51 protein-coding genes, 9 pseudogenes and 1 riboswitch (1 of these 61 running past the window's edge) are annotated in these 57671 nt (G+C 44.2%); of the genes and pseudogenes, 48 read left to right on the forward strand and 12 right to left on the reverse strand.

Translation table 11 applies throughout. The features are described from left to right. Nucleotides 1-492: 492 nt before the first annotated feature. The 4 genes from nosD (at nucleotide 493) to JCM21738_RS01700 (ending at nucleotide 3756) form a co-directional block, all read left to right on the forward strand. Entirely contained in the window at nucleotides 493-1710 is a 1218-nt protein-coding gene (nosD, locus tag JCM21738_RS01685; RefSeq protein WP_052019533.1) for a nitrous oxide reductase family maturation protein NosD, read from the forward strand. Beyond that, nucleotides 1694-2299, forward strand: coding sequence for a nitrous oxide reductase accessory protein NosL (locus JCM21738_RS01690; RefSeq protein WP_243462836.1), 606 nt, complete (start codon nucleotides 1694-1696; stop codon nucleotides 2297-2299). The genes nosD and JCM21738_RS01690 overlap by 17 nt, the downstream gene beginning before the upstream one ends. Continuing rightward, a complete protein-coding gene (locus JCM21738_RS01695; RefSeq protein ID WP_243462837.1) occupies nucleotides 2296-3015 on the forward strand; it encodes an ABC transporter permease in 720 nt (239 codons plus the stop codon). The genes JCM21738_RS01690 and JCM21738_RS01695 overlap by 4 nt, the downstream gene beginning before the upstream one ends. Nucleotides 3016-3105: 90 nt before the next feature. Further along, a complete protein-coding gene (locus tag JCM21738_RS01700; RefSeq protein ID WP_243462838.1) occupies nucleotides 3106-3756 on the forward strand; it encodes an ABC transporter ATP-binding protein in 651 nt (216 codons plus the stop codon). Between the two features lie 132 nt (nucleotides 3757-3888). Here JCM21738_RS01700 and JCM21738_RS01705 read toward each other — a convergent pair whose 3' ends face one another. Both JCM21738_RS01705 and JCM21738_RS26965 read right to left on the reverse strand, forming a co-directional pair. Next, nucleotides 3889-4503 (reverse strand): nitrous oxide reductase accessory protein NosL, encoded by a 615-nt coding sequence (locus JCM21738_RS01705; RefSeq protein ID WP_023625731.1) that lies wholly within the window; start codon nucleotides 4501-4503, stop codon nucleotides 3889-3891. Nucleotides 4504-5045: 542 nt separating this feature from the next. Then, complete coding sequence (locus JCM21738_RS26965) at nucleotides 5046-5210, reverse strand: helix-turn-helix domain-containing protein (RefSeq protein WP_023625728.1); 165 nt, start codon at nucleotides 5208-5210, stop codon at nucleotides 5046-5048. A 229-nt stretch (nucleotides 5211-5439) separates the two neighbouring features. Here JCM21738_RS26965 and JCM21738_RS23730 point away from each other — a divergent pair, with 229 nt between their 5' ends. Together JCM21738_RS23730 and JCM21738_RS24665 are read left to right on the forward strand one after the other, a co-directional pair. Then, nucleotides 5440-5628: a hypothetical protein gene (locus tag JCM21738_RS23730; RefSeq protein ID WP_148296040.1), complete on the forward strand. Its 189-nt coding sequence runs from the start codon at nucleotides 5440-5442 to the stop codon at nucleotides 5626-5628. Between the two features lie 241 nt (nucleotides 5629-5869). After that, a riboswitch (cyclic di-GMP riboswitch) is annotated at nucleotides 5870-5955 on the forward strand. Nucleotides 5956-5984: 29 nt separating this feature from the next. Further along, nucleotides 5985-6110, forward strand: coding sequence for an anti-repressor SinI family protein (locus tag JCM21738_RS24665; RefSeq protein WP_023625727.1), 126 nt, complete (start codon nucleotides 5985-5987; stop codon nucleotides 6108-6110). A gap of 104 nt (nucleotides 6111-6214) precedes the next feature. Here JCM21738_RS24665 and JCM21738_RS01720 read toward each other — a convergent pair whose 3' ends face one another. Then, the gene (locus JCM21738_RS01720) at nucleotides 6215-6535 is read right to left on the reverse strand and encodes a helix-turn-helix domain-containing protein (protein WP_023625726.1); all 321 of its coding nucleotides are present in this window, start codon (nucleotides 6533-6535) and stop codon (nucleotides 6215-6217) included. 294 nt (nucleotides 6536-6829) lie between these two features. Between JCM21738_RS01720 and treR the strand changes: the two genes are divergently transcribed. Beyond that, on the forward strand, nucleotides 6830-7558 hold the full coding sequence (gene treR, locus JCM21738_RS01725) for a trehalose operon repressor (RefSeq protein ID WP_023625725.1): 729 nt from the start codon (nucleotides 6830-6832) through the stop codon (nucleotides 7556-7558). Nucleotides 7559-7639: 81 nt separating this feature from the next. On the opposite strand, the gene JCM21738_RS01730 is transcribed toward treR, so the two are convergent. Further along, entirely contained in the window at nucleotides 7640-7915 is a 276-nt protein-coding gene (locus JCM21738_RS01730; RefSeq protein ID WP_023625724.1) for a late competence development ComFB family protein, read from the reverse strand. Between the two features lie 201 nt (nucleotides 7916-8116). On the opposite strand from JCM21738_RS01730, the gene JCM21738_RS01735 reads away from it, so the two are divergent. From JCM21738_RS01735 to JCM21738_RS01795, 17 genes and pseudogenes are all read left to right on the forward strand, one after another. Then, nucleotides 8117-8635, forward strand: a complete 519-nt coding sequence (locus JCM21738_RS01735) for a type 1 glutamine amidotransferase domain-containing protein (protein ID WP_243462852.1) — start codon at nucleotides 8117-8119, stop codon at nucleotides 8633-8635. A 369-nt stretch (nucleotides 8636-9004) separates the two neighbouring features. Then, entirely contained in the window at nucleotides 9005-9754 is a 750-nt protein-coding gene (gene map, locus JCM21738_RS01740) for a type I methionyl aminopeptidase (RefSeq protein ID WP_023625722.1), read from the forward strand. Nucleotides 9755-9875: 121 nt separating this feature from the next. After that, a complete protein-coding gene (locus JCM21738_RS01745) occupies nucleotides 9876-10736 on the forward strand; it encodes a MurR/RpiR family transcriptional regulator (RefSeq protein ID WP_023625721.1) in 861 nt (286 codons plus the stop codon). A gap of 109 nt (nucleotides 10737-10845) precedes the next feature. Further along, nucleotides 10846-11786 (forward strand): annotated as a pseudogene (gene gnd / locus JCM21738_RS01750) (phosphogluconate dehydrogenase (NAD(+)-dependent, decarboxylating)). A 157-nt stretch (nucleotides 11787-11943) separates the two neighbouring features. Next, nucleotides 11944-12951 carry an ABC transporter substrate-binding protein gene (locus JCM21738_RS01755; protein WP_023625719.1) on the forward strand — a complete coding sequence of 336 codons (1008 nt, stop codon included), beginning with the start codon at nucleotides 11944-11946 and terminating at the stop codon, nucleotides 12949-12951. Next, nucleotides 12948-13865 carry a cache domain-containing protein gene (locus tag JCM21738_RS24995; RefSeq protein ID WP_243462839.1) on the forward strand — a complete coding sequence of 306 codons (918 nt, stop codon included), beginning with the start codon at nucleotides 12948-12950 and terminating at the stop codon, nucleotides 13863-13865. Before JCM21738_RS01755 ends, JCM21738_RS24995 begins: the two co-directional genes overlap by 4 nt. Before the next feature lie 2 nt (nucleotides 13866-13867). After that, entirely contained in the window at nucleotides 13868-15139 is a 1272-nt protein-coding gene (locus JCM21738_RS25000; protein WP_243462840.1) for an ATP-binding protein, read from the forward strand. Beyond that, the gene (locus JCM21738_RS01765) at nucleotides 15108-16451 is read left to right on the forward strand and encodes a sigma-54-dependent transcriptional regulator (RefSeq protein WP_031308032.1); all 1344 of its coding nucleotides are present in this window, start codon (nucleotides 15108-15110) and stop codon (nucleotides 16449-16451) included. Before JCM21738_RS25000 ends, JCM21738_RS01765 begins: the two co-directional genes overlap by 32 nt. A 254-nt stretch (nucleotides 16452-16705) precedes the next feature. Then, nucleotides 16706-17683, forward strand: coding sequence for a nuclease-related domain-containing protein (locus tag JCM21738_RS01770; RefSeq protein ID WP_023625716.1), 978 nt, complete (start codon nucleotides 16706-16708; stop codon nucleotides 17681-17683). Nucleotides 17684-17966: 283 nt separating this feature from the next. Beyond that, a complete protein-coding gene (locus JCM21738_RS01775) occupies nucleotides 17967-18167 on the forward strand; it encodes a twin-arginine translocase TatA/TatE family subunit (protein WP_023625715.1) in 201 nt (66 codons plus the stop codon). 460 nt (nucleotides 18168-18627) lie between these two features. Next, nucleotides 18628-19086: a 4Fe-4S dicluster domain-containing protein gene (locus JCM21738_RS25010; protein ID WP_243462841.1), complete on the forward strand. Its 459-nt coding sequence runs from the start codon at nucleotides 18628-18630 to the stop codon at nucleotides 19084-19086. 12 nt (nucleotides 19087-19098) lie between these two features. Next, nucleotides 19099-19608 (forward strand): annotated as a pseudogene (gene nrfD / locus JCM21738_RS26485) (NrfD/PsrC family molybdoenzyme membrane anchor subunit); the annotation flags it as partial. 157 nt (nucleotides 19609-19765) lie between these two features. After that, the gene (nrfD, locus tag JCM21738_RS26490; RefSeq protein ID WP_256360162.1) at nucleotides 19766-20389 is read left to right on the forward strand and encodes an NrfD/PsrC family molybdoenzyme membrane anchor subunit; all 624 of its coding nucleotides are present in this window, start codon (nucleotides 19766-19768) and stop codon (nucleotides 20387-20389) included. Next, nucleotides 20379-21671: a molybdopterin-dependent oxidoreductase gene (locus JCM21738_RS25015; RefSeq protein ID WP_243462842.1), complete on the forward strand. Its 1293-nt coding sequence runs from the start codon at nucleotides 20379-20381 to the stop codon at nucleotides 21669-21671. The genes nrfD (JCM21738_RS26490) and JCM21738_RS25015 overlap by 11 nt, the downstream gene beginning before the upstream one ends. Further along, nucleotides 21668-22330, forward strand: a complete 663-nt coding sequence (locus tag JCM21738_RS25020; protein ID WP_243462843.1) for a molybdopterin-binding domain-containing protein — start codon at nucleotides 21668-21670, stop codon at nucleotides 22328-22330. Before JCM21738_RS25015 ends, JCM21738_RS25020 begins: the two co-directional genes overlap by 4 nt. After that, the gene (locus tag JCM21738_RS25025; protein ID WP_243462844.1) at nucleotides 22318-23424 is read left to right on the forward strand and encodes a molybdopterin dinucleotide binding domain-containing protein; all 1107 of its coding nucleotides are present in this window, start codon (nucleotides 22318-22320) and stop codon (nucleotides 23422-23424) included. Before JCM21738_RS25020 ends, JCM21738_RS25025 begins: the two co-directional genes overlap by 13 nt. 110 nt (nucleotides 23425-23534) lie before the next feature. Then, the gene (locus tag JCM21738_RS01795) at nucleotides 23535-24119 is read left to right on the forward strand and encodes a molecular chaperone TorD family protein (protein ID WP_031308031.1); all 585 of its coding nucleotides are present in this window, start codon (nucleotides 23535-23537) and stop codon (nucleotides 24117-24119) included. A gap of 324 nt (nucleotides 24120-24443) precedes the next feature. On the opposite strand, the gene JCM21738_RS01800 is transcribed toward JCM21738_RS01795, so the two are convergent. Then, the gene (locus tag JCM21738_RS01800; protein WP_023625710.1) at nucleotides 24444-24668 is read right to left on the reverse strand and encodes a DUF1128 domain-containing protein; all 225 of its coding nucleotides are present in this window, start codon (nucleotides 24666-24668) and stop codon (nucleotides 24444-24446) included. Between the two features lie 102 nt (nucleotides 24669-24770). Continuing rightward, nucleotides 24771-26116 (reverse strand): annotated as a pseudogene (locus JCM21738_RS01805) (alanine/glycine:cation symporter family protein). Nucleotides 26117-26389: 273 nt separating this feature from the next. On the opposite strand from JCM21738_RS01805, the gene JCM21738_RS25030 reads away from it, so the two are divergent. The 4 genes from JCM21738_RS25030 (at nucleotide 26390) to JCM21738_RS01815 (ending at nucleotide 27662) form a co-directional block, all read left to right on the forward strand. Further along, the gene (locus JCM21738_RS25030) at nucleotides 26390-26530 is read left to right on the forward strand and encodes a hypothetical protein (protein ID WP_243462845.1); all 141 of its coding nucleotides are present in this window, start codon (nucleotides 26390-26392) and stop codon (nucleotides 26528-26530) included. Between the two features lie 104 nt (nucleotides 26531-26634). Beyond that, nucleotides 26635-26796, forward strand: a complete 162-nt coding sequence (locus JCM21738_RS25035) for a hypothetical protein (protein WP_243462846.1) — start codon at nucleotides 26635-26637, stop codon at nucleotides 26794-26796. A 52-nt stretch (nucleotides 26797-26848) separates the two neighbouring features. Continuing rightward, the gene (locus JCM21738_RS26970; protein ID WP_369385594.1) at nucleotides 26849-27025 is read left to right on the forward strand and encodes a YhjD/YihY/BrkB family envelope integrity protein; all 177 of its coding nucleotides are present in this window, start codon (nucleotides 26849-26851) and stop codon (nucleotides 27023-27025) included. Nucleotides 27026-27047: 22 nt separating this feature from the next. Then, nucleotides 27048-27662, forward strand: coding sequence for a YihY/virulence factor BrkB family protein (locus JCM21738_RS01815; RefSeq protein WP_369385595.1), 615 nt, complete (start codon nucleotides 27048-27050; stop codon nucleotides 27660-27662). A 639-nt stretch (nucleotides 27663-28301) separates the two neighbouring features. On the opposite strand, the gene JCM21738_RS01825 is transcribed toward JCM21738_RS01815, so the two are convergent. Continuing rightward, a complete protein-coding gene (locus JCM21738_RS01825) occupies nucleotides 28302-30221 on the reverse strand; it encodes a heavy metal translocating P-type ATPase (protein ID WP_023625705.1) in 1920 nt (639 codons plus the stop codon). A gap of 194 nt (nucleotides 30222-30415) precedes the next feature. On the opposite strand from JCM21738_RS01825, the gene JCM21738_RS01830 reads away from it, so the two are divergent. Next, on the forward strand, nucleotides 30416-31354 hold the full coding sequence (locus tag JCM21738_RS01830) for a DMT family transporter (protein WP_023625704.1): 939 nt from the start codon (nucleotides 30416-30418) through the stop codon (nucleotides 31352-31354). Between the two features lie 61 nt (nucleotides 31355-31415). Here JCM21738_RS01830 and JCM21738_RS01835 read toward each other — a convergent pair. Beyond that, nucleotides 31416-32593: pseudogene (locus tag JCM21738_RS01835) on the reverse strand (MFS transporter). Between the two features lie 163 nt (nucleotides 32594-32756). Here JCM21738_RS01835 and JCM21738_RS01840 point away from each other — a divergent pair. The 11 genes and pseudogenes from JCM21738_RS01840 (at nucleotide 32757) to rlmD (ending at nucleotide 43641) form a co-directional block, all read left to right on the forward strand. Continuing rightward, nucleotides 32757-33143 (forward strand): OsmC family protein, encoded by a 387-nt coding sequence (locus JCM21738_RS01840; protein ID WP_023625702.1) that lies wholly within the window; start codon nucleotides 32757-32759, stop codon nucleotides 33141-33143. Nucleotides 33144-33458: 315 nt separating this feature from the next. Next, the gene (locus JCM21738_RS01845) at nucleotides 33459-34076 is read left to right on the forward strand and encodes a YczE/YyaS/YitT family protein (RefSeq protein ID WP_023625701.1); all 618 of its coding nucleotides are present in this window, start codon (nucleotides 33459-33461) and stop codon (nucleotides 34074-34076) included. Nucleotides 34077-34231: 155 nt separating this feature from the next. Then, nucleotides 34232-35065, forward strand: coding sequence for a YfkD famly protein (locus JCM21738_RS01850; RefSeq protein ID WP_023625700.1), 834 nt, complete (start codon nucleotides 34232-34234; stop codon nucleotides 35063-35065). Between the two features lie 172 nt (nucleotides 35066-35237). Beyond that, nucleotides 35238-36029 carry a YtxH domain-containing protein gene (locus JCM21738_RS24870; RefSeq protein WP_023625699.1) on the forward strand — a complete coding sequence of 264 codons (792 nt, stop codon included), beginning with the start codon at nucleotides 35238-35240 and terminating at the stop codon, nucleotides 36027-36029. A gap of 131 nt (nucleotides 36030-36160) precedes the next feature. Beyond that, complete coding sequence (gene ggt, locus JCM21738_RS01860; protein ID WP_243462847.1) at nucleotides 36161-37681, forward strand: gamma-glutamyltransferase; 1521 nt, start codon at nucleotides 36161-36163, stop codon at nucleotides 37679-37681. A 2-nt stretch (nucleotides 37682-37683) separates the two neighbouring features. Then, nucleotides 37684-37845 carry a hypothetical protein gene (locus tag JCM21738_RS25040; RefSeq protein ID WP_243462848.1) on the forward strand — a complete coding sequence of 54 codons (162 nt, stop codon included), beginning with the start codon at nucleotides 37684-37686 and terminating at the stop codon, nucleotides 37843-37845. A 254-nt stretch (nucleotides 37846-38099) separates the two neighbouring features. After that, on the forward strand, nucleotides 38100-38285 hold the full coding sequence (locus JCM21738_RS01865; RefSeq protein ID WP_023625697.1) for an SE1561 family protein: 186 nt from the start codon (nucleotides 38100-38102) through the stop codon (nucleotides 38283-38285). A gap of 205 nt (nucleotides 38286-38490) precedes the next feature. Beyond that, nucleotides 38491-40044, forward strand: coding sequence for a fumarate hydratase (locus JCM21738_RS01870; protein WP_023625696.1), 1554 nt, complete (start codon nucleotides 38491-38493; stop codon nucleotides 40042-40044). Nucleotides 40045-40305: 261 nt separating this feature from the next. Beyond that, nucleotides 40306-40871 (forward strand): annotated as a pseudogene (locus JCM21738_RS01875) (polysaccharide deacetylase family protein). A gap of 404 nt (nucleotides 40872-41275) precedes the next feature. Next, nucleotides 41276-42136, forward strand: coding sequence for a DNA-3-methyladenine glycosylase family protein (locus JCM21738_RS01880; protein ID WP_023625694.1), 861 nt, complete (start codon nucleotides 41276-41278; stop codon nucleotides 42134-42136). A gap of 150 nt (nucleotides 42137-42286) precedes the next feature. Beyond that, nucleotides 42287-43641: pseudogene (gene rlmD / locus JCM21738_RS01885) on the forward strand (23S rRNA (uracil(1939)-C(5))-methyltransferase RlmD). A gap of 33 nt (nucleotides 43642-43674) precedes the next feature. On the opposite strand, the gene JCM21738_RS01890 reads toward rlmD, so the two are convergent. Beyond that, entirely contained in the window at nucleotides 43675-44229 is a 555-nt protein-coding gene (locus JCM21738_RS01890; RefSeq protein ID WP_023625692.1) for a TetR/AcrR family transcriptional regulator, read from the reverse strand. A gap of 163 nt (nucleotides 44230-44392) precedes the next feature. On the opposite strand from JCM21738_RS01890, the pseudogene JCM21738_RS01895 reads away from it, so the two are divergent. From JCM21738_RS01895 to JCM21738_RS01925, 7 genes and pseudogenes are all read left to right on the forward strand, one after another. Then, nucleotides 44393-46449: pseudogene (locus tag JCM21738_RS01895) on the forward strand (efflux RND transporter permease subunit). A gap of 2 nt (nucleotides 46450-46451) precedes the next feature. Beyond that, entirely contained in the window at nucleotides 46452-48239 is a 1788-nt protein-coding gene (locus JCM21738_RS01900) for a hypothetical protein (RefSeq protein ID WP_023625690.1), read from the forward strand. Nucleotides 48240-48419: 180 nt separating this feature from the next. Further along, a complete protein-coding gene (locus JCM21738_RS01905) occupies nucleotides 48420-48923 on the forward strand; it encodes a ferritin (RefSeq protein ID WP_023625688.1) in 504 nt (167 codons plus the stop codon). Nucleotides 48924-49149: 226 nt separating this feature from the next. Further along, nucleotides 49150-51223: pseudogene (locus tag JCM21738_RS01910) on the forward strand (catalase). A 67-nt stretch (nucleotides 51224-51290) separates the two neighbouring features. Next, on the forward strand, nucleotides 51291-51923 hold the full coding sequence (locus tag JCM21738_RS01915; protein WP_243462849.1) for an NAD(P)H-binding protein: 633 nt from the start codon (nucleotides 51291-51293) through the stop codon (nucleotides 51921-51923). Nucleotides 51924-51938: 15 nt separating this feature from the next. Continuing rightward, nucleotides 51939-53543 (forward strand): annotated as a pseudogene (locus JCM21738_RS01920) (FMN-binding glutamate synthase family protein). 330 nt (nucleotides 53544-53873) lie between these two features. Next, the gene (locus JCM21738_RS01925) at nucleotides 53874-54266 is read left to right on the forward strand and encodes a DUF2177 family protein (RefSeq protein ID WP_023625684.1); all 393 of its coding nucleotides are present in this window, start codon (nucleotides 53874-53876) and stop codon (nucleotides 54264-54266) included. A gap of 44 nt (nucleotides 54267-54310) precedes the next feature. Here the strand turns inward: JCM21738_RS01925 and JCM21738_RS01930 are convergent, their stop codons facing one another. Genes JCM21738_RS01930 through JCM21738_RS26500 form a run of 3 tightly spaced genes read right to left on the reverse strand, consistent with a single transcriptional unit; the run spans nucleotide 54311 to nucleotide 56821 of the window. Continuing rightward, nucleotides 54311-55093 (reverse strand): DUF1295 domain-containing protein, encoded by a 783-nt coding sequence (locus tag JCM21738_RS01930; protein ID WP_023625683.1) that lies wholly within the window; start codon nucleotides 55091-55093, stop codon nucleotides 54311-54313. A gap of 43 nt (nucleotides 55094-55136) precedes the next feature. Next, complete coding sequence (locus JCM21738_RS26495; protein WP_081742009.1) at nucleotides 55137-55913, reverse strand: DegV family protein; 777 nt, start codon at nucleotides 55911-55913, stop codon at nucleotides 55137-55139. Beyond that, nucleotides 55841-56821, reverse strand: a complete 981-nt coding sequence (locus JCM21738_RS26500) for a DAK2 domain-containing protein (protein WP_148296041.1) — start codon at nucleotides 56819-56821, stop codon at nucleotides 55841-55843. Before JCM21738_RS26500 ends, JCM21738_RS26495 begins: the two co-directional genes overlap by 73 nt. Before the next feature lie 222 nt (nucleotides 56822-57043). Here JCM21738_RS26500 and JCM21738_RS01940 point away from each other — a divergent pair, with 222 nt between their 5' ends. Then, on the forward strand, nucleotides 57044-57671 hold the 5' portion of the coding sequence (locus tag JCM21738_RS01940) for an oxidoreductase (RefSeq protein ID WP_023625681.1). Its footprint extends 32 nt past the window's final position; only the first 628 of its 660 coding nucleotides appear in the window; it begins with the start codon at nucleotides 57044-57046; the stop codon falls past the right edge of the window.

The following is a 57671-nucleotide window of genomic DNA, read 5'->3' on the forward strand; positions in this document are numbered from 1 at the left end:
CGACTTCACCGGTCGGCCCTCCAACGCTTGTCGGGGCTGAACAAGGCGCTTGCGCTATTCTTATGAGAGAGGATGCTTTAAATATCGAAAAACCTTACGAAATGAAACATTAAAAACAAAAAGGAAACCAGAAATATTACTCGGCTTCCTGCTTTGGCGTATCTGGCTGACACATTTTATCGACAGCAAAGCCAATTACAAGCATCATTGCAATCGGAATGGAGAAGTTTAAAATATGAACAATTGTCATGTCCAGGTCCTCCCTTAACCCTTAATCAGGTTTACATATTATTTACATTATATTGTATTTGTCACAAAATAGACACATTCACTTTTGATTATTCTGAAAACTTTACAGATTTAATGAGTTTACCCCTATTTTCACTATGAATCTCTTCATTAACTTCAACGATTCCCAACAAATATTTCAAGGTTTTATCACATTTTTTTGCTAGTTTTAAAAAGAGAATAATACAGGGAGGAGGCAGCTGTATGTGGAGGCTGAAAAGGCCGCTTGCATTTAATTTCTTTTTGCTTCTAATGCTCATCCCCATTCATTCCTATGCCAATGAATTTAAAGTGGAGGACGGCCAATCAATCCAGAGAGCTGTTGACCGTGCCAGCAATGGGGACACCATCCTTATCTCCCCAGGAGTCCACAAAGAAAGTGTCGTGATCAATAAGGAAGTGTCTATAAAAGGAGAAGATGGAGCAATTATTGATGGCGGTGGAAAAGGAAATGTCATCACGGTCACAGCTTCGAATGTGGTAATTGATGGACTTACAATCCAGAACAGCGGGTCTGGACAGGAGGACAGCGGAATTTACATTAAAAAAGCTGACAGAAATGTCATCCAAAACAATACTTTGAAAAATGTTCAGTACGGAATATATATAGCAGACAGCCATGAAAACCAGCTGCTTGAAAATAGCATTACAAGCAACAAAGCGCATTTCTCTAAGCGTGGGAACGGCATTCATATGTTCAAGGGAGGCGGTCATTTGCTGAAAGGAAACGTGATCGCCAATGTACAGGATGGGGTTTACTTTGATTTTACTGAAGATATTCAGGTGTCGGAGAATCATGTAAGTGAATCACGCTACGGAATGCATTTTATGTTCAGTGAAGGAATTCTAGCTGAGAGAAATCATGTTGAAAAAAATGTGACCGGATTCATGGTGATGGATTCAAATCATATTGACTTCATAGAAAACAAGGTAACGAACCACTTTCATTTCCGCGGCTACGGAATTTTGATTTATGAAACGAAGAATGTACTGGTTGAGGGCAATGATATACTCCGGAACAGCACAGGACTTTCCCTTGAATATGGGGTAGATACTTTGATAAACAGGAATCAGATTGCCGCTAATCAGGTAGGTCTTGAATTCATGGGAAAGAATGAAAATAACACGTTTTCCGAAAACAACTTCATCGGGAATGTCGTTCAGTCGAAGATTTCCGGGGAGGATATGAGGCTGGATGATGGTGTGAAGGGAAACTATTGGGATGATTACAGCAGTTTTGACCTTTCAGGTGATGGAGTGGGAGAAGAAGCACACAAAGCTGGTTCACTGTATGATCGCTTATTGAGGAAACAGCCGTACTGGCAATTCTTTTTTGAAAGTCCTTCGATCAAGCTGTGGACCAAAGCGGAGGCTTTATTTCCTTCTTTTGGGGCAGCAGATGTTTATGATGCCGCCCGCTGATAGAGCCAGTAACCATGCTTCAGGAAGCAGAACAGCGGAGCAAGGACAGAATGATGCCAGGAGTAATAGGCATACTGTTTATTTTGTTCTCGATATTCGTCATTGTGAAAGGAAGGAAACTGCGATGATCAAAAAGCTTGGGATACTTTTGATGATGTCTGTTGTGGCAGTATCAGGCTGCAGCAACAGTGCGATGGAACCGGAGGAAATCAACCCGGAAATTGATGTGTGCGAGGTTTGCAATATGGGCCTTGCCCACGAGCATTATGCTACAGAGGTTGTCACTGCCGATGGCGAAATATATAAATTTGATGATATTGGCTGTATGGATGAATTCCTGGAAATGGAGACAGCTCTAAAGGAAGAAAGTGCAGCGAAAAAATATGTAAGAGACGTGGATACGGGAGAATGGATTGAACTGGACAAAGCCTATCACGCATACCATCCGGATTTCTGGACACCGATGGCAAATGGTGTAGTCAGTTTCAAGGACAGGGAGAGCGCTGAAAATTATGTTAAGGAACAGGGAATGGGCGAAGTGCTGGATTATGAGTCATTAATGAAACATGAGTGGAGCTGGGAGCAATGAGGCACATCGCGGGGCAGCAGTTGACCTTGATGATGAGAAGCCATTGGCTTGCCGGCTTTGGCATATTGTTCTCATCTCTTGCCGTGATGGTCGCTTTTCTGGGCAACACAGGAGGAACAGGGTTTGACGGGTTTAACAGGATGACGGCCAGCTTGCTGAATATCAACTTACTGCTGATTCCTTTGCTGTCTTTGCTGATCGGCAGCTTGTTTTTGTCAGGTGAAAAGGAAGACCGCGGGCTAACGCTGCTGCTGACATATCCAATTTCACCATGGGCAGTTATATTTGGGAAGTATGCCGGTTTGTTTGCTGCAGTCTGGTCTGTATTGACTTTTGGATATGGTACAGCATTGCTCGTCATCTTCTTCGTTGGCGGAGGAGTCTCTGTTTCCTTGCTGATATTGTTTTATGTGTATTCGATCCTGCTGGCGGCTATTTTCCTGTCGCTGGCGATGATGATTGGCATAATGGCCAAAACGCGGTTCCAGGCGCTGGGGATAAGCTTGATTGTCTGGGCATTCCTTGTGCTTTTCTATGAATTTATCATTATGGGGTTGAGCATGTTCATGATGAAGCAATGGCTGCTGCCAATGCTGACTGTGTCCATATTTCTCAATCCAGTAGAGTTGATTCGCGTTCAGTCGATCCTGTCGCTTGATGGAGCATCGGTATTCGGGCCACGATTATATGATTTAACCATCTGGCAGATGGATTGATAGGCAAAACGCTATTCATTCTTGCTGTTTTGCTTTGGACGGTACTGCCTGTCCTATACTCTGTGTACAGGACTAAACGGGGGGTTGAGGATGAATAGCAAGGAATGGATCAAGATAGAAGGATTGGCAAAACATTATAGTCCGACAAAGAAGATTACTGATATCAGCTTCTCAATCGACAAACCTGAAATCTTTGCACTCTGCGGCGGAAACGGTGCAGGAAAGAGCACATTGATCAAGATGCTTACAGGGATTATGAAGCCGACTGCGGGCATGGTATATATGGACGGTAAGGAAGCTGAACCGCAAAGTAAAGGGTTCAAAAAACTATTTTCATATATGCCGGATGAAATGCTCTTTCCCCGCCAGCTGACGGGGTTGGAAGTTTTGACTTTTTTTGCGAGGTTAAGAGGAATAAGTGATGAAAAAGTGACTGAAGCTCTTCACCAGGTTGGCTTATTTGATGTAAGGAATATGCAGATTAAACAATATTCTAAAGGAATGCAGCAGCGGCTTTCGCTTGCGCAGGCGCTGTTGCCGGATGTCCCGCTGCGAATTCTCGATGAACCAACCAATGGTCTAGATCCACTCTGGGTGTACCGCTTCAAGGAGATTATCCTGGAAGAGAAACGCCAGGGCAGAACGATTTTCTTTACTACCCATATCCTCAGCCTGGTCGAGGAATTGGCTGACAGAGCTGCGTTCATGCAGGAGGGCATATTCGGTATTGTGATTCAGTAGAATCACTAGTGCAAAATAACGGAGTCTATACGCCACTTGAAAAGGTCTTCTTCAATTAGATATTAGTTAAATACCAGACGAAAAATCCCGGTGCTAGATTACACACCGGGATTTTATTTCGTAAAGTCACCATTAATGGCCGCTTTCTTCATCCATTTCGCTGTCCTTATCCTTATCCATGCTGTCGCTATTCATCTTCATTTTTTTCATATAGCGTTCGTTTGCGATTTGGTCGATTTGCTCCCATGTTGCCATGGCAGGATTCTTGTCGCTGTTTTCTGAAATGAATTTTTCGGCGCTTTCGCTGTCTTTGAAGAATGCGTAGCCGTATTTCATAGGTGTTTTAAGGTCTGCTTTTACAGGAGTCGCAGAATCAGCCTCGACCCATTCTGATGTGATATAATCACGGACCCATTTCTCCTCGAATTCAACATCATCACGTCTAGTGATATTCAATAGGCAGCCTGAGTCATCAAAGAATACATATTCTCCGTCCTTGGTTTTGGCCTGTGCGGTGAAAACTCCCATTGGATCAGCTTCCTCGTACACTTTCATATTGCAGAATGCACAAACATCGTCAGCACCTGGTTCATGAGGGCCATCTGCATGGTCATCTTCATCATGTTTCACTTCAGTTGCCGCAGTTTCCTGACCGTCTTTTTGTTCATTTTCAGCCGCTTCATCTCCGCAGGCAGAAACGATTGTCATTAAAAATAATGCCGCCATGATAGCAATTAATTTCTTCATAAAAATCTCCTCCTTTAATCGAATTTAATCCTATCAGGGAGTTGTGATTAAAATGCGAAAAATCAAAGGAAAAAGCGTGAGAAGCATACTATTTTTGTGGCGGTTTTGTGACAATTATCCAAGCTTTAATGAATTGCATATAAGCCGTTTATTAAAACGGTAAAGAAAAATTCCTTTTAGGGAGAGAATTAACTGATGGGCAAAGCCTTGTTGCGAATATCGCACTTTAAAAAAATAATGCGAGGATGGGGCAAAGATTGCAGCCAGCCTGGCCAAACAGAGAATCAGCCTATGAGGCTGGTTCTTTTTTGGGGGGCCAAAACATTCAAGACAAAGCCTCTTATAGGAAATACCTGTTCTAAAGCGCCGGTTTCCATTGTAATTTATATAAATACTTAACTGCTAATCCTGTTTTCTCCAGCTCTTAAACTTCATGAAATCAAGATAATAAGAAAAATCTTCTTTGCTGATTCCGTTTTTTATAGCTTCATCAACAGTCATCCTGGCGGCTTTCATGTTTTGCTGTCCCATCAAGTACGTATCTAAGTTGTCTGCCAGACGAGAAAAAACTTGAAGCGATGGATTTCCCTGGATCCCTCTTTCGTATAACTGAGATAGGATTTGGAAACATTTTCTTTTTCAGAGAGTTCACTAATGGAATACTTTTTTTCAAGCCTTAAACTTTTAATTTTCTCTCCAACTGTCATAAGAGAATCTCCTTTTTATCATCTAATAATTCATTATAACGAACAATATAGTTCTTTTGAAAATACAAGAAACTGAGATAAACGGAGTAAATTCTTAAAAAAGAACGAAATTTTGTTCTTTTTTTAAGAAAATTTAGCGATATTTTAGACTTTTTCAGAATGGATGCAAATGGACTATACTCGAATGGAATATAATAACAAATCACTTTTTAAAGGGGGCTGGATGGCCATGTACAGAAAAAATTGTGACCGATGTAACCGTCCTTCGTTTAGCAGCAGTGAGGTCGGAGAGTGGCTCTGCCCGATTTGCGGAAATGATTTAACGAGATACCCGTTTTTTAATGCCATCAGGCTTGAGAAAATCGCTATTTTACCGCGCTTAAAAAGGCAAATATATAAGAAAACTGGCCATCCATAGGATCATCTCAAGTTTATGGGGGTTATTTTAAAAAAAGAGTTCAACAATTAGAGCTATAATTTGACAAAAATCTTTAAGTAAATGGTTTTAATCTTCAGATAATATCACTTTCATGCCATGATTTTGTAATTGTTTGGAAGAAAAGAGAAAAAGCACTTCTATTGTTGCCGACAAATATTTACATGTTAAATATATAGAACAATGTACAATGACATTGGGAGTAAAAAAGTGAGTAAAAAGATACAGAAAAAGGCAAACTTGTTGAAAAACTAGGACGCAAAGTCACGGATCTAAGGTGCGATGTACTATGATGGCCGGACTGCCTGGAATACTAACTGTATTTTGGGGGGAAGAACTTGATTAAAGAACAGGTAGTTTTCGAAGAACTGGATACAGAATGGATGAAGCTTATAATGGAAGCATTAGAGATGGGAATTAACAAAGAAGAAATCAGGGAGTTTTTAACTAAGACCACTAAGTAGTCAAAGGATTCATACATAGAAAATAGATGTGCGTTCGAGCAGCTCTTATGGAGGTGCTTTTATTTTTGAACGAAAAACGGACAGCGCAGGCTGTCCGTTGAGATTTATTTATTGTGGAGTCTCCATTTATTGAATTCCAGAAACTCGCGGAACTGGTCTTTTGTGATACCAGAATCCATTGCTTCTTTAACAAGATTGACCCAATCAGAATCCATGTTTTCTTTGTCAGGCTGTTCATGGATTAGGTGGTCTACTGGTACATTCAATACTCCTGCTATCTTTTCTAAAAATTGGATTGAAGGATTTGTTTGAAGGTTTCGCTCCAATGAGCTCAAATATGATTTTGCTACGCCAGCTTGCTCTGCCAGTTCAGATAAGGACATTCTTTTTTCTTGTCGAAGTTTCTTGACGCGTTCACCGATCACTGTTATCCACACACCTTATCAATTTATAGTTATATCATAACAAATCTGATAATATAGTTCCATATTGAGAACAACTTATAGAACGATTATAACCAACACTGAAGTTTTTTGGAGCCATTTTTAAGAAAAATCATGTTGGGAAAAAACTTATCGCTTTTATATCGGTCATTGTGATTACAGTTGTATATTATTTTATGAAGATTCTTTGAAAATTACAAACATGATTGTCAATTGTGTTCAAAAGGGCATAAACAAGGTAAAATGGTAGCAATCAGACAAGGTACGGGTGATGTTATGCAGAAGAAGTATTTATTGATTTACGAAGAGATTTCGAAACAGATCCAGGAAGGGCATTATCCTCCTAAAACGATTTTGCCATCTGAAAATGAATTTGCGGATATGTACCAAACGTCCAGGGAAACCATCCGCAAAGCGCTGAATCTTCTTGCTCAAAATGGATTTATCCAAAAAATTCGAGGCAAGGGTTCACTTGTGCTGGATTTGAAAAGACATCAGTTTCCTATCTCCGGATTGATCAGTTTTAAAGAACTTGCGGAGAACATGGGTGGAAAGGCGAAAACGACTGTCGAAGAGTTCACTCTTGAAATCGCAGGCCGGGAAATTGCAAAGGAATTAAATGTAGCAGATGAGGAAAAGGTTTGGAAGATAAAAAGAGTCCGCCATATTGATGAAGAGCGTGTTATTCTCGATAAGGATTTTCTCGTCGAAACGCATGTGCCAGGACTGTCGGCCGAGAAATGCGAGAACTCGATATTTGAGTATATTGAGGGGCAGCTTGAGAAAAAAATCAGCTTTGCAAAGAAAGAATTCACGGTGGAGGAACCGAACGCCGAGGACCGGAAGCTTCTTGATATGGAAGGATTCCATGCAATCGTCATCGTGAAAAACTATATTTATTTTGATGATGCCACCCTGTTCCAATATACAGAATCAAGGCACCGTCCCGACAAGTTCCGTTTCGTTGATTTTGCCAGACGGATGGATACCCAACAGTCTTTATAAGAAAAAAGAAGCTGCCAATTGGCAGCTTTTATTCTTAGATAAAGAATCACTATTTGGACAAGCTGATTGCTTATTTCTGATTTAATGCTTCGGGTATTTGCCGACAAGATGGATGGCACTGATGATTCTTTTATTGATCCAGGTTCTGTTTTCCTGGGTATTAAGTTGCTCGTATACCATCTTCCGGCCATCTTCTGTAGTGACGTAGTGACTTGGAAGAGTGTTCAGGCTGATGGCAATGATATCATTCCGGCACTTCTCGCAATTACAGAAGGTCTGGTAATCAGGGCTCATCATCAACACATTGACAAGAGTGGAAACGACCTCTTCCATTACATTGACATAACTAAATTTCATGGTGCCTTCTCTCCCTATTGATATCCTAAATTAAATTATAGTTGAATGACAGAAATATAAAATGATTTTTTTAAATTTGCTATAAGATAGGTCTTTTTACATGTTTTTATACAAAATAATGGAACTTATATTGAATGTGTTTTACAAACGGCAGACAGGGAATTTTAATAGTGGAGATTTTTTTAAAAGGAGATGTTGAATATATGGGTAAAAAAAATTGCCTGTTTAATAACCGATTTATTTGAAGATGTGGAATATCTTGAGCCTTCACGTGCTTTCAGTGAAGCCGGGCATGAAGTGGTGACGATTGAAAAAGAGCAGGGTAAAACCGTAACCGGAAAGAAGGAAAAAGCTGAGGTTAAAATTGATGAAAGCATCGATAACGTCAAGCCGGAAGATTTTGATGCATTATTCATTCCGGGCGGCTTCTCCCCGGATCAGCTGCGTGAAGACGAGCGGTTCGTCCAATTTGCCAAGGCATTCATGGACGAGAAGAAACCAGTCTTCGCCATCTGCCATGGACCGCAGCTGTTGCTTACTGCAAAAACGCTTGAAGGCAGAGGAGCCACCGGTTATAAATCCATCCGCGTCGACATGGAATATGCCGGAGCGAAATACATGGACAAAGAAGTCGTCGTTTGCTGTAATCAACTCGTGACCAGCAGGGAGCCGAAGGATATCCCGGCATTCAATCGCGAAGCACTAAAAGTGTTGCAATAAAATTGGTGAGGAACCCTTTTGCTGAGGCAGAAGGGTTTTTTATTGGGCGTTTGTCGCGGCGGTTTTTAAAAATGGAAAAAACACGTGAAATTTCCAGTTCGCTATAAAAAAGAGATTTTCGCTATAAAAACGAAAAAGTCGCTATAAAAAAGGGGAAGTCGCTATAAAAACGAAAAAATCGCTATAATAATGAATTTTTCGCTATAAAAATCTATTGATGAGATTTTTCATAGGAGTAAAGTGAGTCTATATAACAAAATCAAGCCAAACTAAGGCTATTTTCATTCTGTTATCCGCAAAATGGTTCATTTTGCCGGATATCTTCATATAAGATAATATAGAATTGAATTGATTCGGGGAGATGACGGAATGATTGTTTTAAAATCGGCACGTGAGATTGAAAATATGAAGGCAGCGGGCAAGCTGCTCGCTTCCGTGCATAAAGAGTTGCGCAAACTGATCAAGCCGGGGGTAACCACATGGGAAATTGACCAGTTTGTCGAGGATTATTTAAAAAAGAATGGAGCCACTCCTCAGCAGAAGGGTTACCGTAATTATCAATATGCAACATGTGCCAGTATCAATGATGAGGTATGCCACGGCTTTCCTCGAAAAGAGGCGCTGAACGATGGCGATATTGTAACGATAGATATGGTCGTAAACCTGAATGGCGCACTGGCTGATTCAGCTTGGAGCTACGCTGTCGGGAATGTGAGAGAACAATCACAAAAGCTGCTTGATGTGACAAAAGAGGCATTATATCGCGGTATTGCTGCCTCCGTACCTGGAAACCGGGTTGGCGATATCGGTCATGCGATTCAGTCATATGTGGAGGGAGAAGGTTTTTCGGTTGTCCGTGAATTTATCGGCCATGGCATCGGCTCGGTGATTCATGAGAAGCCAGATATCCCGCATTATGGTCTGCCGGGCAAGGGGCCAAGGCTGAAGGAAGGCATGGTATTTACCATCGAACCAATGGTTAATATCGGTGAATGGAAAACGAAGATGGATTCTAACGGCTGGACAGCAAGAACAGTGGACGGCATGCTGTCCGCGCAGTATGAACATACCATTGCGATCACCAAAGATGGACCGGTCATCTTAACGAAACAGGAATAACAATCAAGCGGGCTGAACACGAGCTAATCCCTATTTTTATAAAAGGAATGAAAAAACTTTTCACTTTTCACAAATAATAATGAAATCGCCGTCAAAAAGAACAATAAAAGGAGACAATAAAATGGCAAGTGAGCTGAATGGGCAAAATGTCATCGTTAAGATTAAAGCCATCTACCCGTCACTTTCTTCGAAGGAGAAGGCGGTAGCGGATTATATTTTGACCAATCCGAAAGAAATCATCCATTTATCAATCACTGAGTTTTCGGAGAATGCTTCTGTCGCGGAGGCAACCATTTTCCGTTTTTGCAAAAGGCTTGGATTTCGGGGTTATCAAGCTTTTAAAATTGCGCTTGCGAGTGAAGTTGTGGAACCGATCAAGAATATCCACGAAGAAATAAAGGAAGAGGATCAAGTTATTACTCTTGCAGAAAAGATTTTTGCCGGGCATATCGAGGCAATGCAAGAAACGCTTAATCTTCTGGATGGAAAGGTTCTTGAAAACATTATTGATGTGCTTGCAAAGGGAACACGGATTGATTTTTACGGATCAGGCGGTTCGTCGGCAATCGCACTCGATGCATACCATAAGTTTCTGCGGACAGGCATCAACTGCAATGCCCACAGTGACGGACACCAGCAAATCATTTCCGCCGCGCTGCTCCGTCCCGGACAGGCAGCGGTTGGAATTTCACATAGCGGCAGCAATAAAGATGTCATAGAAGCACTGAGGATTGCAAAAGCTAATGGAGCAGCAACAATCGCTATCACAAGCCACTTTAAGTCTCCGTTATCCAGGGAAGCGGATCACGTTTTGTACACGACCTCACGCGAAACGCTATTCCGGTCAGAGGCATTAGCATCAAGGCTGGTCCAATTAAGTTTAATCGATGTGCTTCATGTAGCGGTTTCAGTACGCAGGCAGGAACAAACTCTTGATAACTTGCAAAAAATAAGGGAAGCCATTTCGATAAAAAGATATTAAGATGAAAATTATTTTCTTATTTTAGATATACATACGAAAAAATATTTGATACTATCTTTGTATAAAGTTCTTTTCGTAAATAAGAAACTGTTCGAAAAACTAACAATAAATGCGAAATAGCATTTTAAACGAAAAAGGAGTGCATCTACGTGAAACTAGGAATGGTCGCCTTGGCAAAATGGGCTATAACTTGGTATTGAATCTGATGGAAAATGGCCATGAGGCTGTGGCTAATGACATTAATGAAGAAGCTATGCAGAAAATTAAAGCAGAAGGTGCTGAGATTGCTGCAGATTATAAAACAATGGTGGACATGCTGCCAAAGCCGCGTGTGATTTGGCTGATGATCCCTGCTGGCGACCTGGTCGACCAGGTAATTGAAAAGTTCACGCCATACTTAGAAGAGGGCGATATCCTTATTGATGGAGGAAACTCAAACTATAAGGATACGTTAAGACGTGCTGAAAAGCTTTCAGCAGCAGGCATTCAGTTCATGGATGTCGGAACAAGCGGCGGCATGGAAGGTGCTCGTAACGGTGCCTGCACAATGATTGGCGGCGATGCAGAAGTTTTTGCACATGTTGAGCCAATCTTCAAGGACATTTCGATTGAAAACGGCTATCTCTACACAGGTAAGGTTGGAAGCGGCATTTCTTGAAAATGGTCCATAACGGTATTGAGTATGGTATGATGCAGGCAATTGCCGAAGGGTTTGAAATCCTCGAAAAGAGCCCGTTCAATTATGACTACAAGGAAGTTTCTCGCGTTTGGAACCACGGCTCCGTCATCCGCAGCTGGCTGATGGAATTGATGGAAAATGCGTTCTCCAAAGAGCCAAAGCTTGAAAGCATCAAAGGCGTCATGCATTCATCAGGAGAAGGGAAATGGACAGTTGAAACAGCACTGGACCTGCAAACAGCAGCACCAGTTATCGCGCTGTCACTGATGATGCGCTACCGTTCACTTGAAGACGATACATTCACAGGAAAAGTCGTTGCGGCATTAAGAAACGAATTCGGCGGCCACGCTGTAGAGCGAAAAGAAGATTAAGATTCAGGTTCTCCTCTAAATGAGGGGAACTTTTTTTATTTTAGGCAGAAATGAACATATACCCTTATACTTTCATAAAATTATCCTTTTTTGCAAGATGGCTACGTTACTTTTTCCGTTATAGTGGAAGTGAATACTGGAATTGGGGGCGCAGGCTTTGAAAACAAAGTGGTATTTCTTTTTTCTGACAACGATTGCCATATCGGCTATTATATATGCATTTCTGGGAGTCAGGGGAGATGAGCCGGAAGAAATTGGCGTCCTGATGATCGGTGAAAACCGCTATGAGAAGTTTACTGGACTGGAAGCTGGATTGAAGGATCTCGGATATAGCGCTAAGGAAGTCCATTTTACGGTAAAAAATGCACATGATGATGAAGTGCTGATTGACAAACAAATCGATCAGCTGCTAGAGGGTAAACCCAATCTAATTGTTACGCTTGGCGGGATAGAAACCCAGCGTCTGAAAGCGAAAATGGATGAGAAAAACATTGAAATCCCTGTAGTTTTTGCAGGTCTTGCGGCACCAAAGGAACTTGGATTGATAAAAGATTACAAGTCACCTGGAGGCCTTTTTACTGGTATCAATAACTATCACGCCAGTATTTCTGGCAAGCGCCTCGAGATGCTGACCTCACTCGTGCCCGCTATTGACAGGGTCCATGTGATTTATGACAGCAAGATTGATGTCAGCAAATTTAGCCTTGAAGAAACAAAGGATGCAGCAAAGGACTTGGGGGTAGCAATTTCCCCATGCGATGCCAGCTCGAAGGAATGCCTGGAAACTCTATGGAAATCTGTCGGTGATGGCGAGGCAATCCTCGTCCTGCCTAGCTTCAGGATTGAATCTCTGACTGATGAAATTGTGAAACTGACAGAGGAGAAAAAAGTCCCGGCTATGGGAATGTATGATTTTGAAGCGGAAAAAGGGTTGCTTGCAAGCTACGGATCCAGCTTTTATTCTCAGGGCTACCAGGCATCAAGGTTTGTCAGCTTGATTTTACAGGGAAACAAGCCAGGGGAATTGCCTGTCGAACTGCCCGATGGCATTCGTTTTGTCGTCAACCAGCAAACGAAGGATGCGCTTGGAGTCGCCATAAATCAGGATTTGCTGCATATCGCCGAGCTGATACACCCTGAAGTGCAAGGAGGCAGGAAGCGATGAGAATTCTGATTGATTTCTTGCACTCACAGACAATCCGCAATAAGGTCTTGGTATTCGGTGTAGTAATGTCGACGATCCCATTGCTGCTGATCAGCTTATTCTACTACTCTTTTGTAAAATCGGATCTGGAAACGAGGATTTTGGAAAAACAGCATCTGGTGCTCGAGAATTTATCACGTGAAATTCAGTATGAATTCAGCCAGACATTCCAGCGAATCCAGGTCCTCGCATCTCTTAATCTATTGAATGAAAAACAAAGTGCATTATATGAGCTCCTGCAGCAAAGCGAATCAGTCGAGGAGGTCATAATTGCCGATGATAAAGGCTTTGTGGAAAAAAGAGTGTCGCGATACGAACTCAACATTGCCGGGGATAACGAGCGGTGGTTCACGGATGAAATGTGGTTCCAGCTCCAGACGCTTGACAGGGTATACGGCCAGGTGGAGTTCAATCAGTATGGCCAGCCTGTAATGAAGTTGGCGATCCCTTTTTACGAAGATGAATCGAAAAAAGCAATCGGAGTGGTTGTCCAGCTTCAGAAAATCATCGGGAAAATCTCGTCAATGCGCCAGGATCACTCCTCATATATTTATTTAATCGATGATAAAGACCGGGTCATCGCCCATCAGGATTACAGCAAGCTCTGGCAAAAACAGACGTCTGGCAGCCAGGATGAGATTGGTGTAACTGCTGAGATTGAAGACTTAAACTGGGTGCTTGTGATGGAGCAGCCCAAAACAACGGCTTTTGCCCCAATCAACAAGATGCTGCAAAGCGGCATAGCCGCAGTCGCGTTGCTGATTTTAACAGTCAGCTTGATCAGCGTATGGGCAGGGCTTTATTTTACAAGGCCCATTGTTTCCATCGACAGGGAAATGAACAATTTGAAGCAAGGCAGGAAAATCAACCTGTAAAAATGAAAAGGGCCGATGAGCTTGGCAAATTGGCTGATTCGTTCAATGACATGAGTAAGGAACTGCTTGAAAAATCAAGACTTCTCGAGCAAGAGAAGGAAAGGCTGGATGTTGTAGTAAACGGAATTGGTGCCGGGCTGGCGCTCGTGACAAAAGAGTACCGGATTACCTGGATGAATCCGATTTTAAAAGGGTGGCTGAGGGAGGACCGGTTGACGCTGCCATGTTACGCAGTGATTGGCGGGGAAAATGCCCCTTGCCTGGATTGTCCGATTACCTGTCCGGATCTTGATAAAATTGCCGACGAAGTCATGAAGTTCAAAGACGGTGCGAATGGCGAGCGAATCTTCAGGCACAGAGTGTTTCCGCTCAACCATGCCATCGAGGAAGAAGGCGAATTCCTCGTCGTGCTCGAGGATATCACCGAGCAAAAACAAATGGAAGAAACGATGATTCAGACAGATAAACTGAGCGCGCTTGGCATCATGGCGTCGAGCTTCGCACACGAAGTCAATAATCCGCTGGCGACGATCAATGTATACGCAGAGGATTTGATCGACAGAATCCAGGCAGGCGACGAAGACCTGGATGAAGATGAAATGGAGCATTATCTCCGCAAAATTAAGGAAAATACCGAGCGATGCAAACGGATTACCGGAAACCTGCTTAATTTTTCCCGGAAGAATGATTGGACAGAGGACCAGATCCGGGTGAAGGAAATCATCGAAAATAGCGTCAGTCTTGTCGAGCATCAGCTGAAAAAGCAGCGAATCCAGCTTGAACTTCATGTGGATGAAGCGCTGCCGGCTGTGAATGGGGATGGACTCAAGCTGATGCAGGTCATCGTCAACCTGATCAATAATGCAGTCGATGCGATGGAAACAGAAGGAAGGTTAGTTGTTTCTGCTTCAGAAACCAATGGAGAAGCGGTTTCGATAAAAGTAAAAGACAGCGGCCACGGAATTCCCGCTGAAGCGATGGATAAACTGTTCGATCCATTCTTCACGACAAAGCCAATTGGAAAAGGAACCGGCCTTGGCTTGTCAGTGTGTTACGGGATCATCCAGCAGTTCGGCGGAAATATCACGATTGACAGCAAACCATCTGAAGGAACGACGGTGGAAATCCAGCTGCTGGCAGAGCGTTCGCTGAAGGCAGGGCATGGCGTGGAAAATCAGGCAGGGAAATCTGAAGTTCCAGATGGCTACGGAAACTCAGCACTAGAATCAATGGAGGTGGGCTATGATGTCAGCAACAAGATTGTTAGTCGTTGACGATGAACAGGATTTGCTTGAGCTTTTGGTGAGAAGGCTGAAGCGTAAGGGATTTGACGTGGACAGCGCTGGCACAGCCGAGGATGCCCTCGAACTCGTGAAAAAGAATGAATACGACATTGGAGTTTATGACATCCGCCTTCCAGGTATGGATGGCATCGAGCTTTTAAAAGAAACCAAGAAAGTCCAGCCAGATATCGAGGTGCTGATTTTGACCGGGCACGGGACGATTGATACCGCGATTGAAGCGATGAAGGTGGGCGCTTTCGATTATATAACAAAGCCTTATAATCTATCAGAATTGGAACTGACGATTGGAAAGGCTGCGGAAAATAAAGCGCTGAAAGAAAAGAATGACTCTATGAAAAAAATCATCGCCCAGCATAATGGATTCAATATCATTGGTGACAGTGCCAATTTTAAAGAAGTGCTTGAGATGACAAGAAGGATTGCTGACAGCGAGGTGCCGGTCCTGATTGAGGGCGAAAGCGGCACCGGCAAGGAGCTGATTGCGAAAGCACTCCATTATTGGAGCTGCCGTGCAGATGAACCATTCGTGCCGGTGAACTCGGGTGCACTCCCTGAACATCTGCTGGAAAGCGAGCTATTCGGCCATGCCCGCGGTGCATTTACCGGAGCGAGCCAGGATAAGAAAGGCCTTGTCGAGGCAGCGAAAGCCGGAACACTATTTTTGGATGAGTTGGGCGAGATGCCATTAGCGCTGCAGGTGAAATTGCTGCGCTTCCTTGAAACTGGAGAATTCCGCCGGGTCGGTGATGTCCGGGAACGGCATGTTAGCGTCCGCGTCGTTGCCGCCACGAATCGGGATATGGAAAAGGAAGTTGCCGAAGGTCGGTTCCGTGAAGACTTGTATTACCGGTTGAATGTCGTTAAGCTGACGATTCCGCCGCTGCGTGAACGAAAGGGAGACCTGCCAGCACTGATTGAGCACTTCATCAGGAAAACGAAAGCCCCTTCGAAGCGGCTGTCCAGTGAAGCTTTCGCTGCCCTTGAAGATTACGATTTTCCGGGAAATGTTCGCGAGCTGAGCCACCTGATTGAACGCGGCGTGCTGCTATCCAAAGGAAGCATGATTGGAGCCGAGGATTTGCTTTTGCCTCATGCTGGTAAAACAAAGGCTGAGGCACAAGTTCGACTTTCTCCGCTATGCTCTTTGGAAGAAGTAGAGAAAGTGCACATCGATAACGCCCTGAAGCAGATGAACTGGAACAAAACAAAAGCGGCCGACGTGCTGGGCATCAGCGTGCGGAATCTTTACAGGAAAATTGATCAATATGGGTTGAAAGAGTAGGAATTATATTGTGTGGAAATGCGGGTAGGCGAACTGGAAAAAAAACGCTCGGAATTTCCAGTTCGCCAATAAATTTTGATTTTCGCCAATAAGTAGGGTGAAATCGCCAATAAAAATTTATTTTCGCCAATAAAATGAAATTATCGCCAATAAAATTGTGAACTCCGCGAATAAAAATGTTCACAAATAAAATAGAAGGTAATTTAAGCTTAAATATCGAATAATAAGAGCATTACAAAGAAGGAGTGAAGCTTTTGATAGCGAAAAAACGATCCATGCCAAAAGAAGTGAGGATTTATGAGGCAATTGTGAGGCGATTACCATTAAATCACCCACGTAAAGCAGAGTTCGAGACCAAATTATCCATGAAACGCGCAGGGTACAAAGGCGAAAAAGAGTTGGATTACCATATCTCACAAATCGACCACTCTATGTTTACAATCTTACAGGATATTAGAATCCCCTATAATGAAACTCACTTCCAAATTGACACCTTATTTATCTCCAATTCCTTAATCCTACCGATTGATTCCAAGTATTATGCGGGGACACTGGAGTTTTATCCTGAATTCAATCAAATGATCCAATATTTAAACGGAAATGAAAAGGTATATCCTGATCCCATTCTCCAGACGAAAATACAAGCACGTCAACTGAAAGCATTTCTAATCAGTCATCAATTTTCACCGCCCCCGTTAGAACCGTTCGTTGCCATCACCCATTCACAAGCAATCATCAAAAATCCAACCCAAAACAAAGAAGTTAGCCAAAGAGTATTTAAGTCCCCTGGCATCTTCTATAAAATCACCCATTACCTGGAAAGATATCAAAAAGAGGAACTATCGAATCAAGAGATAAAGAAAATAGTTAAACTACTGATGAAAAAACATACACCTTATCTCCCCGATTTAAGAGCACTGAATCTCCCATATGGTGATATCCAGAAAGGAGTTGAGTGTCCAGCCTGCAATGCATTTGGCATGGAAAGATTTCATAGCATATGGGGGTGTAAGAGATGCGGCCATACTTCAAAGGATGCCCATGTAGCTGCTTTAAAAGATTTCTTTCTCATTAATAGTCAGTCGATTACTAACGGACAATTCAGGGATTTTCTTGGAATCTCCTCAATACACCAGGCAAGGAGATTGTTGTCTCATTTGGACTTGAACATATCCGGTGAGAAGAAAGGAAGAGTCTATTCCCCAGGTAAAAGTTTTCCGTTATGGGATTAAGGCTCCAATCTGCATCCCCTGCCATTCCCTGCACACCATGTCAAAATGTCACATGCCAAATTTGCAACACCATGCCAAAATGGCACACAACCTGCGGCTGAAACCGAACTGTACATCCGGTTTCAGCCGCTTTTTGCTGTTCACAAAAGTGTCACGAATCCCGCAGCCTTACTCCCACAAGGAATACCAGCGTACCAAGTCCCCAAAACAACCCATGCCAAAAAAGTTGGCACGCAGCTTGCATTATAAATAAGCAAGAAAAAATAAAAAAGGATGTGGCAATATGCTATCCAATATTGGTATTCCCGGATTGATTTTAATTTTCACATTGGCGTTGATCATCTTCGGTCCGAAGAAGCTTCCGGAAATCGGCAGGGCGTTCGGCCAGACGCTGAAGGAATTCAAGAAATCGACTCGTGAGCTGACAAGTGATATTACCGACGATATCGCGGATGACATCAAAGAAATCAAGGAAATCAAGTGAGAAATCTAAAGCATAAAAAGAGGTGAGTGAAAATGGGTCTATTTTCAAATGAGAAAAAAGTAGATTACGACAAAATCGTCGACAAGATGGTTCCTGATGCCAAGAAAGAAATGGATGAATCACAGTATGACACCGACCTTGGCTTGAATATGGCACGCGACGCGAGGAAGGTCATCAGCGGCAAACTGAAAATTGAAGACTTCCATAAAGTCTATTCTTCATCACTGACTAAGGAATTCGGCAACTACTACGCTTCAGCTGATGGTCCAGATATCAGGAAGGGGGACGGTCCGAAATGGGCGATGATCATCGACTTGAAGAAATGTGTCGGCTGCGATACATGTACGGTCAGCTGCAAGGCTGAGAACAGGACGCCGCCTGGAATCTCCTACAATGTCGTCATGGAATCACTTGAAGGGGAGTTCCCGAACATCAAGCAGTCAACCTGCCAAGGCCGTGCATGCAGTGTGACAAACCGGCATGTGCACAGGTTTGTCCGACAAGAGCGACTTATAAAATGGAGAACGGGATTGTCGCAATCGACAATGACCGCTGCATCGGCTGCCGTTACTGCATCGTTGCTTGTCCTTATGGAGCGCGTTCCTTTGATTTTGGCGACAGCTACGAACAGGAAATGCAAGGGGCCAATGACGTAACAAGTCCTGAATACGGCGTCGAACGTGGAAACCGTGAAAAAGGCAAGACACCAATCGGCACGGTCCGTAAATGCAGCTTCTGCTTCCACCGCCTGCAAAGAGGCGAAGAGCCGGCATGCGTGGAAACCTGCATTGGCGATGCTCGCTTCTTCGGCGACATCAGCGACCCGAACAGTGTTGTATCAAAGCTTGCAGCGAGTCCTAGAGCATTCCGCCTGAAGGAAGAGCTTGGAACGCATCCAAACGTTATTTACTTAAGATAGGAGGGAATGGCGATGGCCAATCTTGCGGTTGATTTAAAAGAGAAAAGTACAATAAAAACGAAAATAAATCTGCAAGTATCAAAAGCTTTTAAAATATGGATCTCAGCTTTGACAGTTGCATTCTTGATAGGCGGGTATTTCATCCTTGAACGTTTCATCACTGGCCTGGCAGCAACGAATCTTTCCAGCATCACTCCTTGGGGGGCATGGATCGCATTCTACATTTTCTTTGTCGGCTTGAGCGCAGGTTCGTTCCTGCTGTCGACGTTAATCTACGTTTTCGGGATGGAAGAATACGAGCGAGTCGGTAAAGCGGCACTTTTCACAGCGATAGTCTGTATGGTCGTCGCGCTGACATTTGTCCTGATGGACCTTGGCCGTCCAGAGCGCATGCTCAATGCGATCATCTACTGGAATGTCACTTCACCACTTGCCTGGGAAGTCCACTTTTATCTCGTATATATCGGTCTTTTAACCGTAGAACTGTATATAGCGATGAGGGAAGACCTTGTCCGCGCTGCAAGAACGAACACAATGAAGGGCTTTGTAGCAAAATTGGTAACCTTCAAGAATGCAACAATCAATGCTGCGACAAAAAAGCGTGACCATATGTGGATGAAGATTCTCGGCACAATCGATCCCGCTTGCAATCCTTGGGGTCCACGGCGGAACTGGAACCATTTTCGCCGTTGTAAAAGCAAGACCAGCATGGCATACAGCTTTATTTCCAATCATCTTCGTCGTATCCGCAATGGTTTCGGGAACTGCGCTTCTTTTAGCGATGTATATCATCAAGAAAAAGGTGCAAAAACAGCCAATTGACCAGGGAATGGTTGTATCGCTGGCAAAACTGATGGTCGGCTTCCTGATCATCGACCTTGGCCTGCAATTCTATGAATACCTGATCGGCTGGTACGGCCTTGAGACAGAACACCTTGATACGCTGGCAACGATGATGGCCAGTGAAAAAGCCTGGTCGTTCTGGATCGTGCAGATGTTCCTTGGAGCAGTCATACCAATTACCATCGTTTTCTGGAAAAAAACGAGCCAAAACATAAACGCGCTGCTCGCGGCCGCTGTCCTGATTGTCATCGGAATCATCGGCGTCCGCTTCAACATCGTCCTGCCTCCATTAGTGGTGCCAGTTTTCCATGAACTGCCTTGGGGCAATTACGCACCGACAATCAAGGAATGGATGGTAAGTGTCGGCGTTGTCGCGATGGGATTATTAATCTATTCATTCGGCGAGCTGCTGCTGCCAATCGAAGAAACTTCTGACGAGGTGAGCCATAATGGAAAATAAACCAATGAAACGGCGTGGATTTTTAAAAGCGCTCGGAACGCTCGGAGCGGTCGCATTCGTCGGGCCGGCATTCGTCGGTCCAATCAAGCAGGTCATGGGCGATGTCTGGATCGATGAGCCGCATGGAACCGGCACCGATTATCAGGATTATACAGCAGAAAATGTCATCTTCACGTCATGCCAGCAGTGTAATGCTACATGTACGATCAAAACCTATATCACTGCGGGGGCGGCAGGCGGTGCATACTCTTCCATCGTCCGCAAGATTGCCGGCAACCAGTACAGCCCAATCAACATGGTGCAAATCGGCCATATCAACTACGATACTCCGGTATCACAGGCTGTAAAGGGCACTGGCGATGTGGCAAAAACGGGACGCGGCCTCCGCGGCGGACGCACTTGCCTGAAAGGCCAGGCTGGCATCCAGACGAACTATGACACGTTCAGGATTCAGAAGCCATTGAAGCGTGTCGGCGAACGTGGAAGCGGCGTCTGGAAAACAGTCAGCTGGGAAGAGGCTTACAAGGAAATCCTCGAGGGCAGCAAGGACATTGGCACTCCAGGGTTAAAAGAAATGTGGAAATACGTACCGGAAGCTGCAGTCATGGCTGATTGGGATAAGCTGAAAGCAGGCGACATGACAAAAGCTGAATTTGATAAAAAATACAAGGATATCCTGATTGATACAAACCATCCTGACCTGGGCCCTAAAGCGAACCAGATTGCAGTCATGGCAGGGCACAGACGCGAATTCATCGAACGCCTTGCAGTCGGAAGCCTAGGAACAGCCAACTATTATGACCATGGCGGCTATTGCGGCATCACAAGCGTAATGGGAAATGTCCGCTCGCATGATGCCGAAAAGGCGAAGAAGCGGATGATTCCTGATTATGATAACGCAGAAATGGTCATCGTCTGGGGAACAAACCCGATGGTCGCAAACCGTGGGCCGACCACATTCGCACCGCAAATCACCAATGCGATTGACCGCGGCATGAAAATGGTCGTCATCGACCCGCGTTACAGCAAGACAGCAGAGAAAGCACATGTCTGGGTTCCGGTAAAACCGGGTGGTGACGGTGCGCTGGCGATGGCAATGTGCCGCTGGATCATTGAAAACAATCGCTATGACGATATTTACCTTCGCAACCCGAACCAGGAAGCAGCAAATGAAGATGGCGAAACAACCTGGAGCGATGCATCCTTCCTTGTGAATGTAGGGGATAAAAAGCGGCCATTCGTCCGTGCCAGGACCTTGGAATCGGCGGCGAGGAATTTGTGATCATCGAAAACGGCAAGCCAGTTTCCCATGCAAAGGCAAGAAACGGCGAGCTTGATATCGCTACAACGATTAATGGTATAGAAGTGAAATCCGTCTTCAGGATTTTTAAAGACAGGGTCATGGAAAAATCAATCGAAGAATACGCAAAGCAGGCAGATGTGCCGGTTGACCAGATTGTCCAGATTGCCAGGGAATTCACATCCCACGGCAAAAAGGTCGGCATCCATTCATATCGCGGACCGGCGATGCACACGAATGGCTACTACAGCGTGAGGGCAATCAATATGCTCAACCACCTTGTCGGGAACCATGACTGGAAAGGCGGCGACACAGTACTTGGCGCCAAGTATAAAGCAACCGAGGGACGCTATGATCTTGTGACAGTCCCGAATGCTAACAAAGGCTGGGGCATCCCGGTTACAAGGCATAAGGTTCCTTATGAAAAAACATCATTATTCGCTAAAGATGGCTATCCTGCGAAGCGCCCATGGTATCCATTTGGCAATAAACTGATCCATGATGTCCTTCCAAGTTCTGCGGAAGGCTACCCATACAAAATCAGGGCATTGTTGATCAACAGGACTTCACCGGTCATGGCCGGACCAAGATCAGAAATGCAAGCCAAGTTCATCAGGACCCTAAGGTCGTGGAACTTGTAGTAGCATCTGACGTGATCATTGGCGAGACTTCAAAGTACGCAGACTTTATCTTGCCGGACCTTGCCTACCTTGAAAGCTGGAACGCAGAGGACATCTTTCCGATCCTGAAGCATAAATTCGCAGGTGTCATCCAGCCGGTGACAAGAGTCGTTCCTGACGCGCGCCCAACAGAACAGGTATACATCGATTTGTTGAAAGGTCTGGGCCTTCCAGGTGTTGGCGACAATGCATTGGCTGATGGATCAGCAATACACACGCCTGAAGACTACTATTTAAAACGGATTGCAAACATCGCATTTGACGGGCAGAAGCCTGTCAAAGATGCAAATGCGGAAGAGCTGGCGATTTTTGAAAAAGCAAGAAAGAAAGCGCTCGGCAAATATTTTGACATCCAGAAGCTGAAAGATGCCGTCAAACCAGATGAATGGAAGAAAGTCGTCTACGTATTGAATCGCGGCGGACGCTTTGAGGCAGCAGGCGATGAATATATCGGCAACAAACTCAAGTATCAGTGGGCAAAACAGGTTTATTTTTACGATGAAAAAGCTGCAGGCTTCAAGAGTGCCTACACTGGCAAGTTTTTTGAAGGCGTGCCGGTGGCAGAGGAAATCAAGACTTACGACGGGGAAGTATACAAGCCGAACAAACCGCTGCAATTCATCAACTGGAAATCACGGAATATGGCAACGCATCGTACCGAAGGCAATACTTGGCTTCGTGAAATCAAGCCGGAAAACTATGTCTGGATCAACCCAATTGACGCGAAGAAAAAAGGCATCAAGACCGATGACGAGATTTACATCTCATCCAACAATTCCAAAGTGAAGGGCCGGGCGCTTGTAACACCAGGAATCAACCAGGCGTCGTCGGTGCGAACTTCAGCTTCGGCCATGATGCTTATGGTTCGAAGGCAGTCAAAGTCGACGGCAAAACAATCGAGCCCGCAGGAAAATACGGGCACACAAACTACGAATTCAACAAGCCGCTGCATGAAGAATCCGGCTACGCTAAACCGCGCGGACTGGGCTTCTCAGTCAATGCCTTATCAGATCGCGATGGCAGCTATTTTGAAGGTTACCTTGCAGACTTGCTGATTGGCGGACCTGCACAGCAGGACGTATTCGTAGACGTGGATAAAGCATAACATCATCGGGGGTGCCTTGATGGGCTCCTCGAAATTTCTTGAAAAATGAAGGTGGAGACAATGATGGAAGAACGATATGGAAAGCTCGCATTCGCGAATATCATGACAAGCATCTGGCTGGGGGATTGGGATACCTATGAAGCATTCATGAACGACATCCCCGAAGGAATGCGGGAGGAGCTTACATTTCATTCATTTTACAATCGGGATGAAGTGCAGCTCTGGTATGACAATCACTTTTTCATACCGGGAGACCACTTTGTCTCCCCTTATTTTTCATCTTATACGAAAAATAATGAAGATGAAGAAGCTCGCAGGCATGAACTGCTTTGCCTGATTGGCCTTTATGAAAAAACAGCCTTCTACTTCCCGCTTGAACAAGACAGACTGCCAGACCATTTCGGCAGCATGACAGCATTCATCAGCTCGATTTTACAGGGAGAGATCAAAGCGGAGCAAGAGGGCGACCCCGAACACCTACAACAGCTGGAGGAAATCGAAGCGGAAATGATGACAAGATTCATCAAGCCGGTTCTTAAACCACTGCTTGAAAATGCCGAAGCAAAAATCAACCATCCATTCTTCAAAGAGTTCCTAAGCTTTTATGCAGAAATGATGAGTGATAATTGGGTGGAGGCAGCATAAAACATGAAACGGTCCTCAAAATGGAGGACCGTTTTTGTATTTGAAAATATCGTGACTACATTTTGAATTAATTCGGCCACATTTTGAATTAATTCGACCACATTTGAAGATTATTCAACCACATTTTGAATCAATTCGACCACATTAGAAGATAATTCGACCACAATTACAATTAATTCGGCCACATTTGAAGATAATTCGTCCACATTTGAATTAATTCGACCACATCCAAAATTAATCCACTCACATTCAGAATATGTCGACCACATCTCATCTCTCTATCACACAACAAAAAAACAGGCACCCAATCAGTGCCTGCTGCAATTACTGCTTTCTTAAATTTCCGAGCTCTTCAGCAATCGCCTGCATTTCATTTGGGCTGAAGTTATTTTTTCTCATGATCATATCATAGATTTCTTTCAATTCTTCATACATCTCGCCGTCAAAGTGAGAAGATTTGATTGCGCCGAGGTTCATGACATTCAATTTTTCTTTGATTTTTTCGATCATGAAATCAACGTTTTCAGGGGAATTTTTAGTTAAGTCCACTCCGTTCATCCTTTCAATGGTTGTACAACCATCTTTCCACGTTCGTATAAAAAAGTCAATTACAAATCCGGCGTCATTGCGACGCCGGATTATGCTCAGGCACTATACGTTAGATTCCTTCTTTTCTTCCTTAATAGCATTCAAGATCTTTCTTGTTTCAACTACGACCACGCCAGACAAGCCGAGCAATCCGATCAGGTTCGGGAAGGCCATCAATCCGTTCATGACATCGGCTACACCCCATACAACTTCAAGCTGGGAGATTGCTCCGATGAATACAGCAAGAACAAACGCGATTCGGTAGTAAAAGACAACATTCTTGCTGAACAGATAGGAGAAGCATTTCTCCCCGTAATAGGACCAGCCGATGATGGTCGATGAAGCGAAGAACAGCAATCCAACCGCGACGATCACTGAGCCTGTCTGGCCAAGGAACTTGTCGAAGGTAGCTGATGTAAGGTCGGCTGCAGTCGCGTCTCCTGTATACAGCCCGCCCATGACAATTGTGATTCCGGTAATAGAACAGATGACGATGGTATCAATGAACACCTGGGTCATCGACACAAGTGCCTGGCGTCCAGGAAGGTCAGTCTTGGCTGCTGCAGCAGCAATCGGTGCAGATCCGAGACCTGCTTCATTGGAGAATACGCCTCGGGCAACACCCATCCTGATGACAGTTCCAAGTGCACCGCCGGCCACAGCCTCTCCAGTAAATGCATCTGTAAAAATAAGTGCAACTGCTGCTGGTACAAGGTCAAAGTTCATAATCATGACCGCTAGTCCAGCAAGAAGGTAAAATCCAGCCATTACTGGGACGAATAAAGCCGTGACTTTTCCGATGCTCTTAATCCCGCCAATCAAGCAAGAGCCGTAAAAATTGTCAAGACAAGCCCTGTAACCCAGGCGGGCACTGAAAATGTTGATTGTACGACGCTGGCAACTGAATTTGATTGAACGAGGTTGCCAATCCCGAAAGCGGCAATTGCCCCAAAAAAGGCAAATAGCACCCCTAGCCATTTCTGGCCAAGTCCGCGTTCAAGATAATACATCGGTCCGCCGGACATCTCTCCATCCTTATCTTCGACCCGGTATTTAACGGCTAAAACAGCTTCCGCATATTTCGTCGCCATTCCGAAAAATGCCGTAATCCACATCCAGAACACAGCACCAGGTCCGCCTGTGAAAATCGCCGTTGCGACACCTGCGATATTGCCGGTACCGACAGTTGCAGCAAGTGCCGTCATCAAAGCCTGGAAATGTGAAATATCCCCTTCAGATCGTTTGTCCTGTTTTTTAGTAAAAGCCAGTTTGAGTGAGTAAGGCAGCAGTCTCATCTGCAAGAAACCAATGCGGAAGGTCAGGTAGATTCCCGTCCCAACAAGCAAAATCAATAAAGGAGGGCCCCAAACCCAGCCGCTGATTTTTCCAATCCAATCTTCAAATGTCATGATGCTCCTCCTAAAAAATTATATTCAGAAAATGTTCTTCAACAAGAATATTCTGATAATTAGTATTAAGTCAAGCAATATCTATTAGGTAAAACTTAGGAGGGAAGCTGAAAGCATACGTGAGTTGTTGTTGTATAGCTGTTTTTGAGGTTGTAAAAATATTATTCACTTTTAGAATTCACGGGAGAGCCACTCATAAAAAGTTACATTATTTTTCACAACACTTGCATGAAGTGATGACAATCGTGGAAAATGTTAGTTAGGAGGCAGGCAATGAGAGACCTGCAAAATGAGAAGGAAGACTCTAGGAGGAGAAAACATGGGCAGTTCGAAAAAGTTTTGGATGGGCATGGTGATAGCGCTTTGGCTGGAGGAGCGGTTACCCTTTTGGAAAATCGACACGACAGGCTGTAAAAGAGGATCTCAGCAAGGTTTCAAGCAGTGTTTCATATGTTGTAAAAAACCCCAATGAGTTTATTGAAGACCTGAGGGAAACAGCGAATAAAGTAAGGGTAACAGTGGAACAAGTAACAGAGGACGTTGCTTTTATTACTGAAAAAGTCGAAGAAATAAAGGATGTACCGCCTCAGGTTACGGAATTGGTCAAAGGTACGAAAGAAACGCTGAGGAAGATTGCAGCATCTGGTCAAGCACCGCAGCATATAGATGAAAAAGATTGATGGATTGACAAGCCCCAGACAGGAGCAAGGAAAGCATAAATGAGGTGAATGGATGGTTGATATATCATTTTTCAGGCATGTGTGGGACAGGATTCAAGAGGACGATGTTCCGGCACTTGCCGCGCAGCTTGCATATTTCTTTTTGCTTTCCTTGTTTCCGCTTTTGATTTTCCTGGTAACGCTTGTGCCATATCTGCAATATCAGAATTGGATATCCTCGGCTTTTTGATGACTATGCACCTGGTGAATCGATGGATTTAATTAAAAACAGTCTGCAGGATATCATGCAAAAAGACGGCAAATTGCTGAGCTTTGGATTATTGGCGACAATTTGGTCAGCCTCAAACGGAATCAATGCGATTGTAAGGGCATTTAACCGTGCATATCGAGTAGAGGAAACAAGGTCGTTTATCGTAAGCAGGCTTATGGCGATCTTTTTGACATTTGCGATGATCTTTGTGTTCCTGGTCGCTTTGATCCTGCCGGTGTTCGGAAAAGAAATCGGCAGCTGGCTGTTCGCAAATTTTGGACTGAAAGAAGAATTTCTTTACGTTTGGAATATGCTTCGCTGGGTGATCAGTATTTTGATTTTATTCATTGTATTTCTTGGTTTGTACTGGATTGCTCCCAACAAGAAGCTGACCTGCGTCAGCGGCATACCGGGATCAGTTTTCGCAACCGGAGGATGGGTGCTCGTATCACTCGGATTCTCTTACTATGTCAGCAGCTTTGCTTCCTACACCGCCACATATGGCAGCATCGGCGCAATCATTGTCCTGATGATCTGGCTTTACTTATCCGCGTATATCATCATCATTGGCGGGGAAATAAATGCTTATTATAGCCAAAAGAAAGCAGGGTGTTGAGGACATCCTTTATCCTGAAATTACCTCAGTTAACGCCTTCGGTTTTAGCAGAAGATACAAAAGAGGCTTGCTCCTCATTTTTGATTAAGGGGGAATTCAGGATGGCTAAGAAGACGAAGAAAGACGGTAGCACCAAGCAAAAAGGCAAAAGCAACCACAGCCAAAAAACATCCGGTTCAGCAAACGGATCAAACGGATATCATTAACACAAAGCGCCCCCATTCGGAGGGCGCTTTATAATTGTATGACAAAGAAATACAATCTCTCAGAAACAACACATGGACGAAATGGCTAAATAGAACTTATGACGGACAGAAATCATTGAAACTGAAGCAAAAGTGTCCGTCATAAGGGGTATGACGGACAGAAATCACCGGAACAGAAGCAAAAGTGTCCGTCATAAGGGGTATGACGGACAGAAATCACCGGAACAGAAGCAAAAGTGTCCGTCATCAAGGGAATGACGGACAGAAATCACCGAAACAGAAGTAAAAGTGTCCGTCATGAGAGCCATGACGGACAGAAACTGGCGTGACAGGTGAAAAAGTGTCCGTCATGAGATGCTCACAGCCATACTTCATTTCAGTAATCTTCAAATAACCAAAAACCCCCGCTGGATTAACCAGCAGGAGCTTCGTTTTATTTTAACAGCCTCAAACTATTTAATATGACCAGTATCGTGCTTCCTTCGTGGCCGATGACGCCGTATGGCAGGTCGAGCAGCTGCAGGAAGTTCGATGCAATCAGCACCATGATCACCAGGATGGAGAAGACGACGTTTTGCTTGACGATCCGGTTCATCCGGCGGGACAGGTCGATGGCTTCGGCAATCTTCGGCAGGTCGTTCTTCATCAGCACGACGTCAGCTGTTTCCAATGCGACATCGGAACCTTCGCCCATGGCAATGCCCACGTTAGCAGTTGCGAGTGCCGGGGCGTCGTTGATTCCATCTCCGACCATGGCAACCTGGCCGTATTGTTCTTTCAATTTCTTCAATTCTTGAACTTTTGTTTCAGGCAGGCATTCAGCAATGTATCCTTCTACATGGCTTTCGGCAGCGATTGCTTTTCCCGTGTTTTGGCTGTCGCCTGTGAGCATGACGGTGTATATGCCTTCTGATTTCAATAGGTCGATTGCCTGTTTTGTTTCTTCTCGGACAACGTCTTTCAAAGCGATCAAACCTGCCAGCTGCCCGTTCCGTTCAATAAACACAATCGTTTTTCCTTCAGCGGCAAGCTCTACTGCAGCGCCGCCTGAAAATGCTTCAGCGGCAGACCTTCCGACAAAGTCAGCTTTTCCGATTTTCCAATCCTCATTTTCCAAGTGAGCCTTCACGCCCCAGCCTGATACATCCTCGATGCTCTCAGGATGAACAAGCTCCTTGCCAAGCGTATCTTTGGAGTATTTTACGATTGCGTTAGCCAACGGGTGGTTGGAGTGGCTTTCAATCGATGCTGCTTTAAGCAGTACTTCATCGCGGTCCAGTCCATCAGCCACGATCATATTCGTTACTTCTGGCTTACCTTTTGTCAATGTACCTGTTTTATCAAAAGCAATTGCTTTAAGGTGGCTCAGGTTTTCCAGGTGGACGCCGCCTTTGAACAAGATTCCGTGCTTCGCGCCATTCGAAATCGCCGACAAAGTAGCAGGCATAATCGAGGCAACGAGTGCGCACGGGGAAGCGACGACGAGCAGGATCATCGCGCGGTAAAATGTCTCCGTCCAGCTCCAGCCAAGCAGATAATGGGGAACGAACATCATCAGTACAACGACTGCCAGAACGACCTTTACATAAGTGCCTTCAAACCGTTCAATGAACAGCTGGGAAGGCGACTTTTCGCTTTGCGCGTTTTGCACTAGCTGGATAATTTTTTGGAACAATGTTTCGTCGTTTCGTTTTGTGATTTCAACGGTAAGTGACCCAGTCAAGTTGACTGTACCGGCAAAAACATCGTCGCCGGAATCCTTTGAAACCGGAATCGATTCTCCGGTGATAGCAGCCTGGTCAATCGTCGTCTGTCCCCTGGCAACCTTGCCATCTGAGGGTATTCTTTCACCGGGCTTCACCAGGATCATGTCGCCAATTTCCAGTTCCGAAACATGCACTCTCTCTTCCACGCCATCTGTAATCCTCAATGCTGCCTCTGGCTGCAGCTCCATCAAAGAGGAAATTTCCTTGTGGCTTTTGTTCATCGTATACGTTTCAAGCGCTCCGCTCATAGCAAAGATAAAAATCAGGATTGCGCCTTCTGTCCAATATCCAATAATGGCCGAACCAATCGCGGCAAAGATCATCAGCATCTCGACGTTCAGCTCTTTGTCTTCGATTGTGGCTTCAATACCTTCCTTCGCTTTTGCAAAACCGCCAATTAAATAAGCCAGGATAAAAGCGATGACAGATGCTGTTTCTGTATCTCCCTTGCTCAAAATCCAGCCAGCCGCGATCAGGATCCCGCTAACGCTCGCGGCGATCAGTTCTGCGTGAGGCTTGATTTTTTCCATAAAGCTTACTTCTGGGACCGAATTCTGCTTTGCTAATGCATTTGCTCCCTGTGCCATCCTTTTCTCCTCCTTTAAAATATCTAATTGATACTAATAATCACAATCATTCCCCTTAAAAAACACGAAAGCTGCCACCAGATTGGTGACAGCGGAAATCCAAGTCAAAAGATACATATTGTGTTCACTATTATGTTACCATACAATATATGCTTTTTAAAAGAATAATTGCTTTCGTCTAAGGAGATAGTTTGATGACAACTAAAGACTTTTTTACACACCCGCTTGGAATTGCTGTTTCGGCTGCTGCGGCGACCCTTTTATGGGGAAGTGCGTTCCCGTTTATAAAACTGAGCTATATCAGCCTTGATATCAAGCCAGAAGAAATGGGTGAACAGATGCTGTTTGCAGGATACCGATTCCTGCTAGCAGGGGTGCTGATCCTGATCATGTTCCTTCTTTTAAAAAGGAGTATGAAATTCAGGCCCGATACGACTAAGTCTCTTCTGAAAATCGGCCTGTTTCAGACGTTCTTGCAATATGTCCTGTTTTATATTGGACTTAGTTATTCAACGGGCATCCAGGGTTCGATCATTGCCGGGACAACATCGTTTTTTCAGATCCTGCTTGCTCATTTCCTTTATCCAGATGACAGGATGAGCCGTTTGAAGGTTGCTGGTCTGATGGTCGGATTCACTGGAGTCATCTTCGCGAATTGGCCAAATGGGGATTACGAAATCAGCTTTGGCATCGGTGAAATTCTGTTGATGGGAGCAATGATGGCCGGAGCTTATGGAAATATACTCGCCAAGCAAGGCAGCGCTAAAATGGAGGTCATTTATTTAACGGCTTACCAGATGATTTTGGGATCCTTAGGTTTGATTGCGATTGGAGCCTTTTCAGTCGGACTTGCTCCATTCGATTTCGACTTAAAATCCGGATTGATGCTTCTCTATCTGGCATTCCTATCAGCGGCAGGGTTTATTTTGTGGAACAATGTTATGAAGTACAACCAGGTCGGGAAGGTTTCCTTGTACCTGTTCCTCGTCCCTGTATTCGGTGTAATTTTATCAGCAGTCCTGTTAGACGAACCCTTACATTATTTTGTCATAGCCGGATTAATATTTGTTGTGGTCGGAATCGTCCTTGTCAACCGGCCTGCACGAAAAAGAAACAGCCTCCCTGCGAAATAGGGAGGCTGTTTTGCATTGTTTAGGAAATCAGGGCTAAACGAGGCGCTTGCAATTTTTGTTCCTACACAGAATTTGCCTGTTGTGTCGATCCTTCATGCCGAACCGCGACAAGAGCAATAAAAATCAACAACAGCATCGTACTGATCACGTAAAAGAAGCTGATGCCTTTCAGCCACTGGATGGCCAGTCCGCCAATGAATGGGCCGCTGATGCTTCCAAAGCTGAAGAAAATTCCGCACATCAAATTGCCTGCTGGCAGCAGCTGTTTCGGCAGCAGGTCTGCCATATAGCTGATGCCAAGAGAGAAAGTTGATCCTACAACAGTTCCTGCGATAAAGAAGCAAATAAGCAATCCAGTCGTCGAATTCTCTAGTAATCCAGCGGCAGTAAAACTGATGAAGCCGGCTAGCGTGACGACGAGCAAGACATTCCTCCGGCCGAGCTTATCACTTAATATACCTAACGGGAGTTGTGAAAGAATTCCGCCGATCGCAAAGGCGGGTAGCAAGAGCGCGACCGCATCGACACCGATTCCTGATCTCATTGCATAAACAGGGAAGTTACCGTTAAGGCTGGCTTCCAAAAATCCGTAGCCAAACGGAGGCAGGAATGCGACCCAGGCGTATTTAAATACTTTTCCAAACCTTTTCATTGTCCCGAAGAATGAACTGCTGTCACTGTCATGTTCCGGGCGCTCATTTTTCAGCAGCCAGACGGTCAGCCAGGCGGCAAGGCTGATGGCAGAAGAAATGATGAAAGGCAGAGTCGTGTTCACTTTTAAAAAACCAGTCATCAATGGACCAGCAGCGAATCCCAGTCCGAAAAACAATCCGTAAAGCGAGATATTCCTTCCAAGCCTGTCTTTAGGCGAAAAAGAGGTAATCCATGTCTGTGTCGCAAAATGAAGCATGTGATCGCCAATCCCGATTGCCAGCCTTAGCAAAAACCAGAACCAAAACGACTTCCATAATGGAAATAGCGCAAGTGAGATGCTACCGTAAAGCCGCCAATAAGAATTATGGGTTTGTAACCAAATCTGCGGAGCGGGGCTTCCATTAATGGAGAGGCGATCAATATTCCTAAATACAAGCCTGTGGCATGAAAGCCATTCATCGATGATGACACGCCATCCTGTTCAAAAATAATCGCAATCAATGGAAGCAGCATTCCCTGTGAAAACCCTGAAATTGCGACTATGCTGACCAAAATCCAGAAACGAAGCTTCATATTTATATTCATAAAATTAAAATCTCCCCAAGTACTTAATACTCTTTAGATGTTAACGATATAAAAATTTATGTGCAACGGTTTTTATTTTTATTTATGGAAAAAATAGTGTAATCTCATGGTAATAGTCAAAATTAACTTTTTAAATAGAGGTTGCGATAGGGGAGAGAGTAACATGGAATTCAAAATGAAACCAGACGTGGGTTTTTTTACAGAAGTAGGCTTCGGAAGGCTGGATGTTGCTGGTGACGAGCAATATGGTTTCAGGCCTTACCAGCTGCTCGTGTCATCAGTTGCGGTGTGCAGCGGCGGAGTTCTTCGCAAGGTTTTGGAAAAAATGAGAATGGACATCAAGGATATACATATCCAGGCTGATGCTGAACGTGTCGAAGAGGAAGCGAACAGAGTAAGCAAGATTACCGTTCATTTCCGCATTGCCGGCAACAATCTCGATGAAAAGAAAATCGAAAAGGCAATGGTGTTGACAAGAAAGAACTGTTCAATGGTCCAATCGGTCATTGGCAGTATCGAGGTTGAAGAAACGTTCGAAATCGTTCAATAAATGTTCTAAAAGGCGAGTTACACCTTTAGCTCAATATGCTATAATCAGTATTGAAATTTACCTGTCTTAATATAATAGAACCAATGAACTCTGTTCCGGGAGGACAGGGTTCTTTTTTCGCTGTAATAGGAAGTTTCCAAGGAGTGTTCCGCGCATTATGGACATTTCAAGCCAGGTAAGCTGATTAAATGTCTAAAAAATGGCCTTTAATAGACATTTCAGGGTAAGCATGCCGAAAATGTCTAATAGTAAAGAACCTTAGGATCAAATTAAAATACTTAATAGAACGGTTATATAAGAAGGAGAATATGGAATATGGCTTTTGCTTATCGCACTCTATTTTACATCATTGGGTTAGTTATTCTATCTTTTGGAGTATCGATGACCATTAAAGCGGGATTGGGAACAGGTGCCTGGGATGCACTCAATGTCGGGTTATCGAAAACGGTGGGGCTGACACCAGGCAGCTGGGTTGTGATTGTTGGAATCGTCATGATCGTCGTCAATGCTGCTTTAGTAAAAAGACGTCCGGATGTAGCTGCGATTATCACCTTGCTCATCACCGGTGTGCTGATTGACTTCTGGCTTTTGCGTGTGTTTGAAGACATGGTGGTTACCGGTTATGCAAAGCAATTCGGGGTCTTTGTATTGGGAATGGTTGCACTAAGCTTTGGACTGGCGGTCTACCTCCAGCCGAAATTCCCGTTGATTCCTATCGACAATTTCATGATGGCATTGAGGGAACGGTTCGGTCTCAATCTGATGGTAGCAAAAACGCTTGGCGAAGTATTTGCCTTGTCTGCTGCGTTCATTTTTAAAGGACCAATCGGTATCGGAACTTTGATTGTAACTTTCGCGATCGGCCCGCTGATTCAATTGTTCTACCCTTACTGTGAAAAACTTTATAATAAGCTGCTCACTTCAGCACGATAAATTTGAGGCTCTGTCCATGAACAGAGCCTTTCATTATGTCTTCAAATAACAAAGTTTCCGAAAAGCTCCATAAATCTTGGATAAAGTTAATGAACTCCGAAAACACTATAAACAAACTTATAAGTTTCCTGTAGTGAAAGGAGAAAACAACACCAATGAAAAAAGCAGCAGCTATCCTTGTGATGACGATGGTTTTCATGATGTCCATTTTAGCGCCTGGCTTTGCTGAGGAAACAAAGACGAAAAAAGCTCCTCAACCAAAGCAGGCTGAAAAAGCAAAGTATACCATTCCGAGTTCTGTCATGAATATCACGAAGGACAATACTTACCCTAATCCGACGGAGGATTTGCCTTTCCTTCAGCCAAGCGAGCTTACGAAGAACTTGATCAAAACATCAAAAGTGAAGATTGAGAACCCGGATTTAATTCGTATGCTGAATGAAACGACCATTAGCAGCACTCCTTTTGCAATCGGTTATCGTGCGATTGTATACCTTGGAGAATGGCCGTTGAATTATGTATCGAGTGAAACTTCCCCAAACTGGGAATTCCAGAAAATCAATACGAACTACTATGATAATCGCGGCGGAAATTCTATTTATCAAATTCATTATGTTCAAGAGCAGCAAAAATCTGTAAAGGGCGGCTTGACGGCAAAAATCAAGAGCGCTGAAGATGTGCAAAAGATGATGCTTTTAAAAGCAGCAAAGAAAACAGGACTGCCGCTAGCGTTTGAAACGATTGTCGGTGCCGGAACGAAAAAAGACCATATCTATAATATCCAGCCAAAACGCCTCGGATACCTTTACGCCTACGCTCCAGCCATAAATGAAAAGGGCAAGGTGACATATGGAGAGGTCTACTTGATGCTAAAAGGGAGCAAGAAGTTCATTGTCGTCAAAAATGTCGTTTCGCAGGGAATAGGTGCGTGGATTCCGATTCAGGACCATGTTAGCTTCGGTTTTGTATCCAGCGAAAGACCAAGATAAATATTAATGAAACAGCCTTACTCCAATTAAAGAGGAGTAAGGCTTGTTTTATTGTTTAGTAATTTTTTCCTCTTGACAAAAGGTAGATATATCCTGTTTAAGGCTTGTCCGATCCGGGAATTAGTTAGACATAACAAAATAAAACACCAAAAATTAAAGGAGGAACTAGAATATGTCTGAAAATATCCTTTCAAACAACCAAAACTCAATGGGTAACAATTCAAGCTCATACAATATGAACAACAACATGTATACTTCTTCAACGGAGAACGCTTCATACGATACAACAACTGGTACAACAACATACGCAAGCACAAATTCAGGTGATTCTTATTCTAACAATACTTCGATGGGCGGCTACTCTGGCAGTTATGGAGTAAGCTCAAATAACTCAAGCTCGTCAAACGGCAAGCTTATGAAGGGCGTCCTTATTGGAGCGGCAATCGGAGGTGCATTAACCTTGCTTGATTCAAACACTCGCACAAGGGTGAAGGATAAGGCTGTGAATGCAAAAGACACATCCATGAACGTGTTCAGCGAAGTCAAAAACAATCCTTCTGACGTAAAGGACCAAATGATGAGCAGCTTTAAGGAAGCATCCAGCATTTTAAAAGAAGCGATCAGTGATGCTCAAAACCTTTACCAGCGCCTGAATGATGATGTATTCAGCAAGGTAAACGAGGCAAAGTTCAATTCTTCCGAAGCATTGCAGACAGTGATGGACGCTAAGGATGAACTCAAGGAAGTTGGATCAAAAGTGAAGGAAGCAGGCTCTACAGCAATGGACAACCCTGTTGTCAATTCTGCATCCAAATCAAGCACATCAAACTCAAATTCAAACGGTGGTGCTGATGCATATGCTACTGGCATGGAGAGCAAACCATCTGATACTACAGGTCTAGGAAACACTTCTAATACCTTCACAGTATCACCGGAAAATCAGAAGAATGATAACAACCGATAAATTCAATTGATAAGCCAGTCCTGATTTCCAGGGCTGGTTTTTTATGTCTTAACTCCCATATATTTGGTTGTTTTCTACTTTGGTCTACAGGGTATTAATAGTACAAGCGGATAGATGGGAGGACATTGTCAATGGAAAAGAATTTTAAACCACGCTCTAATAGGTGTGACTATGATAGAGAAACAGCAACGGGTAAAATTGCGATGGCGGCTTCGGCACATCCTATTGCTACTGATGCCGCAGAAAAAATACTCCGTGAAGGAGGCAATGCGATTGATGCGGCAATCGCCCTCCAATTTGGCTTGAATGTCGGGGAACCGATGATGAGCGGTGTCGGTGGCAGCGGATTTTTTATGGTTTACCATGCCGAAAGCAAGACAACGAAAATTTTTGATGGCCATACAATGGCACCGAAAGCTGCTTATCCAGAACTTTTTTTAGATGATAAAGGAGAGGTTATCCCTTTTAAGAAAAGGTCAACCCAAGGCATTGCTGTAGGAGTTCCAGGAATTCTGAAAGCAATGGAAGCGGCAAGAAAGGAATATGGGACAAAACCGCTAGCCGATTTGATCGAGCCTGCTGCACAGGCAGCTGAAAAAGGTGTGGAAGTCAACTGGGTGATGGAAGAAATCCTTAACACCTTTGATTACCGACTTGGCGAGCATGCGAAGGAACTGTTTCAGCCAGGGGGAAAATCCCTAAAGGAAGGGGATGTCTATCAGAAGGAGCACCTTGCGAAAACATTCCGCATCCTTCAGCGTGATGGGATTAAGGCATTCTATGAAGGTGAGATTGGTGAAGCGATTGTCTCGACTTTAAAAGAGCTTGGCGGGATCATGGAAATGTCAGACCTCAGAGACTATGAGATCACAGTTGATGAACCAATTTGGGGTACGTACCGAGATTATAAAATTGCATCCTCCAACATGCCTAGCGCCGGAGGGACAACGATGCTGCAAATACTGAAATTGCTCGAGGGCTTTGACCTCAGCAAGTATAATGCTAAATCATGGGAAAAATATTACTTGTTTACAGAAGCAATGAGGATTGCTTTTTCAGATAAAATCGCTTTTGCAGGTGATCCTAAGTTTGGCGAAATTCCGTTAAAAGGATTGCTCAGTGAGGAATATCTTGCAGAACGCCGCAAACTGATTAATTTTGAACGCAGGAATGACTCAGCCGATTTCGGCAATCCATGGGCTTATGAGGATGGGAAAGAAATCAAAGTCATCCGTCAGCCTTTTGAACCCGAGAGAGAAAGAAGTGAGACAACCCATTATACTGTGATGGATAAATGGGGCAATATTGTCTCCTGTACCTCAACGGTTGAGCATCCTTTTGGATCCGGCATAATGGTTAATGGGTATGGTTTTGTTTTAAACAACGAAATGACAGACTTTGATGCGATTCCTGGAGGCCTCAATGAAGTCCAGCCTGGCAAACGACCGGTAAGCTGCAAGACGCCTACGATTATATTCAAGAACGATGAACCGATGCTTACACTTGGCTCACCGGGCGGTCCAACAATTGTTGGCTCGGTATTCCAAACGATCGTCAATGTTCTTGATTTTGGAATGGACCTTAAAGAAGCTATTGAGGAGCCGAGGATTTTCAATAGTACCGGCCGCTCATTGGCTGGGAAGCTGGGATAAGCATGGAGGCGAAAGGTGAATTGGAATCGAGAGGCTTCGAGTTCGCCGATGGACCATTCCCGCTCGGCAACGTGCAGGCAATCCAGATTGATCGTGAAAAAGGGCTCATATACGGTGCTGCTGATTCAAGCAGGGAAGGTAAGGCTACCGGGCTTGATGAATAACTATATGAAAAGAAGCAGGCTGAATTCAAATTCAGCCTGCTTTTATTGGTCAACGCTAGCCAGAGTATGGGTTTTTGAATCCGCCTTTTTTTAACAGAGATTTTTTCCTAAAAAAGCATGGACAAACATATCGAGAAGGGGGAATACTATCCAATAGATAGATGTGTAACTCCTTATCTAACTATTTGCCGCAATATTGCACAATTCCCCATTTTTAGGTAGGATGTTAAAGGTAGTGAAAGGAGAGAGAAAATTTGGGAAGTCCAATAAATGATAAAAATACGCAGGTTGTATTCTTGAAACAGCGTTTGGATATGTTTGCTGAATTGCTTGAAGCGATTGATCCGGAAGAAACGGATCTTGAGGATATCGACCGCATGATCCAAATCGTCGAAGAAATGGACGCAAAATGCCGCGAATTCAAACATCGCGATATGTAAAAAAGACCTTTTTGATGAGGTCTTTTTTTTGTGTGTTCAATAATACTTGTCGGGGCTGACCAAGCGCTTGCGCTTTTCAAGTTTGTAAACGATTCCACTTTCTATCTTTAAATGTAAACCTGATAGGAGTATAATGATATCGGAGAAATTGTTATAGATTTTCATATATAAAGAGCTAGAAAGATAAGGGGAGAGGGGTAGTCAGATGAATATCGAAAAGTTTCAGGAAAGCATGTACAAGCTGATTGTTGAAACATCCACGAACCTGCCGAAGGATGTACGAAGGGCAATCAAAGCGGCGGCGGAACGCGAGAACGCGGGAACCCGTTCGGCGATGAGCCTTGATACGATCAAGAATAATATTAAAATGGCTGATGATAATGTATCACCAATCTGCCAGGATACCGGCCTGCCAACCTTCAAAATCAAAACTCCGGTTGGTGCCAACCAAATTGAAATGAAAAAAGCGATTTACAATGCTATTGCGCAGGCAACGAAGGATGGGAAATTGCGTCCAAACTCCGTTGATTCACTGACAGGGGAAAATAGCGGTGACAATCTTGGCGGCGGAACTCCTGTCATCAAGTTCGAGCAATGGGAAAAAGATCATATCGACGCACGCCTGATTTTAAAGGGCGGCGGCTGTGAAAATAAAAATATCCAGTACAGCCTTCCAGCTGAACTGGAAGGACTTGGACGTGCTGGCCGTGACCTGGATGGTATCCGAAAGTGCATCATGCATTCGGTTTACCAGGCACAGGGACAAGGCTGCAGCGCCGGGTTCATCGGCGTTGGAATCGGCGGTGACCGTTCTTCCGGTTACGACCTTGCGAAAGAGCAGCTGTTCCGTACGGTTGACGATGTAAATCCGCATCCAGAACTTCGCGACCTTGAAGAATATGTAATGGAAAATGCAAATAAGCTAGGAATTGGCACGATGGGCTTTGGCGGCGAAACAACCCTTCTTGGCTGCAAAGTGGGTGTCATGAACCGTATTCCTGCTAGCTTCTACGTATCTGTAGCATACAATTGCTGGGCATATCGCCGTCTAGGTGTAGCCGTGAACCCAGAAAGTGGAGAGATTCAGGAGTGGATGTACCAGGAAGGCGAGAAAATCGACTTCGCACAGCCTGCAGCCCAGGAAATCGCTGCAGCAGTTGAAGCACCAGTTGAACAGAATGTCGTTACGCTGACAGCTCCTATTACTGAAGAACAGATTCGTGAGCTGAAGGTTGGGGATGTTGTCCGGATTGATGGCATGATGTATACCGGCCGAGACGCTATCCATAAGTATTTGTCAGACCATGATTCGCCAGTTGATCTGAATGGCCAGGTCATCTACCATTGTGGTCCAGTTATGCTCAAGGATGAGGAAGGCAACTGGCATGTGAAGGCGGCAGGACCGACAACAAGTATTCGTGAAGAACCTTACCAGGGCGATATCATGAAGAAGTTCGGCATCCGCGCTGTTATCGGTAAAGGCGGAATGGGAGCGAAGACGCTCGCTTCTTTGAAAGAACATGGTGGTGTTTACCTGAATGCAATCGGCGGTGCAGCTCAATATTATGCTGACTGCATCAAATCCGTGGAGGGTGTTGACCTTATGAATTTCGGGATTCCGGAAGCAATGTGGCACTTGAATGTCGAAGGCTTCACTGCAGTTGTCACAATGGATTCACACGGCAACAGCCTGCACGAGGAAGTAGAAAAATCATCACTTGAAAAATTGGCGCAGTTTGCTGATCGAGTATATAAATAAATTTAAACGACAAAAGGAGACTCGCTGTTATGGCGGTCTCCTTTTGCTATTTACAAGAATTTTTTTCACCTCCTGACAAACACTAAGGAAAAACATCAATGGAGGAACATCATGAAGACGATTGTTAAAGTTATTCTCGCGTCAGCGTTGCTGCTCTTGATTACCTTGCCAGCGACAACAGGTGCGGAGGAAAACTCCAACTCACCAATGCACTGGGGCTTCAAGAAGGGACGCAACGGAAGGCAGGCAGATGCCGGCAGGATGTTTGAGGTCATCCTCGAAGACCATGGAGCAGTTTATAAAGGTGACAAGAATTCAAAGGACATTTATTTGACCTTCGATAATGGTTATGAAAATGGCTATACCGAGAAAATCCTTGATATTTTAAAAGAAGAAAAAGTTCCGGCGGCTTTTTTGTGACAGGACATTATCTCGAAAGCGCTCCGGAGCTTGTCGCCAGGATGGCAAATGAAGGCCATATCATCGGCAATCATTCCTGGCACCATCCGGATATGACGAAAATCAGTGATGAAAAAATCAATAAGGAACTGGAAATGGTCAAAGCTGAGACCGAGAGAATCACTGGTAAAAAACATATGGCATATTTGCGGCCGCCGCGAGGGATTTTCAGTGAAAGGACGATGGCAGTGGCGAAGGAAGCCGGCTATACCCATGTATTCTGGTCACTCGCTTTTGTTGATTGGAATACAGACCAGCAGAAAGGCGCGCAGTACTCATATGATAAAATCATGACGCAGATCCATCCAGGTGCCGTCCTGCTGCTGCACACTGTATCAAAGGACAACGCCGACGCCTCGGAAAAGTAATCAGGGATTTGAAAGAACAAGGCTACAAATTTAAAAGCTTGATGATTTGATGCTAAGCAAGAGCGGTATGAAGGATCCGATGTTGTATTGATTCGAAGTCCCAGCATTTTTACAGTGCTGGGACTTTTGAAATTGGAAAAAATGAAGCGGTTTTTCCAGTTCGCCAATAAAATCAGATTTTCGCCAATATAATGAAATTATCGCCAATAAAAGGTGATTTTCGCCAATAAAAATTAATTATCGCCAATAAAATTGTGAACTCCGCCAATAAAACTTGAAAGCGCAAATTATCCCGCTGAAATTCAAATCGATTTTGTAAAATAAGAGCCGTAATCTATACAAACTTCGATAAAAACCTGCAAAAATGCTATAATACGGGAAAAATACTTAAGGGCGGTTAGTATATGTGGGAAGAAACAGTGGCATTTTCCGGGCCCTTTGATTTTGACCTTGCTTTAAGCAGGCTTGCGCTCGATCCTTTGCATTATGTTGATATTGAAAAGCGGCTTGTTAAGGTTCCGCTTTCTGTTAATAATAAAAAAATAGTCGCAGAAGTCGTCGGAACCGGGACTCTGGAAAAGCCTGAATTCCTCATCCGTGCGGAGACTGAAAAAGACAGGGCGCTTGAGCGTCTGTCTGAAATTTTTCAATGGAACGTGAAGTTGATTCACATCCATGAGCATTTCCAGACGACGGAGTTAAAGAGCTTGTTCGGTGAACATTATGGCACTCCGCTTGTCCTTGAATTTGATCCCTTTTCTAGTTTAATTAAGAGCATAATCCATCAACAGGTCAACCTTAATTTTGCTTTTGCCTTGACAGAACGATTTGTAAAAACATACGGCGAAGAGATGGACGGAGTCTGGTTTTATCCGTCGCCTGAAAAAGTGGCGCAGCTTACGGTTGAAGAGCTGCGCGAATTGCAATTCAGCGGACGGAAGGCTGAGTATGTGATCGGGATCGCGGAACTGGCAGCGTCCGGACAACTTGATTTTGAAAAAATGAAATCAAAACCTGATGCAGAAGTTGCCCAGGAATTGATCAAGATTCGCGGAGTTGGTCCGTGGACTGTTGAAAACTTCCTGATGTTCGCGCTCGGAAGGCCGAATTTATTCCCAATGGGCGACATTGGGATTCAGAATGCACTGAAGAAATATTTTAATCTGGATGAAAAACCGACTCCAGCACAGATGGAAAAGTATAAAGAACCGTGGAATCCTTATTTAAGCTATGCTTCGCTCTATTTATGGAGAAGCATTGAATAATTGGAGTGAAGTTTTATGAAAAAAGAGCAGCAACCACAAAAAAATCAGCAAGTCAAAAAAGGCCACCAAGTAAGTAAGGGCCAGTATAAGAAAAAAGGCCAGCACTCGCAAAAAGGCCAGCAAACGAACAAAGACCAGCAAGGAACGAAAGTGGAGCTGAAACAGACCTTCCCGCTGACAATCAAGCGACTTGGCATTAATGGGGAGGCGTCGGCTATTTCAAGCGCCAGGTCGTGTTCGTGCCGGGCGCGCTGCCTGGTGAGGAAATAGTTGCGGAGGCAACAAAGGTACACCCGAAGTTTGCTGAGGCGAAAATCAAGAAAATCCGTAAACAATCAGAGCATCGGATCAAGCCGCTTTGCCCGGTATACGACCAGTGCGGTGGCTGCCAGCTCCAGCATTTGCGCTATGACCAGCAGCTCAACGAGAAACGGGACATTGTCATCCAGGCTTTGGAACGCCATACAAAGCTCAAGATTGACGAGCTGGAGATCAGGCCGACAATTGGGATGGAGAATCCATGGGGTTACCGGAACAAGAGCCAATTCCAGGTTGGCGAAAAGGATGGGAAAGTGCTTGCCGGATTATATGGCTTGAATTCACATAACTTGATCAATATTGAGCAGTGCGCGGTCCAGCATCCGGCAACGTCGAAGGCTACCGAGGTGGTAAAAGGCATTCTTCAAGATTTGAAGATTCCGATTTACAATGAGAAAAAGCACAAAGGACTCGTGCGTACAATCGTGGCGAGAACAGGAGTACAGACCGGAGAACTGCAAATTGTCCTGATCACAACGAAAAAAGAGCTGCCGAAAAAGGATATCATCATCCAGGAAATCAAAAAACGGCTTCCTAAGGTTAACTCGATTGTGCAAAACATCAATGGGGAAAAGACATCCGTCATCTTCGGTAATGATACAGCGACACTGGAAGGCAGCGATTTTATCCAGGAGACACTGGGCGATCTGCAATTTGAACTGTCGGCTCGGACGTTCTTCCAGCTTAACCCTGAACAGACTGTAAAACTCTACAATGAAGCGAAATCAGCTGCCATGTTGACTGGCAAGGAAAAGCTTGTTGATGCATATTGCGGCGTTGGGACCATTGGACTGTGGATGGCAGATCAGGCTGGCGAGGTTCGCGGAATGGACGTCATTCCTGAATCAATTGAGGATGCGAAGAAGAATGCTGAAAAGCACGGAGTCAAGCACGCCAGATTCTATATGGGCAAAGCGGAAGAACTGCTTCCGAAATGGTTGAAGGAAGGATGGCGTCCGGATGTGATCGTCGTCGATCCGCCTCGAACAGGCTGCGATGAGGAGTTTCTAAAGACAGTTCTGAAAATCAAGCCGAAAACCTTCGTGTACGTATCCTGCAACCCATCAACGCTTGCAAAGGATATCATGACACTGGGCTCCCAGTATAAAGTTGAATATATCCAGCCAGTGGACATGTTCCCGCACACTTCACAGATTGAGAGTGTCACGAGACTGGTTCTTAAATGAAAAAAGCGCCGGCCCGGATTTTGGGCTGGCGCTTTAACGTATATTTGATAAACCTTTATTAATGAAGTTGTTTATAATCTCGGCCATTTCCCTCGGTGTTTTATCCATCCCGTTTTCTACCCAATTTTTAATGACATAAATACTTCCGCTAACAACAAAAATATTTATATATTCAAATGTTTCGGTGTCAAACTGGTTGTTTGAAAGCCAATTTTTGAAAATATATTCCTGGGTGATCATCATCCCTTTTTTCTGAAAGTGTATATCGCTATTTTCGCTTAGAAGCATTTGGCATACGTCAGGTTTTTTTGCAATATACTCAAGAATCTTCTCTGTCATCATTAGAGCTTCTTCTTCTTTTGAAAAATTGTAATGGTTAAGTGTCGAAACCATGTCTTCAATGAATTCTTCTTCAATTGCATTCAGCAGGTCATATTGACTGGAATAATGAGAGTAAAATGTGGAACGATTGATGTCTGCCTCTTCACAGATTTCTTTGATCGTGATGTTTGAAATGGGCTTATTTTTCAATAATTCCATCAGACCTTCTTTTAAAACCATCTTTGTATACTTTTTTCGTCGGTCCACTTCCCAACACCCTTCCTTTATCTGTAAAACAGTGAATTAACCAACAATAAGTAGTTTTATGTTGTGAATATAACGTAATGTACACAACTGTTTGTTGAATAGACAACACGGTGTTTATATAATGATAAAGTGTAATGGCAAAAGACTCAAGTGAGGTTAAAGAATGATAAGCATGGCAGAAAAAATCATAAAACATAAGAAAGCTGTTGTCATAGCGTTTGTTATATTTGCGTTAGTTTCGACGGTGGCGCAATTTTTTGTATCGGTCAATTATAATATGGTGGATTATCTGCCTGAAGATGCCCAATCAACAAGGGCTATGGAAATCATGGAAAGAGAGTTTACTGCTGAGGTACCGGATACGAGGGTCATGGTAAGGGATATATCCTTGCAGAAAGCACTCAGCCTAAAAGAGAAATTGTCAGCCATTGATGGTGTTGGAGAGGTCATTTGGCTCGATGATGTGGTGGATTTGAAAACCCCCCTAGAAATGGCAGACAAAGAGACAGTCGAAAACTACTATAAAGATGGAAATGCGCTATTCTCGATCAGTGTCCGCTCAGGTGATGAGGTTGCGATTACCGATGCTATTTACGAACTGATCGGCGAAGACGGAGCGATTGCGGGCGAGGCCATCAATACCGCCTCTTCACAAAAAATGGCTGGAACAGAATCCATGTACGCGGCGATTTTGCTTGTGCCAATCATTATTTTCATTCTAGTTGTCTCCACGACGTCGTGGGTGGAACCGTTATTTTTCCTGACGGCGATTGGCGTTTCGGTCCTGATCAATCTCGGAACGAACATTTTTATCGGCGAGGTGTCTTTTGTAACCCAGTCAGTAGCCCCGATTCTGCAGCTGGCGGTTTCGCTCGATTATGCCGTATTCCTGCTTCACAGTTTCTCTGATTATCGAAAGAAAACGAATAATCCAGAAGAAGCGATGCGGCTTGCGATGAAAAAGTCATTCCCGGCGATCACCGCCAGTGCGGCTACAACCTTTTTTGGATTCATCGCATTGACGTTCATGAAATTCGAAATCGGCTCAGACCTTGGAATCAACCTGGTAAAAGGAATCGTTTTGAGCTTCATCAGTGTCATGGTGTTTTTACCGGCGCTTACTTTACTTTTCTATAAATGGATGGGCAAAACGCAGCATAAAAGCTTCGTGCCGAGCTTTACCGGAATCGGCAGCTTTGTCGTCAAATTGAAAATCCCAAGCCTGCTGCTTGTCTTTGCCATTCTCGTTCCAAGCTTTTTGGCACAAAGCAATACGGCATTTACGTACGGGCTTGGCGAACAACCGGAAACGACACGTGCTGGCAGTGATTTTATCGAGATAAAAGAAGCATTTGGAGAAACAACTCCGATTGTCCTTTTGGTTCCGACAGGAGATCGGGCAAAAGAAGCGGAGCTTGTCGAGGAGCTTGAGAACCTGGATTACGTCACAAGTGTGATTGCCTATGTGAATATGGTTGGCTCGGTCATCCCGCCTGAGTACCTTGATGAATCAATCACTAACGAGTTTTATTCCGAGAATTACAGCAGGATTATCATCAATACGAATCAGGGGACAGAAGGGAATATTCCTTTTTCAATTGTCCAAAAAGTAGAAGCAGCGGCTGCCAAATATTATGATAATCAGGCGCTTAGTCTCGGAGAAAGCGTAACATTGTATGATATCAAGAATGTTGTGAATAAGGATAATACCGTAGTGAACGTGCTGACGGTCGTGACGATTGCGATTGTCCTTCTGGCAACCTTTAAATCAATTTCGATTCCGCTCGTATTGCTGATCACAATTCAATCAGCAGTCTGGATCAATCTGTCGATTCCGTATTTTACAAGTTCATCGCTTGTGTTTGTCGGATATCTGATCATCAGTACGGTACAGCTGGCGGCAACGGTGGACTATGCGATTTTGCTGACGGAAGCTTACCAGCATAACCGCCAGGAAATGTCCGCTAAAAAAGCAATCGTAAAAACATTGGATGAAAAAACGTTTTCCATTTCAATATCCGCAGCGATTCTATCGAGTGTCGGGTTTATTTTATGGATGACGTCGTCAACCCGATTGTTGGATCCATTGGCTTATTATTAGGCAGGGGTGCATTGCTGGCATTTGTAATGGTGGTGTTTTTATTGCCCGCCATGCTGCTGGTATTCGATAAATTCATTATAAAGACGACTTATAAAGCAAATTTTTACGAGGAGAAATGATGATGAGAACTAAACAAATACTGTTTGCTTCGCTGGCGCTGATGATTTTCTTGCCTTCATTTCTTAGTTATGGAGCTGCAGCAGAAGCTGAAGGAAAAGTTACCTCTAAGGATGAAGTCGTATACGCTACATTAAAATCCAATGGAAAACTCGATGACATATTTGTCGTCAATACTTTGGAGGTAGCCAAGGCAGGAAAAATAATCGATTATGGGAAGTACAGCAGCGTCAAGAACCTGACTGATCTATCCGAACTTGATCAGAATGGCCAGGCTGTCCAAATACATGCCCCTGAAGGAAAGTTTTATTATCAGGGAAACATAGAAGACAAAACTGAATTGCCATGGAATATTGAGATTTCCTATCTGCTTGATGGACGGGAGGTTGAAGCAACTGAGCTCGCGGGAAAAGAAGGTCATGCAGAAATTAAAATTAATACTTCTGCTAACGAAAAGGCAGACAGCGTTTATTTTGAGAATTACTTATTGCAAGTTTCCCTGAAACTCTCAAATAGCTATCAAAATATAGAAGCAACTGGGGGTATGGTTGCGAATGCAGGAAAGAATAAACAAATTACTTTTACTGTCATGCCTGGACAAGAGGAAAGCCTTATTGTGGAAGCGGACGTCACAGATTTTGAGTTCAGCGGCATCGATATCGCAGCGGTTCCTTCCACTCTTCCGATCGATACTTCAGAAATGGAGAACATGACCGATGACATGTCAGCATTGTCTGATGCAATCAGTGAATTGAATAATGGTGTTGGGGACCTGAAGAAAGGTGTTTCGGAACTGAACAATGGCGCAGCAAGCCTGCGTGATGGTTCAGCAAGGTATAAAAACGGCATCAGCCAGCTTTCCGATTCCTCGGCTGAGTTAACAGGAGCATCCCAATCAATTGGCGATGCATTGAAAAAAATAAGCGCATCATTATCTGGTGATTCTGCCCAGATGGACATGACAGGCTTGAGTGAACTGCCAGGCGGACTGACACAGCTCGCAAATGGCATGAATCAAGCAGCTGATGGGCTAATCACTTTGCGTGATAATTATGCAATGGCTTATGGAGCTTTGGATGGAGCGATCAAGAAGATCCCAGCTCATCAGCTTTCAGAGGAAGAGATTGCTGGACTACTTAGCAGCGGTGCTGACGCAAATGTTGTCAATAAACTGGTTGAGACCTATAAGTCTGCTCAAGAAGTAAAAGTGACATACGCTAATGTACAAGAGGTCTTTGCGGCTGTTGACCCTGCCTTAAGCAAGGTCAGCGGGTCTGTAAAAGAAATGAGAGGGAATCTAACAGCAATCGCCAACGAACTTTCTGCTTCCCTCGATGAAATGGATATGGGTGCACTTGGCGAACTGCAGAAAGGTCTCACGACATTGTCCTCCAATTACGGAGAGTTCCATTCCGGATTGATAAGCTATACAAAAGGAGTAAATGAGTTATCTTCTTCATATTCGCAGCTGCATTCAGGACTCGCTGGTTTGGCAGATGGTACAGGCGAATTGAATAAAGGAGTCGGCGAACTCCATAACGGAACAAGTGAATTACACCAGGAAACGAAGAATCTGCCTGAGCAAATGCAGCAGGAAATCAATGAAATGATCAAGGAATATGATAAATCAGAATTTGAACCTGTTTCCTTCGTTTCCGCTAAAAACGAGAAAGTGACCTCCGTACAATTCGTAATCAAAACAGAAGCCATTAAAAAAGAAGAGCAAGTGACGAAGAAAGCAAAGACTGAGAAAAGGAAAGGATTTTGGGATCTTTTATTAGAGTTGTTTTAAGAGGTAGGGGCAGTTCAGGAGACCTGATGAATGGCTTCCGGGACTGTCTCTTTGTTTTTTTACCAATTCAGATTGGAATGATGGTTTTAAGGCTGGTAAAAGGGTAAAATTCGATAAGGAAGGCAAAATAATTATGTTAGCGTAAAAAGACAACAGCTGCATGGATTGAGGAGGAATATAATGATCAGCGATAAATTGGTAAATGGTTTGGTCGAACAAATGAATTATGAGTTTTATTCTGCGCACGCGTACATGGCAATGGCTGCGTATTGCTCAGCGGAGAATCTGGACGGTTTTGCGAATTTCTTTTTGGTACAAGCTGAAGAAGAACGCTTCCATGCGATGAAATTTTACAATTTCATCAACGATATGGGTGAGCGCGTGACATTCGATGGATTCCACGCTCCATCAAACGACTTCGAGTCTGTTCTTGATGTTTTTGAAAAAGGACTTGAGCACGAAAAGGAAGTAACGCGCCGCATTTATAATCTTGCAGATATCGCGCTTGATGAGCGCGAACACGCTACGATGACCTTCCTCAAATGGTTCATTGAAGAACAAGTTGAAGAAGAAGCCCTGTTTGACAGCCTGATTCAAAAGCTCCGCCGCATCGACAAGGACAGCAACGCATTCTTCATGCTCGAAAACGAACTAGCCCAGCGTTCATTTACTGCACCAGTGTGAACATAAACAGGTACAGCAGGATTCCCCGGTTGGGAATCCTGTTTTTTATTTAATAGGAAATTATAGTTTCCTAACCAATAAGAAAGCCCGCTAACTAATCGTTTAGCGGGCTTTCGCTCGTGGTATACGTCCATATAGGAGCATAGCCAATCGATTATACAAAGCAACTTTAGAGAGATTACATATTTTGGCATGCTTCTACATCAAGAATGGGAGGAATGAATCAGTGAGTAAAGACGGGAAAAATCAAGAGCTAAACGAAAATTCAAAGAATCAGCAGCTGGACCAGTTCAAATCCGGGCATGACGGAAAAGCAATGACGACTAACCAGGGGCTGCGTGTTTCCGAAGATGAACATTCCTTGAAAGCGGGAGACCGCGGACCAACATTGATGGAAGACTTCCATTTTCGTGAGAAGATGACCCATTTTGATCATGAGCGTATTCCAGAGCGTGTAGTCCATGCGAGGGGATTTGCCGCTCACGGCTATTTCCAGGTATACGAGCCAATGGCTGAATATACGAAAGCAGGATTCCTGCAGGATCCGGGCAAAAAGACTCCAGTGTTTGTGCGCTTTTCAACGGTGGCCGGTTCACGCGGATCAGGTGACACCGTCCGTGATGTCCGGGGTTTCTCTACGAAGTTTTACACAGAAGAAGGGAACTATGATCTTGTCGGGAACAATATTCCTGTATTCTTCATTCAGGACGCGATTAAATTCCCTGATTTGATCCATGCGGTCAAGCCAGAGCCGCATAATGAAATCCCCCAGGCACAGTCAGCGCATGACACGTTCTGGGATTTTATCGCGAATAATACGGAGTCTGCGCATATGATTATGTGGCATATTTCAGATCGTGCAATCCTCGCAGCTTCAGAATGATGGAAGGCTTCGGGGTTCATACATTCAGGTTTGTCAATGAGCAGGGCAAGGCCCGTTTTATAAAATTCCATTGGAAACCAGTACTGGGTGTTCATTCACTAATATGGGACGAAGCTCAGAAGCTAGCCGGGAAGGATCCGGACTTCCATCGACGTGACCTTTTTGATGCGATCGAGATGGGAAATTATCCAGAGTATGAGCTGGGCGTCCAGATGATTGACGAAGAAGATGAATTCAAATTCGATTTCGATGTATTGGATCCTACAAAGATCTGGCCTGAGGAAGAGGTACCGGTAAAGATCATTGGAAAAATGACGCTGAACCAGAATGTGACCAATTACTTTGCGGAAACAGAACAGGTAGCGTTCCACCCTGGACATGTCGTGCCGGGCATCGATTTTTCAAATGATCCGCTTCTTCAGGGGCGGTTGTTCTCCTATACTGATACTCAGCTATCCCGTCTTGGAGGTCCTAACTTCCATGAAATCCCGATCAACAGGCCAGTTTGCCCGTTCCATAACAACCAGCGCGATGGCATGCACCGGATGACGATTGATCGCGGCCAAGTGGCATATCATAAAAACTCAATGCAGAACAACGATCCGAAGCCTTCGCCTGCTAGTGCAGGAGGATATGTACATCACCAGGAAAAAGTGGAAGGACGGAAGGTCCAAGCTCGCAGTGACAGCTTTAAGGACCATTATTCCCAGGCAACGCTCTTCTGGAACAGCATGTCTGATGTGGAAAAGCAGCATATGATCGAAGCCTTTAGTTTCGAACTCGGAAAAGTGAAGAGCAAGGATGTGCAGCAGCAGGTGGTTGAGATGCTCGGCAATATCGATACCTTCCTTGCTGAGCAAGTAGCCGAAAGCTTAGGTGCCAAGAATCCGACAAGCAAACCAGCAGATGTAACCAAGAGTTCGCCGGCATTGAGCCAGATGAATACATCAAAGCTGCCGAATACCAGAAAGGTAGCAATCCTTGCTGATCATGGCTTTAACGGAGCGGAAGTTCCGGCTTGATGGAAATGCTGAAGATGAGCGGCATTACCGCAGAAATCGTCAGCAAGCAGCTAGGGGTGATCAAGGGTGAGGATGGCACTGAGCTTGAAGTGCAGCACACTTTGCTGACCGCCAGCTCTGTCCTGTTTGACGCACTTTATGTTGCCGGTGGGCAGGAAAGCGTAGATAGCTTGAAGCAGAAAAAGGAAGCAGTCTACTTTGTCGATGAAGCATTCAGCCATTTTAAAACAGTCGGTGCGGGTAAGGAAGCAGCAGAACTCCTGACTGCTGCAGGTATCGGCTATGAAGGAGTTCCAGGTATCGTTGTTTTTGATAGCGGCAAAGAAGTGACAGTAGACGGCCAGGAATTCATCAAGGCAATAGCTGAACACCGCCACTGGAATCGGATGGTTTAATCATAGAAAGATTAAAAAAGAGAAACGGATCCTATCTGTTTCTCTTTTTTACAAAAAGGAGGAAACCATGATGAAGGTAATCGTAATTGGAGCCCATAGCAGCATCGGAGAGTTTGTTGTCAGCAAGCTCATGGGAAATGGGTATACATCCTGTGCAGTTGTCAGCAGTGAGAATCAGATCGAGCTGTTAAAAAAGAGGGGAGCTACAGAAGCGGTTCTATATGAAGAGACGATTTTGCCGACGTTATTCCAAGGTTATGATGCCGCCATTTATCTTACTGGCATCAATCCAAAGGCCAGAGCTGGCAGAACGGTAATGGTGGACCATGAGTCAGTCATTGAGACAGTGAAAGAGGCGGAAAAACAGGGTGTTAAGCGATTTGTGATGATGAGTGCCATCATGGCCAATGAAGCGGCAGGTGATGACAGTCGGGAAATTGGAGCGAAAGAGATGCCTGATGAGTTGCTGCGGCAATCGAATTTGACCTATACCATTATTCAGCCGGGAGCGTTGACAGATAAGCCTGGTGATGGAAAAATATCTGCCGCTGAAACGCTGGATTCGAATGAGCTTGAAATTTCCCGTGAGGATATGGCGGAGGTACTCGTCGTGTCGCTTGAAACCGAGGCCGCTTTTAACAAAACATTCGAGGTGGCTAGTGGGGATACTGCTGTAAACAAAGCACTTGCTTCATTATAAAAAAGGAGGATTTCAATGGGATTGACGGATTATCTAGTTGTCGGCCTGTTTATCTTCGTAGCTTTGATTATTCTTGTGCCGGTCATGCTATTTATCTATTTATATATGAAAGACGACAAGCAGAAGCAGCATTCGATATTAAGAAATTTTCCCGTCATTGAAGGTTCGTTATTTTACCGAGCATATTGGACCAGAGTTGAGGCAGTATCTATTTGACGGTGATAATGAGGGAAAGCCTTTTTCACGCAAGGAATTTCAGGATGTCGTCAAGGCTGGAAAGTATAAGGAAAGATTGATAGGATTCGGATCACTTAAGGATTTTGAGGCAGAAGGCTTTTACATCAGAAATACGCTGTTTCCGAAATTGACTGATGAGATGAAAGTCGATAATGCCGAGAAAATTAAAACAAGAGTTTACAAGATTGATGGTGAGGGCCTCTTTACAAGAAAGGAACATAGTGAAGAAAAATTGGCCGATCCGTATTATTTGCAGGATGATGACGCCGTAGTCATTGGCGAGCATACCTGCCGCTATCCATTCCGTGTGAAAGGCCAGGTAGGCCAGTCGGCAATGAGCTATGGCGCGCTGGGGGAAAAAGCAATCCAGGCGATGTCCAAAGGCCTGGGACTGGCGGGCGGAACGTGGATGAATTCAGGTGAAGGCGGGCTGTCTGAACATCATCTTGCCGGAAATCCAGATATCATGATGCAGATCGGACCGGACTTGTTTGGTGTGCGTAAGCCAAACGGAGAGTTTTCCTGGGAAGAATTTAAGAAGAAAAGTGAAATGCCCCAGGTGAAAGCATTTGAAATCAAGCTTGCCCAGGGAGCGAAAACGCGTGGAGGCCATGTTGAAGGGGAAAAGGTCAATGAGGAAATCGCCAAAATCAGGCTGGTGGAAGTCGGGAAGACGATTAACAGTCCAAACCGATTTTATGAATTCAGCGATGTTCCTTCGTTGTTTGATTGGATTGAAGAATTACGCTCGGTTGGGGGCAAACCAGTAGGCATCAAAATTGTTGTTGGTGATATGGACGCGCTTGAAAATATGATTTCTTACATGAAGGAAAGTGAGAAAGGGCCTGATTTCATTACGGTAGACGGCGGAGAAGGCGGCACCGGAGCAACCTATCAGGAGCTTGCTGACACAGTTGGACTTCCTATCAACTCAGCGCTTCCTGTTGTGGATGAAATGCTTCGCCAATATGGAATCAGGGACAGAGTGAAGCTGATTGCTTCAGGAAAATTGATCACTCCTGATAAAATCGCAATCGCCCTGGCAATGGGAGCGGACCTTGTGAATATCGCTCGCGGGATGATGATCAGCGTTGGATGCATCATGGCCCAGGTATGCCACACAAATACATGCCCTGCAGGTGTAGCGACCACCGATAAGAAGCTGCAGGATGGTCTGGTCGTGGACGAGAAGATGTACAGGGTGGCCAACTATATCATTCACTGCGTGAAGGACTTTACAATCTGGCAGCCGCAGCCGGTATCGACAGCCCCACGAAATTTGAACGGAAGCACATTGTCCATAAAGATGAACTCGGACGTGTATCGCCGGTAGAAGATTTGATCATTGCTGCAAGAAGAACTCAATTGCAGAAGGAAAGTTAAAGTGAATAATGTTTAAAAGAGCCTGATACATGATATCAGGCTCTTTCTACGCTTTATAAGAAAGTATAAACTTTTTACACTTTGATTAGTGTCTAGCTCCTCGAGACGCTTCGGTCCGACCAATGAAGTCAAAGAGCGACTTCACTGGTCGGCCCTCCAGCGCTTGTCGGGGCTGACCAAGGCGCTTGCGCTTTTCTAATTCATGAGTGATGTCGCAGAAGGGGCTACTTCTGCATAGTACAACAAAAAACACATCTGTACACATCCAGATTTCAGGGAAGAACCTTGTGTTTATTATAATAGAGTCAAACCGGAGGGAGACTTGATTGTATGAAAATCTACGGCATTACCTTTTTGATATTTCTGGTACTTGACAGTGTTTGGCTCGGATTGATTTCACCAAGCCTCTACAAAGAGCAGATTGGTCATTTGCTCGCTCCAGAGGTGAACTGGATTGCAGCGGCTTTGTTTTATATTCTGTTCATTGCAGGTCTTGCCTATTTTGCTGTGAAACCAGCCATCAGGCAAAATAGCTGGAAAACAGCTCTTAAAAATGGTGCGTTTTTTGGCCTCGTTTGTTATGCCACATATGATTTGACGAACCAGGCGACATTAAGTGATTGGCCGCTGATGATTACAGCCATTGACTTGATGTGGGGAACCTTCATTTGTGGAGTTTCTTCATTGTTAAGCTTCTTCATTGCCAGGAGATTTGTCGAGTGAATGTAAAGAGCCTGCCCACAATTTTATGGGCAGGCTTTATATAATCAGAAGTTAACTTTTTTTGGAAACCAGGGAATGAAAAGATTCGTTTCCTGCTTGTAAATCTGGTATTCCTCGTTCCCGGCATATCTTTTATCCAAGAATGGAACTCCGGAAACCTTTAATAGCAATAGATTAATGAACGCTGCACTGAAGAATGCGGTCCAGCCATTTTGCACACCCAGGACAATCAGGAATATACCCCACCACATCGCCGCTTCGCCAAAATAGTTCGGGTGCCTGCTGTAGCGCCATAATCCGGATTTTAAAATCTCTTCTTTATGTTTCTTTCTCTTCTTAAAGTGTTCTAGTTGATAATCTCCAATACTCTGGAACAGGAAACCGATTACCCAAACAATCAGTCCAAGGACTGCGAAAATGTCAAAGACGCTTGAGTCAGCGACATTCACAAGAACAATAGGATAAGCAAGGAGCAGCATGATGGCTCCCTGCATCATAAAGACTCTGAAAAAGGCAATAATCCTGACGTTTTTGCCCCATTGCTTACGGAAATTGGCATATCGGAAATCCTCTCCTCTGCCAATGGAGCGGATGAGCAGGTGAAGGAAGAGTCGGATTCCCCATAAAGAGACTAGAGTTAAAACAATGGTTTGTCTTAGGGAATGTTCTCCCTCTGATGCGAAATAGCTGACGAAGGCGATGATGACAAATCCAAGCCCCCAGCCGATATCGACAATCGAGTTATCTTTTATTAATTGTGCAATGATGAACATCGTGACCATGAATAGAAAAATTGCGCCGATATTGATTACATATAAGTCCCACATTTTTAAAAACTCCTTTCATATTTGGGTTTGTCGAAAAGCATTGCTACGCTGACTGATCCCTTGCCTGCATGAGCCCGATGACAGGGGATACATTGGCAGTATATAAAGGGTTGGCTCCAGTCAGGTTCTTCATTTCAACTGCACATAATGCGGCTTTATCTGGGTCGTTTGCGTGAAGTACAACATATTGTGTTATTTGCTTTGTTTTATCCAAATGGGCAATCATGCTGAACATTTTTTTCAGGTTTGAGTTTCGGAAAAACGTCTTTCCGTAAAGCTTTGATTTGCCCTGTTCATCAACAGAAACGATTGGCTTCATTTTTAACATCGTCGCGATCCTTCCTTGCAGTGGGGTAACTCTGCCACCGCGGATCATATGCTTTAATGTTGGGACGCTGACGAGGATTTCCGTTTTGGCAGTCAATTCTTCTGTCAGTTGAATTAATTCATCCAGGCTTGCTCCTTTGTCAAGCTCTTCAGCGACCGCATGGATTAGCAAGCCATAGGCACCTGAGAGGGTTTTTGTATTCAGCACGGTGATTTTTTCAGGGTCGACCTGTGCTGCTGCAAGGGTGCAGGATTCAAATGTCCCGCTTAATTCCTTCGATACATGTATTGATAAAATATGGTCGTAGTGCTTTGCAAGCTGTTCGTATGTGCGAGTGATTTGCTCAAGGCCCGGCTGAGAGGTTTTAGGTGCTTCTTCAGCAACTTCCAATCGATTGTAGAAATTTTCAGGTTTCATTGTTACTTTATCCAGATATGGTGACTGATCCATTTCGATTGTAGCGGGCAGCAAATGAATCTGATGGTGGTCCATGAATTCTTCAGGCAGGTCACAGCTGAGTCGATGACAAGGGCGATTTTTGATTTCCTCGCATGGATGCTCTCGTATTGGCGCTTCATATCCTCGACCTTCTGGAAGCTGACAGTGCCAAATGCAGACAGAAGCTCGACGGCTTCGTGCGGTTCATTTGTATGCAAGTGCACCTTCAACTGCTGTTCATCCCCGGCGATCACGACAGAATCTCCAAGACTTCCTGCCACCTCTTTTATTTTAGAAGAATCAGAGATTCCTTTGATCATAAACTCTGTGCAATAACGATGAGAAAGCAGTTCTTCTTTTGAAAAAATATGGTCCTCGAAGGCAGGAATACTTTGTTTGGTCACTATTGATTCGGACTGGTTGTGCGGCTGGATAAGCCCTTCGAGAAAATAAACGAAACCTTTCGCACCAGAGTCCACCACTTTTCTTCCGCTTACCTCTTCCATTTTCAGCTTCGTTTTCTCAAGAGATTGATAGACGTGAGGAAGTGAATCGACAATCAATGAAGGCACATTCGTGTGAGCAGCTGCCGTTTCCTTCATGGCTGTCACCCAATCTTTCATTACAGTCAGGACGGTGCCCTCTTCAGGTGACATAACGGAATCATATGTTTTCCCCGTTGCCAGCTCACAAACTGAAATGAAATCATTTGGGCCATGAATATTTTTAACTGATATTCCATTGGCAAAATGAATGAGAAACTGGGAAAAGATCATTCCTGAATTCCCTCTGGATCCTCTTAAGGCAGCCTTTTTCAAAGAGGTGAGGGATTCAGCCGCATCATCACTAATATAGGCGTCTTGTAAAATCGTCCTCATCAGATAGGACAGATTGCTGCCGGTATCTCCGTCTGGGACAGGGAAAACATTGATTGCATTCAATTCTTCCTGATGTTCAATCACTTTTCGCGAGCCGGAAAAAGCATGTTTAATAACAATTTATGATCAAGCATCGTAAGGTTATCCTCCATTTAAAAAAAGTTATACATAACTTATACATATATTATACAAAGTTTAGTTATTTGTAAAACCTTTTTTAAATGAACATTTTTTATTCGGGATTTTTCTAACTAGATCAAATATGGAATAATAAAAGCAGGCATTTTATAGGGAGGTCTTTTGGCTATGGGAAAAAAAGCTTTGATAGCTGGCTCGACAGGATTAATTGGGAATGAATTGCTGCAGATTTTGTTGGATTCGAAGGAATATGACCAGGTGACGGCAATTGTAAGAAGGCCGCTTGACGTCAAACACTCTAAGCTAGTAGAAAGGGTGATTGATTTTGACCGATTGGAAGAGTATATAGGGTTATTTGCAGTTGACGATGTATTCTGCTGCCTTGGAACAACAATCAAGAAAGCAAAGACTAAGGAAGCAATGTGGAAGATAGATGTAGACTACCCTGTGTCAATTGCCAAATTGGCCAGTTCTAAAGGAGCCAGGAAGTTTTTGCTTGTCAGCTCGATGAATGCTGATCCAGATTCTCCAATATTTTATTCGAAAATGAAAGGAAAGCTGGAGGAAGAAATCAAGCGGATTCCATTTGAAACAACAGCCATCTTCCGCCCATCATTGTTATTGGGGGAGCGAGATGAATTTAGGCTTGGCGAAAGAGCAGCTGCAGCAATTTTTACTAAAATGCCTTTTCTCTTTGCGGGACCATTCAAGAAATACAAAGCAATAGAGGGGAAGACGGTGGCATCAGCGATGTATAGAGTTGCACAGTTGGACAAGACGGGGTTTACAATTTATC

Origin of the sequence: Mesobacillus boroniphilus JCM 21738 (assembly GCF_000517385.1) — a bacterium.
Lineage (GTDB): Bacteria > Bacillota > Bacilli > Bacillales > Cytobacillaceae > Mesobacillus > Mesobacillus boroniphilus.

What these genes read in the sequence shown, in the direction of transcription:
- nosD (WP_052019533.1), top strand. Translation starts at nt 493, where the DNA reads ATGTGGAGGCTGAAAAGGCCGCTTGCATTTAATTTCTTTTTGCTTCTA.
- JCM21738_RS01690 (WP_243462836.1), top strand. Translation starts at nt 1,694, where the DNA reads ATGATGCCGCCCGCTGATAGAGCCAGTAACCATGCTTCAGGAAGCAGA.
- JCM21738_RS01695 (WP_243462837.1), top strand. Translation starts at nt 2,296, where the DNA reads ATGAGGCACATCGCGGGGCAGCAGTTGACCTTGATGATGAGAAGCCAT.
- JCM21738_RS01700 (WP_243462838.1), top strand. Translation starts at nt 3,106, where the DNA reads ATGAATAGCAAGGAATGGATCAAGATAGAAGGATTGGCAAAACATTAT.
- JCM21738_RS01705 (WP_023625731.1), bottom strand. Translation starts at nt 4,503, where the DNA reads ATGAAGAAATTAATTGCTATCATGGCGGCATTATTTTTAATGACAATC.
- JCM21738_RS26965 (WP_023625728.1), bottom strand. Translation starts at nt 5,210, where the DNA reads ATGACAGTTGGAGAGAAAATTAAAAGTTTAAGGCTTGAAAAAAAGTAT.
- JCM21738_RS23730 (WP_148296040.1), top strand. Translation starts at nt 5,440, where the DNA reads ATGTACAGAAAAAATTGTGACCGATGTAACCGTCCTTCGTTTAGCAGC.
- treR (WP_023625725.1), top strand. Translation starts at nt 6,830, where the DNA reads ATGCAGAAGAAGTATTTATTGATTTACGAAGAGATTTCGAAACAGATC.
- JCM21738_RS01730 (WP_023625724.1), bottom strand. Translation starts at nt 7,915, where the DNA reads ATGAAATTTAGTTATGTCAATGTAATGGAAGAGGTCGTTTCCACTCTT.
- map (WP_023625722.1), top strand. Translation starts at nt 9,005, where the DNA reads ATGATTGTTTTAAAATCGGCACGTGAGATTGAAAATATGAAGGCAGCG.
- JCM21738_RS01745 (WP_023625721.1), top strand. Translation starts at nt 9,876, where the DNA reads ATGGCAAGTGAGCTGAATGGGCAAAATGTCATCGTTAAGATTAAAGCC.
- JCM21738_RS24995 (WP_243462839.1), top strand. Translation starts at nt 12,948, where the DNA reads ATGAGAATTCTGATTGATTTCTTGCACTCACAGACAATCCGCAATAAG.
- JCM21738_RS25000 (WP_243462840.1), top strand. Translation starts at nt 13,868, where the DNA reads ATGAAAAGGGCCGATGAGCTTGGCAAATTGGCTGATTCGTTCAATGAC.
- JCM21738_RS01765 (WP_031308032.1), top strand. Translation starts at nt 15,108, where the DNA reads ATGATGTCAGCAACAAGATTGTTAGTCGTTGACGATGAACAGGATTTG.
- JCM21738_RS01775 (WP_023625715.1), top strand. Translation starts at nt 17,967, where the DNA reads ATGCTATCCAATATTGGTATTCCCGGATTGATTTTAATTTTCACATTG.
- JCM21738_RS25010 (WP_243462841.1), top strand. Translation starts at nt 18,628, where the DNA reads ATGCAGTGTGACAAACCGGCATGTGCACAGGTTTGTCCGACAAGAGCG.
- JCM21738_RS25015 (WP_243462842.1), top strand. Translation starts at nt 20,379, where the DNA reads ATGGAAAATAAACCAATGAAACGGCGTGGATTTTTAAAAGCGCTCGGA.
- JCM21738_RS01795 (WP_031308031.1), top strand. Translation starts at nt 23,535, where the DNA reads ATGATGGAAGAACGATATGGAAAGCTCGCATTCGCGAATATCATGACA.
- JCM21738_RS25030 (WP_243462845.1), top strand. Translation starts at nt 26,390, where the DNA reads ATGAGAGACCTGCAAAATGAGAAGGAAGACTCTAGGAGGAGAAAACAT.
- JCM21738_RS26970 (WP_369385594.1), top strand. Translation starts at nt 26,849, where the DNA reads ATGGTTGATATATCATTTTTCAGGCATGTGTGGGACAGGATTCAAGAG.
- JCM21738_RS01815 (WP_369385595.1), top strand. Translation starts at nt 27,048, where the DNA reads ATGGATTTAATTAAAAACAGTCTGCAGGATATCATGCAAAAAGACGGC.
- JCM21738_RS01825 (WP_023625705.1), bottom strand. Translation starts at nt 30,221, where the DNA reads ATGGCACAGGGAGCAAATGCATTAGCAAAGCAGAATTCGGTCCCAGAA.
- JCM21738_RS01830 (WP_023625704.1), top strand. Translation starts at nt 30,416, where the DNA reads ATGACAACTAAAGACTTTTTTACACACCCGCTTGGAATTGCTGTTTCG.
- JCM21738_RS01840 (WP_023625702.1), top strand. Translation starts at nt 32,757, where the DNA reads ATGGAATTCAAAATGAAACCAGACGTGGGTTTTTTTACAGAAGTAGGC.
- JCM21738_RS01845 (WP_023625701.1), top strand. Translation starts at nt 33,459, where the DNA reads ATGGCTTTTGCTTATCGCACTCTATTTTACATCATTGGGTTAGTTATT.
- JCM21738_RS01850 (WP_023625700.1), top strand. Translation starts at nt 34,232, where the DNA reads ATGAAAAAAGCAGCAGCTATCCTTGTGATGACGATGGTTTTCATGATG.
- JCM21738_RS24870 (WP_023625699.1), top strand. Translation starts at nt 35,238, where the DNA reads ATGTCTGAAAATATCCTTTCAAACAACCAAAACTCAATGGGTAACAAT.
- ggt (WP_243462847.1), top strand. Translation starts at nt 36,161, where the DNA reads ATGGAAAAGAATTTTAAACCACGCTCTAATAGGTGTGACTATGATAGA.
- JCM21738_RS25040 (WP_243462848.1), top strand. Translation starts at nt 37,684, where the DNA reads ATGGAGGCGAAAGGTGAATTGGAATCGAGAGGCTTCGAGTTCGCCGAT.
- JCM21738_RS01870 (WP_023625696.1), top strand. Translation starts at nt 38,491, where the DNA reads ATGAATATCGAAAAGTTTCAGGAAAGCATGTACAAGCTGATTGTTGAA.
- JCM21738_RS01880 (WP_023625694.1), top strand. Translation starts at nt 41,276, where the DNA reads ATGTGGGAAGAAACAGTGGCATTTTCCGGGCCCTTTGATTTTGACCTT.
- JCM21738_RS01900 (WP_023625690.1), top strand. Translation starts at nt 46,452, where the DNA reads ATGAGAACTAAACAAATACTGTTTGCTTCGCTGGCGCTGATGATTTTC.
- JCM21738_RS01905 (WP_023625688.1), top strand. Translation starts at nt 48,420, where the DNA reads ATGATCAGCGATAAATTGGTAAATGGTTTGGTCGAACAAATGAATTAT.
- JCM21738_RS01915 (WP_243462849.1), top strand. Translation starts at nt 51,291, where the DNA reads ATGATGAAGGTAATCGTAATTGGAGCCCATAGCAGCATCGGAGAGTTT.
- JCM21738_RS01925 (WP_023625684.1), top strand. Translation starts at nt 53,874, where the DNA reads ATGAAAATCTACGGCATTACCTTTTTGATATTTCTGGTACTTGACAGT.
- JCM21738_RS01930 (WP_023625683.1), bottom strand. Translation starts at nt 55,093, where the DNA reads ATGTGGGACTTATATGTAATCAATATCGGCGCAATTTTTCTATTCATG.
- JCM21738_RS26495 (WP_081742009.1), bottom strand. Translation starts at nt 55,913, where the DNA reads ATGGACCACCATCAGATTCATTTGCTGCCCGCTACAATCGAAATGGAT.